The organism is Streptomyces sp. NPDC050674 (genome assembly GCF_040654575.1).
Taxonomy (GTDB): domain Bacteria; phylum Actinomycetota; class Actinomycetes; order Streptomycetales; family Streptomycetaceae; genus Streptomyces.
This window is the reverse complement of sequence record NZ_JBFAIG010000005.1, coordinates 282,546-335,334: the sequence shown is the minus strand read 5'-3', so window position 1 is coordinate 335,334 and position 52,789 is coordinate 282,546. Positions and strand designations below refer to the sequence as shown.

Sequence of the window (52,789 nt, the reverse complement as noted above, 5' to 3'; positions counted from 1 at the left end):
AACGGCGGCCTCGTCCTGGTCCGCACCGCGGCCAAGGGGGCCTGAGGTACCGATGAGCACTGTTGACATCCTTTCGCCTGCAGGCGAGAAGACCGGTAGCGTCGAGCTCCCCGCGGAGATCTTCGGCGTGGAGAAGATCAGCATTCCGCTGATCCACCAGGTCGTCGTCGCGCAGAACGCCGCTGCCCGCCAGGGCACGCACAAGACCAAGCGTCGCGGTGAAGTCCGTGGTGGCGGCAAGAAGCCGTACCGCCAGAAGGGCACCGGTCGCGCCCGTCAGGGTTCGACCCGCGCGCCGCAGTTCGCCGGTGGTGGCGTCGTGCACGGTCCCGTGCCGCGTGACTACTCGCAGCGGACGCCCAAGAAGATGAAGGCTGCCGCGCTGCGTCACGCCCTCACCGACCGGGCCCGCCACAACCGCATCCACGTCGTCTCCGGCGTCGTCGAGGGTGAGAACCCGTCGACGAAGGCCGCTCGGACGCTGTTCGGCAAGATCTCGGAGCGCAAGAACCTGCTCCTGGTCGTCGACCGCGCCGACGAGGCCGCGTGGCTGTCCGCCCGCAACCTGCCCCAGGTCCACATCCTGGAGCCGGGCCAGCTGAACACGTACGACGTTCTCGTCTCGGACGACGTGGTCTTCACCCAGGCCGCCTTCGAGTCCTTCGTGTCCGGCCCGAAGGCCAATGACACCGAAGGGAGCGAGGTCTGATGGCCATCCGTCACCCCGCAATCGCCTCCAAGGCGGCGAAGAAGGCCAAGGCCGCGCGCGTCGCCAAGGCGCGCCGCCACGCCGCCGAGGGCAAGAACACCGTCGAGACCCCGCTGAGCAAGTCCTTCACGGACCCCCGTGACGTGCTGCTCAAGCCGGTCGTCTCCGAGAAGAGCTACGCGCTCCTCGACGAGGGCAAGTACACGTTCATCGTCGCCCCGAACGCCAACAAGACCCAGATCAAGCAGGCCGTGCAGTCGGTCTTCTCGGTCAAGGTCACCGGGGTCAACACGATCAACCGCCAGGGCAAGCGCAAGCGGACCCGCACGGGCTTCGGCCAGCGTGCGTCCACCAAGCGCGCGATCGTGACCCTCGCTGAGGGCGACCGTATCGACATCTTCGGCGGTCCGACCGCCTGAGGGCGGTCCGGATCGTCCGATATCGGACGAGGACTGAGAAATGGGAATCCGCAAGTACAAGCCGACTACGCCGGGCCGTCGTGGCTCGAGCGTCGCCGACTTCGTCGAGGTCACGCGGTCCACGCCGGAGAAGTCGTTGGTCCGCCCCCTGCACAGCAAGGGTGGCCGTAACAACTCCGGTCGTGTGACCGTCCGCCACCAGGGTGGTGGCCACAAGCGCGCCTACCGCGTGATCGACTTCCGTCGTCACGACAAGGACGGCGTGCCGGCGAAGGTCGCGCACATCGAGTACGACCCCAACCGCACCGCGCGCATCGCGCTGCTGCACTACGCCGACGGCGAGAAGCGCTACATCCTCGCCCCGCGCAACCTGCAGCAGGGTGACCGCGTCGAGAACGGTCCCGGGGCCGACATCAAGCCGGGCAACAACCTTGCCCTGCGCAACATCCCGGTCGGTACCACGCTGCACGCCATCGAGCTGCGTCCGGGCGGCGGCGCGAAGTTCGCCCGCTCCGCCGGCGCCTCCGTGCAGCTGCTCGCGAAGGAGGGCTCCATGGCCCACCTGCGCATGCCGTCCGGTGAGATCCGCCTGGTCGACGTGCGCTGCCGCGCCACCGTCGGCGAGGTGGGCAACGCCGAACAGAGCAACATCAACTGGGGTAAGGCGGGCCGTAAGCGCTGGCTGGGCGTTCGCCCGACCGTGCGTGGTGTGGTCATGAACCCGGTGGACCACCCGCACGGTGGTGGCGAGGGCCGTACCTCGGGTGGTCGTCACCCGGTGTCCCCGTGGGGCAAGAAGGAAGGCCGTACTCGTTCGCCCAAGAAGGCGTCGAACAAGTACATCGTCCGCCGCCGCAAGACGAACAAGAAGCGCTAAGGACGGGTTGAGATGCCTCGTAGCTTGAAGAAGGGGCCCTTCGTCGACGACCACCTGATCAAGAAGGTGGACGCCCAGAACGAAGCCGGCACCAAGAACGTCATCAAGACCTGGTCCCGTCGCTCGATGATCGTGCCGGCCATGCTCGGCCACACGCTCGCGGTGCACAACGGCAAGACCCACATTCCGGTGTTCGTCACCGAGTCGATGGTCGGCCACAAGCTCGGCGAGTTCTCGCCGACCCGCACCTTCCGGGGACACGTCAAGGACGACCGGAAGTCGAAGCGCCGCTAAGCGCGGGGTGGAATGACCATGACAGACACTGGAAGGACAACCATGGAAGCCAGGGCCCAGGCGCGGTACATCCGCGTCACGCCCATGAAGGCCCGCCGCGTGGTGGACCTCATCCGTGGCCTCAACGCCACGGAGGCTCAGGCGGTCCTGCGTTTCGCCCCGCAGGCCGCGAGCGTGCCGGTCGGCAAGGTGCTTGACAGCGCCATCGCCAACGCCGCGCACAACTACGACCACACCGATGTCGACAGCCTCTACATCTCCGAGGCGTACGTCGACGAGGGCCCGACCCTGAAGCGGTTCCGTCCGCGGGCCCAGGGCCGTGCCTACCGGATCCGCAAGCGGACCAGCCACATCACCGTGGTCGTCAGCAGCAAGGAAGGAACCCGGTAATGGGCCAGAAGGTAAACCCGCACGGGTTCCGGCTCGGTGTCACGACCGACTTCAAGTCGCGTTGGTACGCCGACAAGCTGTACAAGGACTACGTCAAGGAAGATGTCGCCATCCGTCGGATGATGACGTCCGGCATGGAGCGCGCCGGCATCTCCAAGGTCGAGATCGAGCGCACCCGTGACCGCGTGCGTGTGGACATCCACACCGCTCGTCCGGGCATCGTCATCGGCCGCCGCGGCGCCGAGGCCGACCGCATCCGCGGTGACCTCGAGAAGCTCACCGGCAAGCAGGTCCAGCTGAACATCCTCGAGGTCAAGAACCCCGAGACCGACGCTCAGCTGGTTGCCCAGGCCGTCGCCGAGCAGCTCTCCTCCCGCGTCTCCTTCCGCCGTGCCATGCGCAAGAGCATGCAGTCGGCGATGAAGGCCGGCGCCAAGGGCATCAAGATCCAGTGCGGTGGCCGCCTCGGCGGCGCCGAGATGTCCCGCTCGGAGTTCTACCGCGAGGGCCGTGTGCCCCTGCACACGCTCCGCGCGAACGTGGACTACGGCTTCTTCGAGGCCAAGACGACCTTCGGCCGCATCGGCGTGAAGGTCTGGATCTACAAGGGCGACGTCAAGAACATCGCCGAGGTCCGCGCCGAGAACGCTGCGGCCCGTGCGGGTAACCGCCCGGCCCGTGGCGGCGCCGACCGCCCGGCCCGTGGTGGCCGTGGTGGCGAGCGTGGCGGGCGCGGTCGCAAGCCGCAGCAGGCTGCCGGCGCCGAGGCCCCCAAGGCCGAGGCTCCCGCCGCCGCTCCGGCTGAGAGCACCGGAACGGAGGCCTGACCGTCATGCTGATCCCCCGTAGGGTCAAGCACCGCAAGCAGCACCACCCCAAGCGCAACGGCATGTCCAAGGGTGGCACGCAGGTTGCGTTCGGCGAGTACGGCATCCAGGCGCTGACCCCGGCCTACGTGACGAACCGCCAGATCGAGGCGGCTCGTATCGCGATGACCCGCCACATCAAGCGTGGCGGCAAGGTCTGGATCAACATCTACCCGGACCGCCCCCTCACCAAGAAGCCCGCCGAGACCCGCATGGGTTCCGGTAAGGGTTCTCCTGAGTGGTGGATCGCCAACGTCAAGCCCGGACGTGTGATGTTCGAGCTGTCGTACCCCAACGAGAAGATCGCGCGCGAGGCCCTGACCCGTGCGGCTCACAAGCTGCCGATGAAGTGCAAGATCGTCAAGCGCGAGGCAGGTGAAGCGTGATGTCGGCCGGTACCAAGGCGTCGGAGCTGCGCGAGCTGGGCAACGAGGAGCTCCTCAACAAGCTCCGCGAAGCCAAGGAAGAGCTGTTCAACCTCCGCTTCCAGGCGGCGACGGGTCAGCTCGAGAACCACGGTCGGCTCAAGGCCGTCCGCAAGGACATCGCGCGGATCTACACCCTGATGCGTGAGCGCGAGCTGGGCATCGAGACGGTGGAGAGCGCATGAGCGAGAGCAACGTGACTGAAGAGACCAAGACGGACCGCGGTTTCCGCAAGACCCGCGAGGGCCTGGTCGTCAGCGACAAGATGGACAAGACCGTCGTCGTCGCCGTCGAGGACCGCGTCAAGCACGCGCTGTACGGCAAGGTCATCCGCCGTACGAGCAAGCTCAAGGCCCACGACGAGCAGAACGCCGCGGGTGTCGGCGACCGTGTCCTCCTCATGGAGACCCGGCCGCTGTCCGCGACCAAGCGCTGGCGCGTCGTCGAGATCCTCGAGAAGGCCAAGTAATCCCTCCTAGGGGGACCCCCTAGGCATCGTTCCGCCAGGCTCGGGGCGGGTGTGCACGTTTCGCAGCCCGCCCCGGGAACCGGCAGACAATCAGGAGATAGACGTGATCCAGCAGGAGTCGCGACTGCGTGTCGCCGACAACACTGGTGCGAAGGAGATCCTTTGCATCCGTGTGCTCGGCGGCTCCGGTCGCCGCTACGCGGGTATCGGTGACGTCATCGTCGCCACCGTCAAGGACGCGATCCCCGGTGGCAACGTGAAGAAGGGTGACGTCATCAAGGCGGTCATCGTTCGCACCGTCAAGGAGCGCCGCCGTCCGGACGGCTCGTACATCCGCTTCGACGAGAACGCCGCCGTCATTCTCAAGAACGACGGCGACCCTCGTGGCACCCGTATCTTCGGCCCGGTCGGCCGGGAGCTGCGCGAGAAGAAGTTCATGAAGATCATCTCCCTCGCGCCGGAGGTGCTGTGAGCATGAAGATCAAGAAGGGCGACCTGGTTCAGGTCATCACCGGTAAGGACAAGGGCAAGCAGGGCAAGGTCATCGCGGCCTTCCCCCGTGAGGACCGTGTCCTGGTCGAGGGTGTCAACCGGGTCAAGAAGCACACCAAGGCCGGTCCGACGGCTCGCGGTTCGCAGGCCGGCGGCATCGTCACCACCGAGGCGCCGATCCACGTCTCCAACGTCCAGCTGGTCGTGGAGAAGGACGGCAACAAGGTCGTGACCCGCGTCGGTTACCGCTTCGACGACGAAGGCAACAAGATCCGCGTTGCCAAGCGGACGGGTGAGGACATCTGATGGCTACCACCACCACTCCGCGTCTGAAGCAGAAGTACCGCGACGAGATCACGGGCAAGCTGCGTGACGAGTTCAAGTACGAGAACGTCATGCAGATCCCCGGTCTCGTCAAGATCGTGGTCAACATGGGTGTGGGCGACGCCGCCCGCGACTCCAAGCTGATCGAGGGCGCCATCCGCGACCTCACCACGATCACCGGTCAGAAGCCGGCCGTCACCAAGGCTCGCAAGTCCATCGCGCAGTTCAAGCTGCGTGAGGGCCAGCCGATCGGTGCCCACGTCACGCTCCGTGGCGACCGCATGTGGGAGTTCCTGGACCGCACCCTGTCGCTCGCGCTGCCGCGCATCCGCGACTTCCGCGGCCTGTCCCCCAAGCAGTTCGACGGCCGTGGCAACTACACCTTCGGTCTCACGGAGCAGGTCATGTTCCACGAGATCGACCAGGACAAGATCGACCGCACCCGGGGTATGGACATCACCGTGGTGACCACGGCGACCAACGACGCTGAGGGCCGCGCGCTCCTTCGTCACCTCGGCTTCCCCTTCAAGGAGGCGTGAGCGAGATGGCGAAGAAGGCTCTGATCGCTAAGGCTGCTCGCAAGCCCAAGTTCGGTGTGCGTGGCTACACCCGCTGCCAGCGCTGCGGCCGCCCGCACTCCGTGTACCGCAAGTTCGGCCTCTGCCGCGTGTGCCTTCGTGAGATGGCTCACCGTGGCGAGCTGCCGGGCGTGACCAAGAGCTCCTGGTAATCCCCTTTATTAGGGATTTGCAGGACTCTCGGTAAGCATCTGGGGCGGCAGGACGCCCAGCCCGCATGCCTTAGGCTTGTGGGGTTGGGCGTCTGCCGCCGCCCTTACGACTTACTACGCCGTAGGTCCACCGCGCCGCACCCGTCCCGTCTCGGATCGGGGAGAGGGATGGCGCACCAGGAAACCCCGGCGAGAGAGGCCACAGGCCAATTCATGACCATGACTGATCCGATCGCAGACATGCTGACGCGTCTGCGGAACGCGAACTCGGCGTACCACGACTCTGTGACGATGCCGGCGTCCAAGATCAAGTCGCACATCGCGGAGATCCTCCAGCAGGAGGGCTTCATCACGGGCTGGAAGGTCGAGGACGCCGAGGTCGGCAAGAACCTCGTCCTGGAGCTGAAGTTCGGCCCCAACCGTGAGCGCTCCATCGCGGGCATCAAGCGGATCTCCAAGCCCGGTCTCCGGGTGTACGCGAAGTCCACCAACCTGCCGAAGGTTCTGGGCGGCCTGGGCGTGGCCATCATCTCCACGTCGCACGGCCTCCTGACCGACAAGCAGGCGCAGAAGAAGGGCGTGGGTGGGGAAGTCCTCGCCTACGTCTGGTAATTCGGGAACGGAGGAGAGACAGCAATGTCGCGTATCGGCAAGCTCCCCATCCCGGTTCCCGCCGGCGTGGACGTCACCATCGACGGCCGTACGGTCGCGGTCAAGGGCCCCAAGGGCGAACTGACCCACACCGTCATCGCGCCGATCGACATCGCCAAGGCCGAGGACGGCACCCTTCAGGTGCTGCGGCCCAACGACGAGCGGCAGAGCAAGGCCCTGCACGGCCTGTCCCGCACGCTGGTGGCGAACATGATCACCGGTGTGACCCAGGGATACGTCAAGAAGCTCGAAATCAGCGGTGTCGGTTACCGTGTCGTGGCGAAGGGCTCCAACCTGGAGTTCTCCCTCGGCTACAGCCACCCGATCCTGGTCGAGGCCCCCGAGGGCATCACCTTCAAGGTGGAGTCCCCGACCCGTTTCTCGGTCGAGGGCATCGACAAGCAGAAGGTCGGCGAGGTTGCGGCCAACATCCGCAAGCTGCGCAAGCCCGACCCGTACAAGGCCAAGGGCGTCAAGTACGAGGGCGAAGTCATCCGCCGCAAGGTCGGAAAGGCGGGTAAGTAAGCCATGGCATACGGACAGAAGATCCTTAAGGGCGACGCCTACAAGCGCGCCGCGATCAAGCGCCGCCACATCCGGATCCGTAAGCACATCAACGGTACGGCGGAGCGTCCGCGTCTGGTCGTTACCCGCTCGAACCGCCACATCGTGGCCCAGGTGATCGACGACATCAAGGGTCACACCCTGGCGTCGGCGTCCACCCTGGACACCTCGATCCGCGGTGGCGAGGGCGACAAGTCCGCGCAGGCCAAGCAGGTCGGCGCCCTGGTCGCCGAGCGCGCCAAGGCCGCCGGTGTCGAGGCCGTCGTGTTCGACCGTGGTGGTAACCAGTACGCGGGGCGCATCGCCGCCCTGGCGGACGCCGCCCGCGAGGCCGGACTCAAGTTCTGAGTCGGTTCCGTAGCTAGCGGAAACAGAGAGAGGTAATTCCAATGGCTGGACCCCAGCGCCGCGGTGGCGGTGCCGGTGGCGGCGAGCGGCGGGACCGGAAGGGCCGTGACGGCGGCGCTGCTGCCGCCGAGAAGACCGCGTACGTTGAGCGCGTCGTCGCGATCAACCGCGTCGCCAAGGTTGTGAAGGGTGGTCGTCGCTTCAGCTTCACCGCGCTGGTCGTGGTGGGCGACGGTGACGGCACCGTGGGTGTCGGTTACGGCAAGGCCAAGGAGGTGCCGGCCGCCATCGCCAAGGGTGTTGAGGAGGCCAAGAAGCACTTCTTCAAGGTCCCCCGTATCCAGGGCACCATCCCGCACCCGATCACGGGCGAGAAGGCCGCGGGCGTCGTCCTGCTCAAGCCTGCTTCCCCCGGTACCGGCGTTATCGCCGGTGGTCCGGTGCGTGCCGTGCTCGAGTGCGCCGGCGTGCACGACATCCTGTCGAAGTCGCTCGGCTCGTCGAACGCGATCAACATCGTGCACGCGACCGTGGAGGCCCTGAAGGGCCTGCAGCGTCCCGAGGAGATCGCGGCCCGCCGCGGTCTGCCGCTCGAGGACGTCGCTCCCGCGGCTCTGCTGCGTGCGCGTGCCGGGGCTGGTGCTGCGTAATGGCTCAGCTCAAGATCACGCAGACGAAGTCGTACATCGGCAGCAAGCAGAACCACCGTGACACCCTGCGCTCCCTTGGTCTCAAGGGCATCAACACGCAGGTCGTCAAGGAGGACCGCCCCGAGTTCCGCGGCATGGTGCACACCGTCCGCCACCTCGTGACGGTCGAGGAGGTCGACTGATCATGGCGGAGAACAACCCGCTCAAGATCCACAACCTCCGTCCCGCCCCGGGCGCCAAGACCGCCAAGACCCGTGTGGGTCGTGGTGAGGCGTCGAAGGGTAAGACGGCCGGTCGTGGTACCAAGGGCACGAAGGCCCGTTACCAGGTTCCGGAGCGCTTCGAGGGTGGGCAGATGCCCCTCCACATGCGCCTCCCGAAGCTGAAGGGCTTCAAGAACCCGTTCAAGACCGAGTACCAGGTCGTGAACCTCGACAAGCTGGCCTCCCTCTACCCCGAGGGTGGCGAGGTCACCGTCGAGGGTCTGGTGGCCAAGGGTGCCGTTCGCAAGAACAGCCTCGTCAAGGTCCTCGGCCAGGGCGAGATCTCCGTGGCGCTGCAGGTGACGGTCGACGCCGTCTCCGGCTCCGCCAAGGAGAAGATCACCGCCGCCGGCGGTTCTGTCACCGAGCTCGTCTGAACACCACAGGCGTCTCGATGACCTGAGCGATCCCGACCGGGGATACCCCACATATGGGGTATCCCCGGTTGGTCGTTCCTAGGGCGGCAGTCTCGCCGGTAAGGTGGCTTGCACTGCCCTCTTTTCACAGGGTGCTTCACTTCGGGCACTCTGGGCGGCAGTTGACCGTTACCCATGTCGTTGTTCCATTGGACTCTCAAGACGTCACCCTTGACGCAGTTGCGCGGGGGTCGCAGGAGGCACCGTGCTCACCGCGTTCGCCCGGGCGTTCAGGACGCCCGACCTGCGCAAGAAGCTGCTCTTCACGCTCGGCATCATCGTGGTCTACCGGGTCGGTACACACATTCCGATCCCCGGCGTCGACTACCGGAACGTCCAGACCTGTATCGACAACGCCCAGGCCAACCAGGGCATCTTCGGCCTGGTCAACATGTTCAGCGGTGGCGCGCTGCTGCAGATCACGATCTTCGCGCTGGGCATCATGCCGTACATCACGGCGAGCATCATTCTGCAGCTGCTGACCGTGGTGATCCCGCGCCTGGAAGCCCTGAAGAAGGAGGGCCAGGCCGGCACCGCGAAGATCACGCAGTACACCCGCTACCTGACGATCGCCCTCGCGATCCTTCAGGGCACCGGCCTCGTCGCCACCGCCCGCAGTGGTGCTCTCTTCCAGAACTGCCCGGTGGCCAGCCAGATCGTCCCCGACCAGTCGATCTTCGTCACCATCACCATGGTCATCACGATGACCGCCGGTACGGCGGCCGTGATGTGGCTCGGTGAGCTGATCACCGACCGCGGTATCGGCAACGGCATGTCGATCCTGATGTTCATCTCGATCGCCGCCACCTTCCCGTCCGCGCTGTGGGCCATCAAGCAGGAGGGCTCCCTGGCCGGCGGCTGGATCGAGTTCGGCACCGTGATCGTGGTCGGCCTCGTCATGGTCGGCCTGGTGGTCTTCGTCGAGCAGGCCCAGCGCCGCATCCCGGTGCAGTACGCCAAGCGCATGATCGGCCGTCGTTCCTACGGCGGTACGTCCACCTACATCCCGCTCAAGGTGAACCAGGCGGGCGTGATCCCCGTCATCTTCGCCTCGTCGCTGCTCTACATCCCGGCGCTGATCGCTCAGTTCGCGGGAGGCACCTCGGGCTGGAAGACGTGGATCGAGCAACACTTCGTCAAGGGCGACCACCCGTATTACATCGCCACGTACTTCCTGCTGATCGTTTTCTTCGCGTTCTTCTACGTGGCGATCTCCTTCAACCCCGAGGAAGTCGCCGACAACATGAAGAAGTATGGTGGCTTCATCCCGGGCATCCGGGCTGGCCGACCGACCGCTGAGTACCTGAGCTACGTACTCAACCGGATCACCTGGCCGGGTTCGCTGTATCTGGGTCTGATCGCTCTCGTACCGACGATGGCGTTGGTTGGTTTCGAGGCAAACCAGAACTTCCCGTTCGGCGGGACGAGCATCCTGATCATCGTGGGTGTCGGCCTCGAAACGGTGAAGCAGATTGAGAGCCAGCTCCAGCAGCGCAATTACGAAGGGTTCCTCCGCTGATGCGTATCGTCCTCGTCGGGCCGCCGGGTGCCGGTAAGGGAACGCAGGCCGCGTTCCTCGCCAAGAACCTGTCGATCCCGCACATCTCCACGGGCGACCTGTTCCGCGCGAACATCAGCCAGGGCACAGAGCTCGGGCTGCGTGCGAAGTCCTACATGGACGCGGGACAGCTGGTGCCCGACGAGGTCACCATCGGCATGGCGCGCGACCGTATGCAGCAGCCGGACGCGTCCGGGGGCTTCCTCCTCGATGGCTTCCCGCGGAACGTCGCCCAGGCGGAGGCGCTCGACGAGATGCTGCGTGAAGGGGACATGAAGATCGACGCGGTGCTCGATCTGGAGGTCCCCGAGGAGGAGGTCATCAAGCGGATCGCCGGCCGGCGGATCTGCCGCAATGACTCGGCGCACGTGTTTCACGCCACGTACAACCCGCCCGCGGCGGAGGGCGTGTGCGATGCGTGCGGTGGTGAGCTCTACCAGCGTGATGACGACCATGAGGACACCGTGCGTCGGCGGCTGGAGGTCTACCACACGCAGACCGAGCCGATCATCGACTACTACAAGGCCCAGGGCCTGGTGACCACTGTCTCCGCGATGGGGAAGGTGGCAGACGTCACGAAGCGGGCCATGTCGGCGTTGTCCGGTTCGTAACAGCTTGCAAAAGGAAGGCAGCGGCCCCCGGCGGGGGTCGCTGCCTTCCTTCTTGGGGACCCCGAACGTGCTCTGCCGAGGAGGTATGGCCATCAAGCTCGAACAGGTGCCGCGGTCCGACGATTCCACCGGGCGGGAGCAGCCGTCGCTGCTCCGCCGTAGGGGACTCGGCCTGGCAGTCGCCGCGGTCGTAGTGGTCGGTGCGGTGATCGGGGCGTCCTTGGCCCTGACGGGCGGTGATCCGGAGAAGCGTTCCGAGGTCTCGGGCGGGGAGGTCTCGGGCGTGGTGGCCCGTCCGGACCAGTCCCCGCCGCGCGAGCTGATAGCCGCGGGGCAGGTCGCCGTCTCGGCGTACTACACGACGAAGCTCGTGCAGCAGCCGGGCGGAGATGCCGTGAAGGCGCGTGAGTGGAGTCTGTACAACTCCGCGACCAAGCGGTACGAGAAGACCGACTGGGCCTGGGTCGATGTCGCTCCCGGGATGAAGACGGCCGCGGTGCTGGAGCGCGATCTGCCCGCCGACCGCATAGGTCTGATGAGTCTGTCCACGGGCAAGGTCCAGCGCTGGATCGACGTCGACAAGGGCGTCGGCGGTGTGAAGTTCTCGCCGGACGGCGAGCGCCTGGTGGCCACGGCGTACAGCCACCACCCGGACGGCCTCTTCCGGGACGCGCCGATGCGTGTGCAGGACGGCTCGGAGAAGGGCGATGTCAAGGAGATGCCGGGGCCGAAGCAGAGCCGTACCGGCTTCTATGTCATCGACGTCGACTCCGGCCGGGCGAAGTTCAACGAGCGGCCGGCCAAGAAGGACAGTCTCGCGGTCATGGCCGGCACCGGGCGTCAGGACTTCAGCTGGAGCCGTGACGGCGAGCTGCTGTGGGAGCAGAGGCTCGACAAGCCGGGCAGGAACTACTACGACGTGGACGGCCGTCCGAAGTCGCTTCCGCAGCAGAAGACCGACCTGGTCTTTCCGCCGGCGGTCACGTCCCCGGACGGAAAACTCATGACCGGCGGCTTCGCGGGGGGTGACGACGGCCAGATCGTTTCCGCGGTTCTGGACGCGAAGACCGGCAAGCGGAGCGCAGTCGTACCCGGACAGCAGCTTCTCGCGTGGGCGGACAACACCCACCTCATCGCCTGGCGGTGTGACCCCAGCCAGTGCCGACCCGGCAAGACCGAGTTCCGCAACCAGCTCGTCCTGGTCGGCCTGGACGGCGACAAGGTGACGCCGCTCTCGGGCTTCCGTAAAGCTCAAGAGGACTACGTCGGCCGCTGGACCCCGGTCTTCACCAAGCGGTGACCGCCTCTGCGGTCCCAGGCGGATGCGCACCTGGGACCGCACCCACACGTAAAGCTCCGGCCGGTGCAGACGAATCGATCGATCGTCTGCACCGGCCGGAGCTTTTGAGCAGATGTGCGGCGACGTGCACGCGCCGTCACCCTGGTGAGGTCACCGTGGAGGCCTCACGACCTCCCGGTGCGGAACCGGCCTACTCGTCGAAGAACCAGTTCGAGCGGACGCAGGTGTTGTCGCCGTTCCAGCAGATGGCCAGACCGTGCGAGATGTTGCCGATCATGTCGTAGCCGTTGTCGGACCGGTCACAGCCGGCGTCTCCGCCGTCCTCTTCCTTGATGACCCAGACCAGGCCGGTGCCGGTGCTGTTGAGTCGCTCCAGGTACCCCGTGACGCCGGCGCCGTCAGCCCGCTTGTCGCAGACCGTGATGTCGTCACCGTCGTCGTTGAACGTCACCGTGCCCCGGTTCGTGTGCCACAGGGGCCCCTCGTCGCCGGCCATGGCGGGCGAGGCCGCGGTGAGGCCGATCAGAGTGGCGGCGGCACCGACCACGGCCATGTGGGACAGAGCTCTCTTGATCATTCGTACCCCCGTGTGCGGGGACCGTGTATACGGTCCGAAGTGTGTGGTCCTGAGTGCATGCACCTGACATCTCCAGGCGGCAACTGCGAGGCTAGAGTGGCCTGTTGGGTTCGTCAACGCCTTTTGTTGCTGAGGGTGCAGGTGTGACTCCGCCACGGTGACCCTTGCGGGCCCACCGGAGTCGGGCCGCGCCAGGCCTGTCCTGAGTGCGATCGCCCCGGCTGCGGCCCGGGTGGACGCGTATCGTGTAGGGGACAGACGTACACCCGCGGCAGGAGGCGGCAGCCCAGATGGTGCAGATCAAGAATCCCGAGCAGATTGCGAAGATGCGGGCTGCGGGGCTTGTCGTTGCCGCCATGCACAAGGCCTGCGCCGAGGCCGCGCAGCCCGGGGTGAGCACCAAGGAACTGGACGAGATCGCGGCGAAGGTGCTGGCCGATCACGGGGCGAAGCCGAATTTCCTGGGGTACGGGGGCTTCCCCGGCAATATCTGCACGTCCGTGAATGAAGTTGTGGTGCATGGCATTCCCGACCGGGAGACCGTGCTGCGGAACGGCGATGTCATTTCCATCGACGCCGGGGCGATCGTGGACGGGTGGCACGGTGATGCCGCGATCACGGTCTTCGTGGGCTCCGGTCACTCGCCGGAGCTGATCGAGCTCTCCCGGGTGACCGAGGAGTCGATGTGGGCCGGCATCGCGGCCATGAAGCAGGGCAACCGGCTGGTCGACGTCTCCCGGGCCATCGAGACGTACATCCGCCGCCAGCCGAAGCCGGGCGGCGGCAAGTACGGGATCATCGAGGACTACGGCGGCCACGGCATCGGCACCGAGATGCACATGGACCCGCACCTGCTGAACTACGTGGACCGGCGGCGCGGCAAGGGCCCGAAGCTGGTGCCCGGGTTCTGCCTCGCGATCGAGCCGATGGTGTCGCTGGGGACGCCCAGGACGGAGGTCCTCGAGGACGACTGGACCGTCATCACCACGGACGGCAGCTGGTCGTCGCACTGGGAGCACTCGGTCGCGCTGACCGAGGAGGGCCCGCTGGTGCTGACGTCCCCCGACGGGGGCAAGGCGAAGCTCGCCGAGCTGGGGATCACCGCCGCGCCGGATCCGCTGGGCTGATCGCCTCACGGGCAGGGCGGTCCGGTCGTCGGACGGCCGCGGGTCGCGTCGTGCTTGCTGGCGCAGTTCCCCGCGCTCCGGCGGGGCGCGCTTAAAGCTGTCTCCGGTGGGGCAGACTTCCCCGATTCGTGTTTCTGAGGGCCCTGTCGTAGACTGACTCGTCGGCTCTTGTGTACCCGCATGTCTGCATGCGCTCGCACAGAGACGATCAAGGTAGTCGATTCGAAGGGCGAAGCGTGGCCAAGAAGCAAGGTGCCATCGAGATCGAGGGCACTGTCGTCGAGTCTCTTCCGAACGCCATGTTCAAGGTCGAGCTCCAGAACGGCCACCAGGTCCTGGCACACATCAGCGGCAAGATGCGCATGCACTACATCCGCATCCTCCCTGACGACCGGGTCGTGGTGGAGCTGTCTCCGTACGACCTGACGCGTGGCCGGATCGTCTACCGCTACAAGTAGATCTTGCCTGTGCCCCGCCGCCGCGTGCGGTGGGACTGCCGGCACTGACCCGGAGAACCTCAACATGAAGGTCAAGCCGAGCGTCAAGAAGATCTGCGACAAGTGCAGGGTGATCCGCCGTCACGGCCGGGTCATGGTCATCTGCGACAACCCGCGCCACAAGCAGCGCCAGGGCTGACGCACGACCGATCCCTCTGCATCCATCGCAGAGTTTCGCGCGACGCAAGCTGAATTTGTTCATACGCAGGACCCAGACGGACCCCGTCCGTCTGACACCCCCGGTTCGGAGGCTGGGGACCCAGTTCGTACCTGGTACGGCGGCTGGGAGTCGGTTCTGCGGAAGACCTCCGACAAGTAACTGGAGCCATTGAATGGCACGCGTTTCCGGTGTTGACATCCCGCGCGAAAAGCGCGTGGAGATCGCCCTCACCTACGTGTTCGGCATCGGCCGGACTCTGTCCCAGCAGACGCTGGCCGCCACCGGCGTGGACCCGAACACCCGTGTTCGGGACCTCTCCGAGGAGCAGCTGGTCGCGATCCGCGAGTACGTCGACAACAACATCAAGACCGAGGGTGACCTCCGTCGCGAGATCCAGGCCGACATCCGCCGCAAGGTCGAGATCGGTACCTACCAGGGTCTGCGTCACCGTCGTGGTCTGCCCGTCCGCGGTCAGCGCACCAGCACCAACGCTCGTACCCGCAAGGGTCCGCGTCGCGCCATCGCCGGCAAGAAGAAGCCGGGCAAGAAGTAGTCCACAGCGGACGCCTGTCCACGGTCTTCGCTGTAGGACCGACCACCTCCCGTAGGAGTTATAGATGCCCCCCAAGGGTCGTCAGGGCGCTGCCAAGAAGGTGCGCCGCAAGGAAAAGAAGAACGTCGCTCACGGCCACGCGCACATCAAGAGCACGTTCAACAACACGATCGTCTCGATCACGGACCCGTCCGGCAACGTGATCTCCTGGGCCTCCGCCGGCCACGTCGGCTTCAAGGGCTCCCGGAAGTCCACGCCGTTCGCCGCGCAGATGGCCGCCGAGTCGGCTGCCCGCCGCGCCCAGGAGCACGGCATGCGCAAGGTCGACGTGTTCGTGAAGGGCCCGGGTTCCGGTCGTGAGACCGCGATCCGCTCCCTGCAGGCCACGGGCCTCGAGGTCGGCTCCATCCAGGACGTCACCCCGACCCCGCACAACGGCTGCCGTCCGCCGAAGCGCCGCCGCGTCTGACGCGACGCCTTCGGGTTCACGGTTTTCGGGCGGTACGGCTCCGTAAAAGGGCCGTATCGCCCGTACCCTTGCAGTACCCGTCCCATTTCGCCGGGGACGGTTCACGTCGGGTGTCAAATAGCGGGCGCCCACGACTGAAGGATCTGATCCACACATGCTGATCGCTCAGCGTCCCTCGTTGACCGAAGAGGTCGTCGACGAATTCCGCTCCCGGTTCGTGATCGAGCCGCTGGAGCCGGGCTTCGGTTACACCCTCGGCAACTCCCTGCGCCGGACCCTCCTCTCCTCGATCCCGGGTGCGGCGGTCACGTCCATCCGCATCGACGGCGTGCTGCACGAGTTCACCACCGTGCCGGGCGTCAAGGAGGACGTCACCGACCTGATCCTCAACATCAAGCAGCTGGTCGTCTCCTCGGAGCACGACGAGCCGGTCGTGATGTACCTGCGCAAGCAGGGCCCGGGTCTGGTCACCGCCGCCGACATCGCGCCGCCGGCCGGTGTCGAGGTCCACAACCCCGACCTCGTCCTCGCCACGCTCAACGGCAAGGGCAAGCTGGAGATGGAGCTCACGGTCGAGCGTGGCCGCGGTTACGTCTCCGCCGTGCAGAACAAGCAGGTGGGCCAGGAGATCGGCCGTATCCCGGTCGACTCCATCTACAGCCCCGTGCTGAAGGTCACGTACAAGGTCGAGGCGACCCGTGTCGAGCAGCGCACCGACTTCGACAAGCTGATCGTCGACGTCGAGACCAAGCAGGCGATGCGTCCCCGTGACGCCATGGCCTCCGCCGGTAAGACCCTGGTCGAGCTGTTCGGTCTCGCCCGCGAGCTGAACATCGACGCCGAGGGCATCGACATGGGCCCGTCCCCCACGGACGCCGCCCTCGCTGCCGATCTGGCGCTGCCGATCGAGGAGCTGGAGCTCACGGTCCGCTCCTACAACTGCCTCAAGCGCGAGGGCATCCACTCCGTGGGTGAGCTCGTGGCGCGGTCCGAGGCGGACCTGCTCGACATCCGCAACTTCGGTGCGAAGTCGATCGACGAGGTCAAGGCGAAGCTCGCGGGTATGGGCCTCGCGCTGAAGGACTCGCCTCCCGGATTCGACCCGACCGCCGCCGCGGACGCCTTCGGTGCGGACGACGACGCGGACGCCGGTTTCGTGGAGACCGAGCAGTACTGATTCGGCTGCCGGTCCGCCGTGGCCGGTCGCGCAGTTCCCCGCGCCCCTCACGGGGCGCGGATCCTCCGGGGCGTCGAAAGGCGCCCCGGATCTCCGACAGGCGACCGCCTGCTCGGATACTGACCCCGGTACCTGATACGGCCGGGGCAGACACCTAGGAGAACACCATGCCGAAGCCCACCAAGGGTGCCCGTATGGGCGGCAGCGCCGCGCACGAGAAGCTGCTCCTCGCGAACCTCGCGAAGTCGCTCTTCGAGCACGGTCGCATCACCACCACCGAGGCGAAGGCGCGCAAGCTGCGTCCGTACGCCGAGCGTCTGGTCACCAAGGCGAAGAAGGGCGACCTTCACAACCGCCGTCAGGTGCTCCAGGTCATCACGGACAAGAGCGTCGTCCACACGCTCTTCACCGAGATCGGCCCGCGCTACGAGAACCGTCCGGGTGGCTACACCCGCATCACCAAGATCGGCAACCGCCGTGGCGACAACGCGCCCATGGCCGTCATCGAGCTGGTCGAGGCGCTGACGGTGGCGCAGGAGGCGACGGGCGAGGCCGAGGCCGCGACCAAGCGTGCCGCGAAGGACAACGAGGCTGCCGAGGCCCAGGTCGACACGACCAAGGGTGAGGACGCCGCCGAGGAGTCCAAGGACGCGTAAGCGTCTGCCGGGGGCTGACGGTCGGCGGCTTGCGGTTCGCCGTGGTCGTTCGCGCAGTTCCCCGCGCCCCTGAAGGGCGTCGTGAGCGGGTCCGTTCCCTTTCGAGGGGGCGGGCCCGTCTTCGTGTGGGTGAGAGGATCCTGGGGTGAGTGAGGAAGTAGCACCCGGTCACGTCCGGGTACGGCTCGATCTGTCGTACGACGGGAGTGAGTTCTCCGGGTGGGCCAAGCAGGCCGGGGGGCGGCGGACCGTGCAGGGGGAGATCGAGGACGCCCTGCGGACCGTGACACGGTCGCGGGAGACGTACGAGCTGACCGTCGCGGGGCGTACGGACGCCGGGGTGCACGCCCGGGGACAGGTCGCTCATGTCGATCTGCCGCGTGAGGTGTGGTCGGAGCACCACCAGAAGCTGCTGAAGCGGCTCGCCGGCCGGCTGCCCCGGGACGTACGCGTCTGGGCCCTCAGGGAGGCGCCCCCCGGGTTCAACGCCCGCTTCTCAGCCGTCTGGAGGCGGTACGCGTACCGGGTGACCGACAACCCCGGAGGCGTCGACCCGCTGCTGCGCGGCCATGTGCTGTGGCACGACTGGCCCCTCGACGTGGAGGCCATGAACGAGGCCGCCCGCGGGCTGCTGGGCGAGCACGACTTCGCCGCCTACTGCAAGAAGCGCGAGGGCGCCACCACCATCCGCACGCTCCAGGAGCTGAGCCTGGTGCGGGGGGACGACGGGATCATCACCGCCACCGTGCGGGCCGACGCCTTCTGCCACAACATGGTGCGTTCGCTCATCGGGGCGCTGCTGTTCGTGGGCGACGGACACCGACCGGCCGAGTGGCCGGGGAAGGTGCTGGCGGCCGGTGTGCGGGACTCGGCCGTGCACGTCGTACGGCCGCACGGTCTGACGCTGGAGGAGGTCGGTTACCCGGCCGACGAACTGCTCGCCGCGCGCAGCAAGGAGGCGCGCAACAAGCGGTCGTTGCCGTCGGCCGGCTGCTGCTGACGTCCGCTCACCCCTCGGCCGCTGCCGAGGCCTGGGCTTCGCCGCGGCGGCGGATCTGGTTGAACGTGAACTGGGCCAGGTCGTCACCGGTCTTGTAGACCGGGGTGTCCTTGGGCGTGACGTCCTTGCCGTTGGTGAAGCCCGCGTTGGTGAAGTAGGCGTAACGGCCGTAGGAGTTGGACGTCGTGCGGCAGAAGCCGGATTCGCAGAAGGGCTTCACACCGCCGCCGGAGAGCGACCTGACGAAGCTCTGCTTGGTGCTCTGGTCCTTGGCCTTGGCGGCCTGCGCCTCGGTGTCGAAGACGGCCACGCCGACCGTGACCGCGACGCCGTCCTTGACGTAGGTGACGCGTATCAGACGGGTGCAGTCGTTCGCGGTGAGGATCTTGGGGAGCGTGCCTCCGGCCGCCGAGGCGCAGTTCCTGGTGTCGGCCGTGGGGCCCTTCTTGTAGACCGTCTCGCCCATGGTGAGCTGGGTGCCCGGGAAGAGGGTCGCCGGGCTGAGCGGGGCCGTGTCCTTCTTCGCGCTGGCGATGAAGTCCTCGGGGTCCAGCGGGGGAGGGGCGCTGGTCGGGGCGAACGACGGGGCCGAGGCGGACTGGCTCGGGATGTCGGCCGAGGGCAGCGAGGTCGGATTGCCCTGCTTGTCGCCACCGGCCGAGACGACGGCCACCGCGACCGCGGTGCCGATCGCGGCGGTGGCGAACGCGCCGCCGCCGATCAGCAGCAGCCGGCGCCGCCTGTTGCGGGCCTCGGAGGCCTCAGCGAGCGCCGCCCAGTCCGGGGACTGGCCGCCCCCGCTGCTCCAGGGCTGCTGCGACTGCGGTTTCCAGGGATCCCACTGGGACTGAGGTCCCCCCTGCTGCCCATAGCTCATGGGCCGCATCTTAGACGGGACAAGGGGTGTGCTGGTCCGCCCGGATCGGGGCTCCAGCCCCTAGCGTTCCTCCCATGCGCACGGTCAAAGGCGACATCTCCGGGTGGTTGGGGCGACTGCTGCCGGCCGTGGTGCCGCTGGCCTGTCTGCTCGCCTGGCAGGGCCTCGGGGCCGGGGTGTGGCCGTCGGTCGTGATGGGGGTACTGGGGGCGGGCCGTCGTCCGCGCGGGGGCCGGTCCGTGGTGCGGTGGTGCGCGGCCGTCGCCGTCGACGCACTGCTCCCGGTGGTCGTCCCCTGGGTGCGGCCGGTGCGGCGGCGGACGCTGCGCAGGGCCGTGACGCTCTGTGCCGTCCTGTACGTGTCCGTGACCGAGCGGTTGCGCTGACACCGCGTTTTGACCCTTGTGCCGTACCCCGGTATTCTGCTTGTTCGTTGTGTATTGGCTTGCTCATTCTCACGGGACGGGCCCTTACACCGGTCCACCGGGCCGATGACCAGCGACCCCACGTACGCGGTATGCGTCGCCGCAGTGCGGTCCAGGCTGTCGTGATCGTTTCGGTGACCAGTTATGGACCATTCACTCGAAGCGAAGGCTACGAACCGTGCGTACGTACAGCCCCAAGCCCGGCGATGTGACGCGCCAGTGGCACGTCATCGACGCTCAGGACGTTGTCCTGGGCCGTCTCGCCACCACTGCCGCGACGCTCCTCCGGGGCAAGCACAAGCCGATCTACGCGCCGCACGTCGACGCTGGTGACTTCGTCATCATCATCAACGCCGACAAGGTGCACCTCTCCGGCAACAAGCGGACCCAGAAGATGGCGTACCGCCACTCCGGATACCCGGGTGGTCTGCGCTCCGTCCGTTACGACGAGCTGCTCGACAAGAACCCCGAGAAGGCCGTCGAGAAGGCCATCAAGGGCATGCTCCCCAAGAACACGCTGGGCCGTCAGATGCTCTCGAAGCTGAAGGTCTACAAGGGTGACCAGCACCCGCACGGCGCGCAGCAGCCGCAGCCGTACGAGATCACCCAGGTCGCGCAGTAAGTCCGGCCACCACCCCTAGACCGAACAGAATCTGAGGAGAATCGTGGCCGAGACCACTGCCGAGCAGCCGCTCGAAGAGCTTGACATCGACAGCTACACCACCGAGTCCGAGGTGCCCGTCGAGGGCGAGTACACCTCGGAGTCCATGGCTTCCCGCTTCGGCGAGCCCCAGCCGGCCGCCGGCCTGGGCCGTCGCAAGAACGCCATCGCCCGCGTCCGGATCGTCCCGGGCACCGGCAAGTGGAAGATCAACGGTCGCACCCTCGAGGACTACTTCCCGAACAAGGTGCACCAGCAGGAAGTCAACGAGCCGTTCAAGGTTCTCGAGCTCGAGGGCCGTTACGACGTCATCGCGCGCATCGCCGGTGGCGGTGTCTCCGGCCAGGCCGGTGCGCTCCGTCTCGGTGTCGCCCGCGCGCTGAACGAGGCCGACGTCGACAACAACCGCGGCCCGCTGAAGAAGGCCGGCTTCCTCAAGCGCGACGACCGTGCGGTCGAGCGCAAGAAGGCCGGTCTCAAGAAGGCCCGCAAGGCTCCGCAGTACAGCAAGCGCTAATCGCGTCGCCTGTCCTTGCGACTGGCTTCGCAACGATCGCCCCGGCGGCACGGTTGTGCTGCCGGGGCGGTTTCGTTTACACAACCCCTACAGCCCCCGGACAGTCTCAGGGGGTGTACTCGGGGGTGTGAGCCGCACTCTCTTCAGCAATTCGGAGGACACCACTGTGGGACGACTCTTCGGCACGGACGGCGTGCGCGGTGTCGCCAACGCGGATCTGACGGCGGAGATGGCCCTGGGCCTGTCCGTGGCCGCGGCACACGTACTGGCCGAGGCGGGCACGTTCGAAGGACACCGGCCGAGGGCCGTGGTCGGGCGTGACCCCCGTGCCTCCGGGGAGTTCATGGAAGCCGCCGTCGTCGCGGGACTCGCCAGCGCGGGCGTGGACGTCCTGCGGGTCGGCGTGCTGCCGACGCCCGCCGTTGCGTACCTCACCGCAGAGCTCGGCGCCGACCTCGGTGTGATGCTCTCCGCGAGCCACAACGCCATGCCCGACAACGGCGTCAAGTTCTTCGCCCGCGGTGGGCACAAGCTCGCCGACGAGCTGGAGGACCGGATCGAGTCGGTCTACGAGGAGCACCGCACCGGCGCCCCGTGGGACCGCCCGACCGGCTCGGGTGTGGGCCGCGTACGCGACTACGACGAGGGCTTCGACCGGTACGTCGCGCATCTGCTGGGTGCCCTGCCGAACCGGCTCGACGGGCTGAAGATCGTCCTCGACGAGGCGCACGGCGCCGCCGCCCGGGTTTCGCCGGAGGCGTTCCAGCGGGCCGGTGCCGAGGTCGTCACCATCGGGGCCGAGCCGGACGGGCTCAACATCAACGACGGGTGCGGTTCGACGCACCTGGACAAGATCAAGGCCGCCGTCGTCGAGCACGGCGCCGACCTGGGCATCGCGCACGACGGGGACGCCGACCGGTGCCTCGCCGTCGACCACACCGGTGAAGAGGTGGACGGGGACCAGATCCTCGCCGTGCTCGCGCTGGCGATGCGGGAGCGGTCCGTGCTGCGGTCCGAGACGGTCGTGGCCACCGTGATGTCCAACCTCGGGTTCAAGCTGGCCATGGAGCGCGAGGGCATCCGGCTGGTGCAGACGGCCGTCGGGGACCGGTACGTGCTGGAGGAGATGAAGGAGCACGGGTTCGCCCTCGGCGGTGAGCAGTCCGGGCACGTGATCATCCTCGACCACGCGACGACCGGGGACGGCACGCTGACCGGTCTGCTGCTGGCGGCCCGGGTGGCCCAGAGCGGGCGTTCGCTGCGGGAGCTCGCCGGGGTCATGGACCGGCTGCCGCAGGTGCTGATCAATGTGCCTGACGTCGACCGGACGCGGGTGGGGACGTCCGCGGAGCTGTCGGCGGCGGTGTCGGACGCGGAGCGGGAGCTCGGGGAGACCGGGCGGGTGCTGCTGCGGCCCTCCGGGACCGAGCCGTTGGTGCGGGTGATGGTCGAGGCGGCTGATATCGAGCAGGCTCGGTCTGTCGCGGGGCGGTTGGCCGATGCGGTGAAGTCCGCGCTCGGTTGATGGAGCGGGCCGGGCCGGGGGTGGGGGCTGTGGTTTGTTGCGGGCTGCGGGTTGTGGGTGGCTTGTCGCGCAGTTCCCCGCGCCCCTGAGGGGGCGTGATCGTCTGAAGGGCGGCTGACGGGGTCTCAGGTGTTGGTCTTCTGGCGTTGTCTTGCCCAGAACCACTTCTGGGTCAGCAAGGTGGTCGTGCCGGCGATGACGATGCCCAGCAGGTTCAGCAGGAGTTGCTGGGTGGAGCCCCACGTCTGGCTCATGTCGCCGTAGCTCAGGGCCACGGCCGCGTTCGCCGCCGCCGGGACCGTCGTGACGGAGATGGCCACGCCGACCAGCGCGCCCGACTTGGCCGAGGTCAGGGAGAGGGTGCCGGCGATTCCGGCCAGGACCGCCACGACGAAGGAGAACCAGTCGGGCGCGTAGATGAAGCCCGTGTTGGGGCGGTCGGCCTCGAGTTGCGCCTCGGTGAACAGGCCGACCGCGTCCATGAAGAGGCTGAAGGCGACCGTCGTCGCCATCGCCGCCGCGAAGCCCACCAGCAGGGCGATCAGCGAGCGCAGGGCCAGGCGCGGCCCCCGTTGGACGATCGCGGTGCAGATGCCGGCCAGGGGGCCGAACTCGGGGCCCACTGCCATGGCACCCACGATCAGGATCGCGTTGTCCAGCACCACACCGCAGGCCGCGATCATCGTGGCCAGCGTGAGGAACGCCAGGTACGTGACGGAGAGGGTGGACTCCTCGTGGGTCGCCTCGCTCAGGTGCTCCCACAGGACGGCGTCCACGCCCTCGCCCGGGGCGTCCGCCTCGGCCTTGTCGGCCCGCTCCGACAAGGACAGGTCGATGGACTCGACGGCGATGGAGCCGGAGGTGTCGATGCCGAGGTCCCGCAGCCCGGACAGCAGGTCGTCGCCCGCCTCTCGGGCCACGTCGCACATCACCACGTCCCCGGCGGGGTCCCGGGCGGCGCCCGGCAGGACGACGAGGTGGGTGGTGCCGACCGTCCTCTCGATCAGCAGGACCACCTTGTCGGTCCGGTCGGACGGTGTGATCAGACGCAGATGGAGCATGGCGCTCATCTAACCCGTCTTCCCTCCCGCGTCACAGCTTGCGCAGACTGAGCCGCTGCACCTTGTGGTCCGCGCCCTTGCGCACGACGAGGGCGGCACGACCGCGGGTGGGGGCGATGTTCTCGACCAGGTTGGGCCGGTTGATGGTGCGCCACATCGTCCGGGCGTAGTCCAGGGCCTCCTCCTCCGAGACCTGGGTGTACTTGCGGAAGTACGAGGACGGGTCCTGGAAGGCGGTCGCGCGCAGCTTGCGGAAGCGGTTGAGGTACCAGGTCTCGATGTCCTCGACGCGGGCGTCGACGTAGACGCTGAAGTCGAAGTAGTCGGCGAGACCGACGCGGGTGCGGCCGTCCTTGCCGGGCAGGGCCGGCTGGAGGACGTTCAGGCCCTCGACGATCAGAATGTCGGGGCGGCGGACCGTGAGCCTCTTGTCCGGGACGATGTCGTAGATCAGGTGGGAGTAGACGGGCGCGGTGACCTCGTCCTTGCCGGCCTTGATGTCGGCGACGAAGCGGGTCAGGGCGCGGCGGTCGTAGGACTCCGGGAAGCCCTTGCGGGACATCAGGCCGCGGGCCTGGAGCTCCCGGGTGGGCAGCAGGAAGCCGTCCGTGGTGACCAGCTCGACGCGCGGGTGCTCGGGCCAGCGCGACAGCAGGGCCTGGAGGAGGCGGGCGACCGTCGACTTGCCGACGGCGACCGAGCCGGCCACGCCTATGACGAACGGGGTGCCCGACTGGGAGCCCTGTTCGCCGAGGAACGTGTTCAGCGCGCCTCTGAGGCCGTCGGTGGCTCCGACGTAGAGGTTGAGAAGCCGGGACAGCGGGAGGTAGATGTCCCGCACCTCGTCGAGGTCGATCACGTCGCCGAGACCGCGCAGCTTCTCGACCTCCTCGGCCGTCAGAGGCAGCGGCGTCTTGTCACGCAGCGCGCTCCATTCGGCTCGGGTGAGGTCGACGTAGGGAGTCGCCTCCGGGCGGGGCCGGTGGGCGCTCCGGGGCATCGAGGAGACCGGAGAGATCACAGTCCATTGTTACGGCAGTACGAACGGATGGTGAGGTGGGATCCGTCACGCGGGCTCCTCGCGGGCCCCGGTGGGGCGAGAACCGGCCGAACGCCTGTCGCCCTTTGGGGTTCGTACCCCGGTGGCGATTTCCGATTTCGGGCACGCTGCGCCCCGTTCGGCGCGGGAATCGCCCCTAAGCTGCCGCCCATGTGTGGAATCGTGGGATACGTGGGGCCGCAGTCCGCGCTCGAGGTCGTGATGGCCGGGCTGAAGCGGCTGGAGTACCGGGGGTACGACTCGGCGGGCGTCGCCGTCCTGGCCGACGGCGGCCTGGCGACGGCGAAGAAGGCCGGCAAGCTCCTCAACCTGGAGAAGGAACTGGACGGCAGGCCGCTGCCGACCGGCGCGACGGGCATCGGGCACACCCGCTGGGCCACGCACGGCGGTCCGACGGACTCCAACGCCCACCCGCACATCGACAACGCGGGACGGGTCGCGGTGGTGCACAACGGCATCATCGAGAACTTCGCCCTGCTGCGGGCCGAGCTGGCGGAGCGCGGGCACGACCTGGCCTCCGAGACGGACACCGAGGTCGTGGCGCACCTGCTCGCCGAGGAGTTCTCCGCCTGCGCGGACCTGGCCGAGGCCATGCGGCTGGTGTGCCGTCGGCTGGAGGGCGCGTTCACGCTGGTCGCGGTGCACGCCGACGAGCCGGACGTGGTGGTGGGGGCGCGGCGGAACTCGCCCCTGGTGGTCGGCGTCGGTGAGGGCGAGGCCTTCCTCGCCTCGGACGTCGCCGCGTTCATCGCCCACACGCGCTCGGCCGTCGAACTCGGCCAGGACCAGGTGGTGGAGCTGCGCCGGGACGGCGTGACCGTGACCGGTTTCGACGGCCGTCCGGCCGATGTGCGCTCGTACCACGTGGACTGGGACGCCTCGGCCGCCGAGAAGGGCGGCTACGACTACTTCATGCTCAAGGAGATCGCCGAGCAGCCCAAGGCGGTCGCCGACACGCTCCTGGGCCGGATCGACGGTTCCGGTTCGCTGACGCTGGACGAGGTGCGGATCCCGGCCGGGGCGCTTCGGGAGATCGACAAGGTCGTCATCGTCGCCTGCGGTACGGCCTTCCACGCCGGGATGATCGCCAAGTACGCCATCGAGCACTGGACACGGCTGCCCTGCGAGGTGGAGCTGGCGAGCGAGTTCCGCTACCGGGACCCGATCCTGGACGCGCAGACGCTCGTCATCGCCATCTCCCAGTCCGGCGAGACCATGGACACGCTGATGGCGCTGCGGCACGCCCGTGAGCAGGGCTCCAGGGTGCTGGCGATCTGCAACACCAACGGGTCGACGATCCCGCGCGAGTCGGACGCGGTGCTGTACACCCACGCCGGGCCCGAGGTGGCCGTCGCCTCGACGAAGGCGTTCCTGACGCAGCTCGTGGCGTGCTACCTGGTCGCCCTGTACCTGGGCCAGGTGCGGGGCACCAAGTGGGGCGACGAGATCCGGGCGGTGATCCGCGACCTGTCCTCGATCGCCGGTGCGGTGGAGCGGGTGCTGGGCACGATGGAGCCGGTGCGGGAACTGGCGCGCACGCTGGCCTCGAAGAAGACGGTGCTGTTCCTGGGCCGGCACGTGGGGTATCCGGTGGCGCTCGAAGGGGCGCTGAAGCTCAAGGAACTCGCCTACATGCACGCGGAGGGGTTCGCGGCCGGGGAGCTGAAGCACGGGCCCATCGCGCTGATCGAGGAGGACCTGCCGGTCGTCGTGGTGGTCCCGTCGCCGCGCGGGCGGTCGGTGCTGCACGACAAGATCGTGTCCAACATCCAGGAGATCCGGGCGCGGGGTGCGCGGACCATCGTGATCGCGGAGGAGGGCGACGAGGCGGTCGTGCCGTATGCGGACCATCTGGTCCGGATTCCCGCCACGCCGACCTTGTTGCAGCCGCTCGTCGCGACGGTGCCGCTTCAGGTGTTCGCGTGTGAGCTGGCGACGGCCCGGGGCAACGAGGTGGACCAGCCGCGGAACCTGGCGAAGTCGGTGACCGTGGAGTGAGCGGGAAGCCGGAGTGACCGAAAGGGGCGGAGGGCCGGACGCCCTTCGCCCCTCGGGTCAGCCGGTCAGGCCGTCAGCTGCTCAGACGGGCAGGCAGGTCGCGGGGACCCAGCCCTCCACGCTGGTGCTGTTGGGGCCGCCGAAGTACCACTTGTTGCTCGTCTTGCCGCAGGCCGTGTAGCTGCCGCCGGTGACGGGCCTGCTGCCGCCGAAGCAGATGCCGCCCTTCTGGCCCTTGCCCCAGGTGCCGAGCGCGGTCGAGCTCGTCTTGGGCTGGCTGCGGAGGTTGACGGTCGCCTTGGGCTTCACGTTGGTCAGCGCGCTGCTGCAGTCGGGCTGCGTCGCCGCGGCGGCGGTGCCGGCGGTGGCGACGGTGCCGGTGAGGGCCGTGGCGAGGAGAGCTATGGCACTGGCCGCGGTCCCCAGCGACGTGAACTTCATGGACGGTGTCCTCCCGTTTGGTGCGATGCCGTTTGCACATCGCGGTCAGCGCGAACTCTATAGCGGGCAGGGAGAGTTGAGGATCACGGGGTCGGCCGGGCGGTACCCGGGAGCCGTTCGCCCCGGATCGGGCCCGTCACCGTAGGGTGCTGCCCATGAGCATCATCGGGGTCGGCATCGACGTTGCCGAGATCGAGCGGTTCGCGGCTTCACTGGAGCGTACGCCCGCCTTGGCGGCGCGGCTGTTCGTCGAGCGGGAGCTGCTGCTGCCCAGCGGGGAACGGCGGGGCGTCGCCTCCCTCGCCGCGCGGTTCGCGGCCAAGGAGGCGCTGGCGAAGGCGCTCGGCGCTCCGTCCGGGCTGCTGTGGACGGACGCCGAGGTGTGTGTCGAGGACAGCGGGCAGCCCCGGCTGCGGGTGAGCGGGACGGTGGCCGCGCGGGCCGCCGAGCTCGGCGTGCGGAGCTGGCACGTGTCCCTGAGCCATGACGCGGGGGTGGCCTCCGCGGTGGTGATCGCGGAGGGATGAGGAGTCAGGCCAGGGCCCAGATCAGCGTCACCGTGCCGATGAGGCCGATCGCGCCCAGCGTCGTACCGGCCGCCGCCGGCCACAGCCGGCCCGTTCCCCTGCGGGCGTAGTGCAGGCCCATCGACCCGAACGTCACCGCGAGCGCTCCCGCCAGAACCGTCCACGGGATCAGGAACATCCAGGTACCCGCCGCCGAGAAGGCGCCGAGGACCAGGGCCGTGGGGCCGAGGGCGGTGGCGGGGCTGTCCGTCTCGCCGGGCGCTGTCGAACTGGTCATGTCTCGCGATCCCCCTTTTTTGAACGAGTTCAAAACACGGCTCGATCATACGCCGGGGGCGGCGCCCGTGGTGGAGAAACCCCGAAGCCCCCGCCGGGCGTGAAGGCGGGGGCTTCGGAGCGTGGGGTCCCGGTCAGCAGATGGACTGGCTGGTGTTCACCCGCGTGATGTTGCGGAACGTCGTGCTGTCGCCGCAGGGGCTCTCCCTGATGGCCGAGTCGGTGACCGTCAGGTTCTGGATGGTGATGTCCTTGTTGTTGGGGAACTCAGAGCGGGCGGCCAGGCGCAGCTCGCCGCCGCCCGTGATCGTGCCGCTTTGGGCCGCGAGGCTGACGTTGTAACAGTTCTCGATCAGGACCGAGTTGTTGCCGGTCCGGGAGAGCGTCACCTTGTCGATGACGGCCCCGCCGCTCTCCGAGACGCAGAACACGCCGCGTCCGCCGCCGCGTGCGACGACCTCCCCGACGCGGATGTTGGTCGGGTAGCCGCTGCCGATGCGGCCGTTGCGGTTGGCCATGCGGAAGGCGGCGTAGCCGGTGCCCGCGCCCGCGTTCTCGGCGTCCACCTTGCCGACGGTGGCGTTGACGGTCTGGTTGAGCAGCAGGCCGGACTCGCCCACGTTGCGCGCGGTGACGGTGCCGATGGTGATGCCGTCGACGCCGTAGGTCTCGACGGCGTGGCTGGACGCGCCGGAGACGTAGACGTTGTCGATGCGGACGTTGCGCGTCCACTGGCTGGTGTCGCCCCGGTTGTCGATGCGGACGCCCAGGCCGCGGGTGAGGCGCATGTCGATCTGGCCCAGCACCACGTTCTGGACGTTGCGCAGGAAGATGCCGTACAGCGGGGTGCCGGTGAGCTTGAGGTTCTGGATCTCGATGTCGCGCGTGCCGCGTGAGTAGACCGGCGCCTGGTCGCCCGAGCCGCTGCCGGTGACGTTGATCGTGCCGCAGACGTCGAGGGCGGTGTAGCTCGGCAGCGAGATGCGCGAACCCGCCGGGACCGAGCCCGAGCCCCGGACCACCACCCGCTCCTTCGCGGTGCGCCCGGCGGTCAGGCTGTTGACGGCCGCCTGGACGGCCGCGCGCATGTCGGTGCCGGTGTAGACCGTGCTGCCGCCGCGCCGGGCGGTCCAGGAGCTGCCGCTCTGTACGGCCTCGGCCTGGAAGGAGCCGTCTCCGCAGGCCAGTGCGCGCGTGGGGGCGGCCGTGGCGGGGGCGGTCAGGGTGCCGGCGGCGGTGAGGAGGGCGGTGGCGCCGGCTGCGGCCAGTAATGCGGCTCTGCGTCCCATGGGGGGCCTCGGTTTCGTCGAAACGTGGGGGGTGCGCAAGCGCTTTCTGCGCGGCCGGGAGTCTGGCAAAGAGGCGGCAAAGCGTCAATGGATGCGACACGGTGCGCAGATGAAGGGGATGCGGGAGGTGCGTGTGAGGGGGAGTGGCCCGGCGGTGGTACGGGAAACTCGACCGCATGCGTACTGCGTACAGCGTGGAGACGGTCCGGAACGCCGAACGGGAACTGATGGCGCGGCTGCCGGAGGGGGCGCTGATGCAACGCGCCGCCGCCGGGCTCGCCGCCGCCTGCGCCGACCTGCTGGGGCGGGTGTACGGGAGCAGGGTCGTGCTGCTGATCGGCAGCGGTGACAACGGGGGTGACGCCCTGTACGCCGGGGCCCGGCTGGCCCGTCGGGGGGCCGGGGTCACGGCGGTGCTGCTCGCGCCGGACCGGGCGCACGCGGCGGGACTCGCGGCGTTGCGGCGGGCCGGGGGGCGGGTCGCCGGGGCGGGGGAGGGGGAGGCGCTGGTCGAGGGCGCGGACCTCGTCCTCGACGGGATCGTCGGGATCGGCGGGAAGGGCGGGTTGCGGCCGGACGCCGTGCCGTTGGCGGCCGCGGCCGGGCGGTCGCGGGGGGCCGTGGTCGCGGTCGACCTGCCGAGTGGTGTCGACGCCGACACCGGGGAGGTGCGCGGGGTCGCCGTGCGGGCCGATCTGACCGTGACCTTCGGGACGCACAAGCCGGGGCTGCTGATCGACCCGGCGCGGGAGTACGCCGGGTCGGTGCGGCTGGTCGACATCGGGCTGGAGCTGCCGGCCGAGGCGGAGCTGGAGGCGTTGCAGCACGAGGACGTGGCCCGGCTGCTGCCGGTGCCGCGGGCGGAGAGCGACAAGTACCGGCGGGGCGTGGTCGGGATCGCCGCCGGGTCGGCGCGCTACCCGGGCGCCGCCGTGCTGGCCGTCGCGGGCGCGCTGCGGGGCGGGGCCGGGGCGGTCCGGTACGTCGGGCCGGCCGGGGACGCGGTCATCGCCCGGTTCCCCGAGACGCTCGTGTCGGACCAGGGACCGAAGCACGCCGGGCGGGTGCAGGCGTGGGTCGTCGGGCCGGGGGCCGGGGACGACGCGAAGACGGTGGCGGAGGTGCTGGCCGCGCAGGTGCCGGTGCTGATCGACGCGGACGGGCTGCGGCTGGCGGACGCGGAGGTCGTGCGGGAGCGGCGGGCGCCGACGCTGATGACGCCGCATGCGGGCGAGGCCGCGGCGCTGCTGGGCGTGGAACGGGGGGAGGTCGAGGCGGGGCGGCTGGCCGCGGTGCGGGAGCTGGCGCGGCGGTACGGGGCGACGGTGTTGCTGAAGGGGTCGACGACGTTGGTCGCCGACTCGGGGGGCGGTGCGGTGCGGGTGAATCCGACGGGCACCGGCTGGCTGGCCACGGCCGGGAGCGGGGACGTGCTGTCCGGGCTGGGCGGGTCGTTGCTGGCGGCGGGGCTGTCGGCGGTGGACGCGGGGAGTGCGGGGGCGTATCTGCACGGGCTGGCCGGGCGGTTGGCGGCGGACGGGGCGCCGGTGGGGGCGCATGACGTGGCCGGGGCGGTGCCGGAGGCTTGGCGGAATGTCCTGGGGTGAGGGCTGCGGCTGAGGGGTGGTGCTGGGGGCTCATGGAGAGTGCGGGTCGGTGGAGGCGCTGGTCGGGTGCGGTGGGCGGACGGCGAGCGCGGGGGCGTATCTGCACGGGCTGGCCGGGCGGTTGGCGGCGGACGGGGCGCCGGTGGGGGCGCATGACGTGGCCGGGGCGGTGCCGGAGGCTTGGCGGAATGTCCTGGGGTGAGGGGTGAGGGGCGAGGGGTGAGGGCTGCGGCTGAGGGGTGGTGCTGGGGGCTCATGGAGAGTGCGGGTCGGTGGGGGCGCTGGTCGGGCGCGATGGGCGACGGCGAGCGCGGGGGCGTATCTGCACGGGCTGGCCGGGCGGTTGGCGGCGGACGGGGCGCCGGTGGGGGCGCATGACGTGGCCGGGGCGGTGCCGGAGGCTTGGCGGAATGTCCTGGGGTGAGGGGCGAGGGGTGAGGGCTGCGGCTGAGGGGTGGTGCTGGGGGCTCATGGAGAGTGCGGGTCGGTGGGGGCGCTGGTCGGGTGCGGTGGGCGGACGGCGAGCGCGAGTCCCTGCTGCTGACCGGCACCCCGGTGCACGACCCGGCCTCCCGGACGCGCCGGCGCGGTCGCCGCGTGGGCTCGGGTCCCGTGCGATGCGGTGCTGATGCCTCCGGGTGACCCCCGCCGCGCGGCAACCGTGGGGCGGGCCGTGGACCGCGTTTGTCTGGGCGTATGAGCCGCAGACGTGTCACCGGGCGGGTCCTCGCCCTTCTGCTCGCCGTTGTCGCCGTACTGCCCGGTGAAGTCGCCGGGGCCGCCCCCGTGCCGCCGGCTCCCGGGCCGTCGGCCGAGCTGGTGCCCGGGTCCGCGCCGGGGATCGCGCAGCCCTGGGCGCTCGACACGCCCGACCAGGCGCTGGCACCCGTGGTGTACCAGCCGTCCGCCGAGGAGGAGGCCGTCGAGCCGCGCAGCGCGCCGGCGGGGACGTACGCGCTCGTCGAGTACGTGCCGTTGGGAGATGCGGTCGCGCAGGTGAGCTGCACCGCGAAGGCCGGGCCGTATCAGCGCCAGGTCGAGCGGTGGCTGGGACTGCGGGTGGACGGGCGGCAGTCGGCGGCGGACTGCCGGGTCATCCGGGCGTTCCAGGTGAAGCAGGGGATCACCCCGGCCATGGGGTTCGCCGGGCCGGTCACCTGGTCGCGGATGCGGTACCTGTCGGCCCTCCGGAATCCGAACGCCGCCGGGAACTGCCCGGTGCGGACCCACCCCGTGGCGTGTGTGGATCTGACCCGGCAGCTGATGTGGGTGCAGAAGGGCCGGCAGGTGACGTTCGGCGCGGTGCCCATCCGCAGCGGCCGGGCCGGGTACCGGACCCGGGCCGGGTGGCACACGGTCTACTGGCGGCACAAGAACCACTGGTCGACGCTGTACAACACGCCCATGCCGTACTCCCAGTTCTTCAGCGGCGGGCAGGCCTTCCACGGCGTCTACGGCTCGCTGTACACCGCCGTCGGTTCGATGGGCTGCGTCAATCTCACCGTCGGTGACGCGCAGAGGTTGTGGGGGGTGCTCAGGAAAGGCGACCGGGTGTTCGTGTGGGGGCGGCGGCCCGGGACGTAGCCGACCCGACGCCGGAGCCCTCTGAGACACTGGGCGCGATGAGCGAGAGAACAGCCCCGACCGCGCCCCTGCGGGCCCGGGCCGAGATCGACCTGGCCGCCCTGCGGGCCAATGTGCGGGCCCTGCGTGCCCATGCGCCGGGCGCGGCCGTGATGGCCGTGGTGAAGTCCGAGGCGTACGGGCACGGGGCTGTGCCGTGCGCCCGGGCGGCCCTCGCCGCGGGAGCGACCTGGCTGGGCACGGCCACGCCCGAGGAGGCCCTCGCCCTGCGGGCCGCCGGGCTGCCGGGCCGCATCATGTGCTGGCTGTGGACGCCGGGCGGGCCGTGGCGCGAGGCGATCGAGGCCGACGTGGACGTGTCCGTCAGCGGCCTGTGGGCCCTGGAGGAGGTCGTCGCGGCGGCCGGGGAAGCCGGCCGGCCCGCCCGGGTGCAGCTCAAGGCGGACACCGGGCTCGGGCGGGGCGGATGCCAGCCGGGGGACGACTGGGCCGCGCTGGTGCGCGAGGCGCTGAGGGCCGAGGCCGAGGGGCTGCTGCGCGTCACCGGGCTGTGGTCGCACTTCGCCTGCGCGGACGAGCCCGGGCATCCCTCCATCGCCGCCCAGCTCGGCGTGTTCCGCGAGATGGTCGCGTACGCCGAGGGACAGGGCGCACGGCCCGAGGTCCGGCACATCGCCAACTCGCCGGCCACCCTCACCCTCCCCGAGAGCCACTTCGACCTGGTGCGCACCGGCATCGCCACCTACGGCATCTCGCCCAGCCCCGAGCTCGGCACCCCGGCCGACTTCGGGCTGCGCCCCGTCATGACGCTGTCGGCCTCGCTGGCCCTGGTCAAGCACGTGCCGGGCGGGCACGGCGTCAGCTACGGCCACCGGTACGTGACCCCCGGCGCCACCACCCTCGGCCTGGTTCCGCTGGGCTACGCGGACGGCGTCCCGCGGCACGCCTCCTCGGCCGGACCGGTCCTGGTCGAGGGCAAGTGGCGCACCATCGCCGGGCGGGTCGCGATGGATCAGTTCGTGGTGGATCTGGGCGGCGACGAGCCCGCCGCGGGGGCCGAGGCGGTCCTCTTCGGGCCCGGGGGCCGCGGCGAGCCCACCGCCGAGGACTGGGCCCAGGCGGCCGGAACCATCGCCTACGAGATCGTGACCCGGATCGGAACGCGTGTTCCGCGCGTCTATGTGCATGAGGAACAGGACGGGTAACTCGCACAGAGACGCGGTCACACGGGAAACAGCGGTCACTGAGGCGACACAGGCATCACCCGACCCGGTGGGTCACCCGATCGGCAGCCCGGCGAAGAGGAGCGGTACGTGAGCGAGAGCAGTGCGGAGGTCGTCGTCGACGTGGCCTCCGCGGCCGTCGCGGCCTCCGCCGCGGGGGCGGCGGGCGGCTGGCGCCGGGCGACCGGTCTCGCCGGCGTGGCGATAGGCGTGGTGGCCGCGGGCGCGGCCGCCGGTGTGGCCCTGGAGCGGATGACGGTCGGCCGCGGCATGCGCCAGAAGGCCCGGCTCGCACTGGACTCGGCGGGACCGTACGGCTCGCTGCGCGGCATGCCCGGCAAGGCGTTCGCCGACGACGGCACGGAGCTGTACTACGAGGTCGACGACGTCGACCAGGAGGCCGCCCCGGCGGCCATCGGCCCCCGCCGCCGCCGGCTCTTCGGCCGCAAGTCCCCCGCACCCGTCACCGTCGTCTTCAGCCACGGGTACTGCCTGAGCCAGGACTCCTGGCACTTCCAGCGGGCGGCGCTGCGGGGCGTCGTACGGACCGTGCACTGGGACCAGCGCAGTCACGGCCGGTCCGGGCGGGGCGTGGCCCAGACGCGGGACGACGAGCCGGTCACCATCGAGCAGCTCGGCCGGGACCTGAAGGCCGTCATCGACGCGGCGGCGCCCGAGGGGCCGCTCGTGCTCGTCGGGCACTCGATGGGCGGCATGACGGTGATGGCGCTGGCCGACCAGTACCCGGAGCTCATCCGGGAGCGGGTCGTCGGGGTCGCCTTCGTGGGGACGTCGTCGGGGCGGCTCGGCGAGGTCAACTACGGCCTGCCCGTGGCCGGGGTCAACGCGGTGCGGCGGGTGCTGCCCGGGGTGCTGAAGGCGCTGGGGCAGCGGGCCGAGCTGGTGGAGAAGGGGCGCCGGGCCACGGCCGACCTGTTCGCCGGGGTCATCAAGCGGTACTCGTTCGCGTCCCGGGACGTCGACCCGGCCGTCGCCCGGTTCGCCGAGCGGATGATCGAGAGCACGCCCATCGACGTCGTCGCCGAGTACTACCCGGCGTTCAACGACCACGACAAGACCGAGGCGCTCGTCCACTTCGCCGACCTGCCGGTGCTCGTCCTGGCCGGGGTGCAGGACCTGGTCACACCGAGCGAGCACAGCGAGGCCATCGCCGACCTGCTCCCCGACGCCGAGCTGGTGCTGGTGCCGGACGCGGGGCACCTGGTGATGCTGGAACACCCGGAAGTGGTCACCGACCGCCTCGCCGACCTGCTCACCCGCACGGGTGCCGTGCCCGCAGGGGCTACCGTGAAGGGCTATGGAAGCACCAGCACCGCACAGCCCGGCTGAGCCCGGATCCGTCCAGATCGTCGTCACGTCCCCCGAGCAGATGCGGGAGCTGGGTCGCCGGCTCGCGAAACTGCTGCGTCCGGGTGACCTGGTGATGCTCAGCGGCGAGCTCGGCGCGGGCAAGACGACGCTGACCCGCGGCCTGGGCGAGGGGCTCGGCGTGCGCGGAGCCGTCACCTCGCCGACCTTCGTGATCGCCCGGGTGCACCCCTCCCTGGGCGACGGGCCGCCGCTCGTCCACGTCGACGCCTACCGGCTCTCCGGCGGTCTCGACGAGATGGAGGACCTCGACCTCGACGTATCGCTGCCCGACTCCGTGGTCGTCGTGGAGTGGGGCGAGGGCAAGGTCGAGGAGCTGACCGACGACCGGCTCCAGGTCCTGATCCACCGGGCCGTGGGCGACACGGACGACGAGGTCCGGCAGATGACCGTCACCGGTGTGGGGGAACGCTGGGCGTCGGCGGACCTGAGCGTGCTCGCCGCCTGAGCCCATCCCGCCCGCGGGCGGGGGTGCGGACGTGCGGCGGAGGTTCCGACAAGACGTCGGCAAGATGTTGCGTTCGGCGTCTTGTGCGTGGTCACATGGTACCCAGTCCGTAGTTAGGTGTACCTAACTTCGTTGGTCCCGGCCCTTCGGGAGGCGTCCATGTCGGCTACAGAGAGCAAGAGGCAGCCGCAGCGGTCCGCGGTCGCCGGGGTGTCCATGCGCGACCTGCTGGCGGCGGGCCGGGCGGCGGCGCTGATCTCCACGCCCCCGCGCGCTCCCGAGCCGGAGCTCTCCGGGCGCGCCCCCGCACACCGCGAGGCGGCCTAGGCGCCTGTCGTTCGGATCATGCCGGCGTCGCGGGGCGTGGCACGCCGGTCGACAGGCCTCAGCGGACCACCACGACCTTGCGGCCGATCGTCGCGAACGTCCACATCGCGTCGCCGTCCGCCCGTGACTCGCGGATACCGCCCGTCCGGACCTTCGGGTCGGGGGCGGGCGCGCTCGGGCCGCCCACGGCCGCGCTGAAGCCGATGACCACGCCGCCCACGGTGGCGAAGCGCACCACGTGCTCGACGGGAACGCCGTCGGAGCCGGTGACCGCGTTCGAGCGGGACGTCACCGCGTAGCTGCCCGGGGCCGGGTCCACGGCGCTCGGCTCGACCGCGAACGTACGGCTGACCGCCTCGTCCCCGGCGACCAGCCACACCCGGTCGCCGCGCAGCGAGTACACGACCCGGGCGCCCTCGCCGGATGCGGCGGGCAGCGCGGTGGGGTCCTTCCTGACCCGGGGCGCCTTCGTCGTACCGGCCGCCGGTGCCGCGCCCGCCTGCGCCGACCTGCCCAGGCCTGGCGGTGCGGCCTCGGCCGCCTCATGAGCGAGGCAGCCGACCGTCGCGAGGGCCGCGGCGGTGAGCCCGGCCACGATTCCCGAGCTGCTGGTTGCCACCGGCTTCACCTCACGTTGCACATCCCTGTCGTGACGGTAGGTGACGGTAGCAGCACGTGACGACCCGGCAGGCGCGGCCGTGCCGGGCCCCGGGGAGCCGTAGGCTGTTTGCGTGCTCTTGCTCGCTCTGGATACCGCCACGCCCGCTGTCACCGTCGCGCTGCACGACGGACGCGATGTCATCGCCTCGTCGAGTCAGGTGGACGCGCGAAGGCACGGGGAACTGCTGATGCCGGCGATCGACCGGGTGTTCGCCGAGGCCGGTCTGCGGCTCGACGCCGTCACGGACATCGTCGCCGGGATCGGTCCGGGACCGTACACCGGCCTGCGTGTCGGCCTGATGACCGCGGACACCTTCGGCCTCGCGCTCGGTGTCCCCGTGCACGGTGTGTGCACGCTGGACGGTCTCGCCTACGCCGCCGACATGGAGGGCCCGTTCGTCGTCGCGACCGACGCCCGCCGCAAGGAGGTGTACTGGGCCCGCTACGCCGACTCCCGCACCCGCCTCACCGACCCGGCCGTCGACCGGCCCGCCGACATCGCCGAGCAGGTGAAGGGCCTGCCCGCCGTCGGCGCGGGCGCGCTGCTGTACCCCGGCACGTTCCCGCGCGCGCACGAGCCGGAGCACGTGTCCGCCGCCGCCCTCGCCCGGCTGGCCGCGGAGAGGCTGGCGGCCGGGGAGGAACTCCCCTCGCCCCGCCCGCTCTACCTGCGCCGCCCCGACGCCCAGGTCCCCAAGAACTACAAGGTGGTCACCCCCAAGTGACCGGACCCGTGACGTGCGCGCTGCGCGAGATGCGCTGGTGGGACATCGACCCCGTACTCGAGCTCGAGCGGGACCTGTTCCCCGAGGACGCCTGGTCCCGGGGCATGTTCTGGTCCGAGCTGGCCCACGCGCGGGGGCCCGAGGCCAACCGGCGGTACGTCGTCGCCGAGGCCGGCACCCGGATCGTCGGCTACGCCGGCCTGGTCGCCAACGGTGAGCAGGCCGACGTGCAGACCATCGCCGTGGCCCGCGAGCGGTGGGGCACCGGCCTCGGCGGACGGCTGCTGGCCGAACTGCTGCGGGCCGCCACCACCTTCGAGTGCGCCGAGGTGATGCTGGAGTGCCGGGTCGACAACGTCCGCGCGCAGAAGCTCTACGAGCGCTTCGGCTTCGAGCCCATCGGTTTCCGGCGCGGCTACTACCAGCCGGGGAACGTGGACGCCCTGGTGATGCGCCTGACCGCCCCCGAGAACTCCGTACAAGGAACCGAGATCAATGGCTGACGAACCCCTCGTACTGGGAATCGAGACCTCCTGCGACGAGACCGGCGTCGGCATCGTGCGGGGCACCACCCTGCTGGCCGACGCCGTCGCCTCCAGCGTGGACGAGCACGCCCGCTTCGGCGGTGTCGTCCCGGAGGTCGCGAGCCGCGCCCATCTGGAGGCGATGGTCCCCACCATCGACCGCGCCCTGAAGGAGGCGGGCGTCAGCGCCCGCGACCTCGACGGCATCGCCGTCACCGCCGGTCCCGGCCTCGCCGGTGCCCTGCTGGTCGGCGTCTCGGCGGCGAAGGCCTACGCGTACGCGCTCGGCAAGCCGCTGTACGGCGTCAACCACCTCGCCTCGCACATCTGTGTGGACCAGCTGGAGCACGGCGCGCTGCCCGAGCCGACCATGGCCCTGCTGGTCTCGGGCGGTCACTCCTCGCTGCTGCTGTCCTCGGACATCACCTCCGACGTCCGCCCCATGGGCGCCACCATCGACGACGCGGCCGGCGAGGCCTTCGACAAGATCGCCCGCGTGCTGAACCTGGGCTTCCCCGGCGGCCCGGTCATCGACCGGTACGCCAAGGAGGGCGACCCGAGCGCGATCGCCTTCCCCCGCGGCCTGACCGGCCCGCGCGACCCCGCCTACGACTTCTCCTTCTCCGGGCTGAAGACCGCCGTGGCCCGCTGGATCGAGGCCAAGCGGGCGGCGGGGGAGGAGGTCCCGGTGCGGGACGTGGCGGCCTCCTTCCAGGAGGCGGTCGTGGACGTGCTGACCCGCAAGGCCGTCAGGGCCTGCAAGGACGAGGGCGTCGACCACCTGATGATCGGCGGAGGTGTGGCCGCCAACTCCCGGCTGCGTGCCCTCGCCCAGGAGCGCTGCGAGGCCGCCGGCATCCGGCTGCGGGTGCCGCGGCCCAAGCTGTGCACGGACAACGGCGCGATGGTCGCCGCCCTCGGCGCCGAGATGGTCGCCCGGGGCCGGGCGGCGTCGTCCTGGGACCTGTCGGCGGACTCGTCCCTGCCGGTCACCGAACCGCACGTGCCCGGACACGACCACGACCATGTGCACGAGGTCAGCAAGGAGAACCTCTACTCATGACGGTCGCGCTGATGTGGGAGGCCCGGGCGTCCGACGGCCGCGGCGGGGACCTGCTGGCCTGGGCGCGCGCCCAGGAGCTCCCCCGTGAGCCCCTGCGCCGGGAGACGCTCCGGGCGGCCGGCGACCGGGTGCTCGTCATCACCTGGTGGGACGCGCCCTACGACGCCGAGCTGCCGGAACTGCCGGAGCCGGACGGCGACCTCGTCGCGCGGGCGGTGCACCGCTGGCGGTTCGAGTCGGTGGACGCCGGCTGACCGACAGCCGCCAGGGTCGTCCGGGAGGTGGGGCACGGGCCTCACCCCACCCCCGACACCTCCGTCTCGCACCTCAGCCGCCGGTCGGTGCCGAGGACCCTGAGCGGGCCGGTGAGGGTGAGTCGTGCCGTGTGGCGTACGTCCGTGCTGGACGCCGCCAACCGTAGTTCCAGGGCGCCCGGTTCGACCACCCTGCGGCCGGTGCGGTCGGTGAACGCCGAAAGGTCCGTGTGGAAACGGAACGTGACCCGGGCCGCCTCGCCCGGGTCGAGCTCCACCCGCCGGTAGCCGACCAGCCGGACGTCGGGGCGGGTCACCGAGGCCACCGGGTCGTGCAGGTACAGCTGGACGACCTCGGCACCCGCGTGGTCGCCGGTGTTCCGGACGGTCACCGACACGTCGTGGAAGCCGTCCGTGCCGATCTCGGCCGGCCCGGTGGGGTCGGGCACCTCCCAGGCGAACGCCGTGTACGAGCGGCCGTGGCCGAAGGCGTACAGCGGGGTCGGGTCCAGGTTGCTGACCTCGCCCGCCAGGCCAAGGGGCGGCTGGAGGTAGGTCCAGGGCTGGCCGCCCGGCAGCCGCGGGACGCTGACGGGCAGGCGGCCCGAGGGGTTCACCCGGCCCGACAGAACGCCCGCGACCGCCGGACCGCCCTCCTCTCCGGGGAAGAACGCCTGGACGACCGCGCCGAGGCGGCCGTGCCAGCGGCCCAGGGCGTAGGGGCGCCCGGTCAGCAGCACCAGCACCACCGGGACGCCGGTGGCGACCAGCGCGTCCAGCAACTCGCCCTGGACGCCCGGCAGGCCGAGGTCGCTCGCGTCGCAGCCCTCGCCCGAGGTGCCCCGGCCGAACAGGCCCGCCCGGTCGCCGAGGACCGCCACGCACACATCCGCCTCGGCGGTGCGCGCGATCGCCTCCTCGAAGCCCGCGGCGTCCGGGTCCGTCACGTCACAGCCCTGCGCGAACGTCACCTTGGCGTCGGGGAGTTCGGTGCGCAGGGCGTCCAGCACGGTCGCAATCTCGATGCCGGCCGGCACTCCGGGGTGGTGGGTGAGGACGTGGGACGGGAAGGAGTAGCAGCCCAGCATCGCCAGGGCGTCGGCCGCCCGGGGGCCGACGACCGCGATCCGGGTGTCGGGGGCCAGCGGGAGCAGGCCGTCGGGGTTGTCGAGCAGGACCACCGACTCCTCGGCCATGCGGCGGGCCAGGAGGCGGTTGCCCGTCGAGTCGAGGTCGATCGCGGTGGCCGGCTCGGGGGTCCAGTCCTCGTCCAGCAGGCCCAGTTCGCACTTCTGGAGCAGCACGTGGCGGGCCGCCCGGTCCACGAGCTCCTCGGGGACCTCGCCCGAGCGGATCGCCTCCAGGAGCGGCTCGCCGTAGCACTTGACGGTGGGCAGTTCGACGTCGATACCGGCGGCGAGGGCCGCGTGGGCCGCCTCGGCGGGGGTGCCGGCGACGCGGTGCAGGGTGTGGAGGAAGCCGATGCCGAAGTAGTCGGCCACGACCGTGCCGGTGAAGCCCCACTCCTCGCGCAGGAGGCGGGTCAGCAGCCCGGGGTCCGCGGAGGCCGGGACGCCGTCCGTCTCGGTGTAGGCGGCCATCACCGAGCGGGCGCCGCCCTCGCGCAGGGCCATCTCGAAGGGCGGCAGGGTGACGTCGGCGAACTCGCGGACACCGGCCCGGACCGGGGCGAGGTTGCGGGCGCCGGCCGAGGAGGCGTACCCGGCGAAGTGCTTGAGCGTGGCGACGACGCCGGCCGACTCAAGGCCCCGCACGTACGCGGTGCCGACCGTGCCGACCAGATACGGGTCCTCGCCGATGGTCTCCTCCACGCGGCCCCAGCGCGGATCGCGCACGACGTCCAGCACGGGGGCGAGGCCCTGGTGGACACCGGCCGAGCGCAGGTCGGCGCCGATGCGGCGGGCCATCTCCTCGACCAGCGGCGGGTCCCAGGTCGCGCCCCAGGCGAGCGGGACCGGATAGGCCGTGGCCTGCCAGGCGGTGAAGCCGGCCAGGCACTCCTCGTGCGCGATCGCCGGGATGCCGAAGCGGCCGGCCTCGGTGATACGGCGCTGGGCGCGGGCCAGTGCCTGCGCGCCCAGCGCCGGGTCCACGGGCGCGGTGCCGAAGGAGCGGGTGAGCTGGCCCAGTCCGTGGGTGATCAGCTCGGCCCAGTCGTAGTCGACGGTCATGTCGTGCTGGTGCGGCGCGACTCCGTCGCCGTCCGTCGCGGCGCCCACCCACACGCCGTACAACTGGGCGGTCTTCTCCTCCAGGGTCATCCGCGCGAGCAGGTCGTCGACGCGGGCGGCGGCGGGCAGCGCGGGGTCACGCCAGGGCGCGGTGGTCATGAAGCTCCTGTCGGATGGACGGGACGGCCCTCTCACGAGCGCGTGGAAGCCCCTGACCATCGGTCCCCGCGCCCGCTGCTACGAATGTTTCGGTATGCACGTCGAATGTTCCGGGAACTTATGGCGCCCTGAGGACTTCGTCAAGGGGGCCCGCAGGGTTACGATCGCCGCCATGACATCCCCGGAGCCCGCTGAAAGCCGGACCCAGACCCGGACGCAAGGGCGGACCGCGCAGACCGCGACGCTCGCCGAGATCGCCCGTGAGGCGGGCGTGTCGGCCCCGACTGTTTCGAAGGTCCTCAACGGCCGGGCCGACGTGGCCCCGGCCACCCGCTCCCGCGTCGAGGACCTGCTGCGCGCCCACGGCTACCGGCGACGCCGCGCCGAGGCGACCCGCTCGCCCCTGCTCGACCTGGTCTTCCACGAGTTGGAGAGCGCCTGGGCGATGGAGGTCATCCGGGGCGTGGAGAACGTGGCCCGGGACGCCGGGCTCAGCGTCGTGCTGTCCGAGAGCGCCGGGCGGCTCACCCCCGGCCGGACCTGGGCCGACCAGGTCGCCGCGCGCCGGCCGCACGGCGTGATCCTGGTCCTGTCCGGCCTCGACGAGTCGCAGCGGGCGCTGCTGACCAGCCGCTCCATCCCGTTCGTGGTGATGGACCCGGCCGGTGACCCGGGCGCCGACGTGCCCTCGATCGGCGCGACCAACTGGCAGGGCGGTCTCGCCGCCACCCGGCATCTGGTCGAGCTGGGGCACCGCAGGATCGGCGCGATCAGCGGGCCCTCGCGGATGATGTGCAGCCGGGCCCGGATCGACGGCTACCGGGCCGCGCTGGAGACGGCCGGGCTCCCGGTCGATCCCGCGCTGATCGCGACCGGCGACTTCCACCACGAGGCCGGCTACCGGCAGGGCCTGGAACTGCTGCGCCGCCCGGACCGGCCGACCGCGGTCTTCGCCGGCAACGACCTCCAGGCGCTCGGGCTGTACGAGGCCGCGCGCGAGCTCGGGCTGCGGATCCCGGAGGACCTGAGCGTGGTCGGCTTCGACGACCTGCCGGTGGCGCCCTGGGTGGGGCCGCCGCTGACGACCGTACGGCAGCCGCTGACGGAGATGGCCGAGGCGGCGGCCAAGCTGGTCCTCGACCTCGGGCGGGACGAGGGGACCTTGGCGGCGACCCGGGTGGAGCTGGCGACGAGCCTGGTGGTGCGCAGCAGCACGGCGGAACCGGCGCAGGCGTAACGGCCGCGTCGACGGGCACGGCGGCCCCTCCGCCCCGCGCCGAAGCCAATCGGCTGCGTCACCGAAACTTTCGGCGGCAGTGCGACGAGACCCTGGAGATCGGGGTCACCGGCTCGGTGCCGGACGGCGGTTCGGTGGTGTGCGGGCTCAACGGCGCGTGAAGCGGGAGGACTTCGGTGCCCGTGGTGACCCCGAGGTGGGCCGGGGTCCGAAAATCTGAGAATTTCCCAAGAAAGGACGCCCTGCACTCCCTGCCCGTAATAATTCGGACTTATGTTCCTGCCTGTGACGGAAGACCACGGGGACGAGGGCGCAGAAGTGGGCCGGCGGTCGAGAGCGCTGAAGATCGCCGGCCTCATCCTTGCGGGGACGCTGGTGCTGGGAGCCGGGGCCGCCGGCTGGGCCTACTGGCACCTCACCGACAACATCACCGGCGTCGACATCGACAACGCGCTGGGCGACGACCGGCCGCCGAAGCCGGTGACCACGCCGTCGCCCGCGGGCCCCGTCCTGCCGAGCGAGCCGCTCACCCTCCTGGTGCTCGGCTCGGACTCGCGCAGCGGTGAGGAGAACCGCAGGCTCGGCGGCGGCGACAGCTCCGGCGCCCGCTCCGACACGGCGATGGTCGTCCATGTGGACGCGGGGCGGACGACCGCGACGGTGGTGAGCATCCCGCGCGACACCCTGGTCACGCGCCCGTCCTGCCCCCGGCCGTCCGGCGGCTCGACGGCGGTCGCCCACCGCTCCATGTTCAACAGCGCGTACGAGGTGGGCGGTCCGGTCTGCGCGGTGAAGACCGTCGAGTCGCTCACCGGCATCCGCATGGACCACTACCTGGAGATCGACTTCTCCGGTTTCGCCAAGCTCGTCGACGCGCTCGGCGGGGTGACCGTCACCACGGACGAGGACATCGCCGACGAGGACAGCCATCTGCGGCTGAAGGCGGGTACCCACCACCTGAACGGCACCCAGGCCCTCGCCCTGGCCCGCACACGGCACGGCATAGGCGACGGCAGCGATCTCGGCCGCATAGGCCTCCAGCAGAAGCTGGTGAAGGCGCTGCTGGAGCAGATCGCCTCCCAGGACCTGCTGACCGACCCGGCCAAGCTGTACCGCGTCGCGGACGCGGCGACCACCGGCCTCACCACCGACACGGGCCTGGACTCCCTCGCCGAACTGACCCGGCTCGGACGCAGCCTGAAGGGCCTGTCGGCGAGCGGGGTGCGGACGGTGATGATGCCGGTGGTGCGGGCGCCGTCGGATCCCAACCGGGTGGTGGCCGAGGAACCCGAGGCGGGCAAGCTGTGGGAGTCGCTGCGCTGACCTGCGCCGACGCGTCCCGGAAGAGCCCGCGGAAAGTTTTTCGGAGGAATTCGGCGAGGGATGTCGATCCGGTGGTCTCCCGATCGACGCAGGGGTGAGAGCGGGGAAGGACCCCGCCGCGCAGACCCCCGAGGAGTCACCATGCCGCGCTTTCTCACCCTGATCCGCATCGACGAGGAGAACGCCCCCGCCGAGGGCCCCAGCCCGGAGCTCATGGAGCGGATGGGCAAGCTGCTGGACGAGATCACCAAGGCCGGCGTCATGCTCGACACGGCCGGGCTCACGCCCACGTCGGACGGCAGCCGGGTGACCTGGGAGGGCGGTCAGCTGTCCGTCACCGACGGGCCGTTCACCGAGTCCAAGGAGGTCATCGGCGGCTACTCGATCAGCCAGTGCAAGGACAAGGCCGAGGCGATCGAGTGGACCAAGCGGTTCCTCTCCCTGCACGAGGACCACTGGACGATCACCGCCGAGGTCCGGCAGATCGCCGAGGACTGACCGCCCCCGCTTGGCCGGGCGTCCCGACGGGTGTCTGATGGTGGACTGTGACCCCGCAGCCCACCTCGGCCCGGCAACCGGCGCCGGACCCGCCGTCCCCGGCCGGCCACCGGACCGCCCAGGCCATCGAGACCGTTTTCCGCATGGAGTCGCCCCGGATCATCGCCGGTGTCGCCCGGGTTGTCAGGGACATCGGTCTCGCCGAGGAGATCGCGCAGGACGCGCTGGTCGTGGCGCTGGAGCGGTGGCCGCGGGACGGGGTGCCCGAGAATCCGGGCGCCTGGCTCATGGCCACCGCCCGGCACCGGGCCGTGGACCTGGTCCGGCGCCGGGAGAACTACGCCCGCAAGCTGGCGGAGATCGGCCGCGACCTTTCGGCCACGGCCGCTCCGGAGGAGCCCGCCGACCCCGATGACATCGACGACGACCTGCTCCGCCTGGTCTTCACCGCCTGCCACCCCGTGCTGTCCACCGAGGCCCGCACCGCCCTCACCCTGCGCCTGCTCGGCGGTCTGACCACGGCCGAGATCGCCCGGGCCTTCCTGGTCCCGGAGCCCACGGTCGCGCAGCGCATCGTCCGTGCCAAACGCACCCTGGCGACGAAGAACGTCGCCTTCGAAGTGCCTCGGGGCCCCGACCGGGAGGCCCGGCTCGGCTCGGTCCTCGACGTCATCTACCTGATCTTCAACGAGGGCTACGCCGCCACGGCCGGCGACGACCTGCTCCGCCCGTCGCTGTGCGAGGACGCCCTGCGCCTGGCCCGGGTCCTGACGGCCCTCGTGCCGAAGGAACCCGAGGCGCACGGCCTCACCGCGCTCCTGGAGTTGCAGGCTTCCCGTACGGCGGCCCGCACCGGCCCGTCCGGCGAGCCGGTCCTGTTGAAGGATCAGAACCGCTCCCGCTGGAACCGCATGCTCATCGCCCGCGGCGTCGCCGCGCTGGGCCGGGCCGAGGCCACCTCCTCGGGCGCCCCGGGGCCGTACACCCTCCAGGCGGCCATCGCCGCCTGCCACGCGCACGCGTACACCTACGAGGAGACCGACTGGTCCCGCATCGCCACCCTCTACACCCTCCTGGCCGCCCGCTCCCCGTCCCCGGTCGTGGAGCTGAACCGCGCGGTGGCCGTGTCGATGGCCGAGGGTCCGGGCCCGGCCCTCGCCCTCGTCGACGCCCTGGCCGGCGACCCCGCCCTGCGCGACTACCACCTGCTGCCCAGCGTCCGCGGCGACCTCCTCGCCCGCCTCGGACGTGCCCGGGAGGCCCGGGCCGAGTTCGCACGGGCGGCCTCCCTGACCCGCAACGAGCGGGAGCGGGCGCTGCTGCTGGGCCGGGCCGCGCACCGGCCGTGAGGGTCAGGCGGGATGCCCGATGAGCATCGCCGGCGCCCCCGCGACCCGGGTCAGGAATACCGTGGCGGCGTGCGGGCCCTGCGGCTTGACCTTCTTGCGGAGCTCCTCCGGCTCCACCGCCGAGCCCCGCTTCTTCACGGTCAGCGTGCCGACCCCCCGCTCCCGCAGCAGCGCCTTCAGCTTCTTGAGGTTGAAGGGCAGATGGTCGGTGATCTCGTAGGCCGTGGCGTACGGCGTCGGGTGCAGGGCGTCGGCGGTGACGTACGCGATGGTCGCGTCGAGCAGCCCGCCGCCGACCCGGTCGGCCACCTCGGCGACCAGATGGGCCCGGATCACCGCGCCGTCGGGCTCGTAGAGGTAGCGGCCCGGCGGGCGGACGTCCGGGTCGGGCAGGCCGCGTGAGAGCAGGGTCCGCGGGCCCGGCAGGAGGGTGGCCCGGACCGCCCCGGGCGCGGTGCCGAACCACAGCACCGCCTCCTTGACGTCCCCGCCGTCGGAGATCCACTCGGCCTCCGCGTCCTCGGGGACCGCCTCGTGCGGGATGCCGGGGGCGATCTTCAACGCGGCGTGCGGGGCCGTGCGGGCGGCGGAGACCGCCCAGGACAGCGGCGGTGAATAGGCCTCGGGGTCGAAGATCCGGCCCCGGCCGCCGCGCCGGGCGGGGTCGACGAACACGGCGTCGAAACCGGCCGTGTCCACGTCCGTGACGTCCGCCTCGCGCACCTCGACGAGGTCCGCCAGCCCCAGCGCGTCGGCATTGGCCCGGGCAGCCGCGGCGGTCTGCGGGTCGCGGTCCACGGCCAGGACCCGGATCCCGGCGCGGGCCAGCGCGATCGCGTCGCCGCCGATGCCGCAGCACAGGTCGGCGACCGAGGTGATGCCCAGCTCGGCCATGCGCCGGGCCCGGTACACCGCCACACTCGCCCGGGTCGACTGCTCGACCCCGTTCGGCGTGAAGAACATCCGGCCCGCGTCCTCGGCCCCGAACTTCACCGCCGCCCGCTGCCGCAGCCGCGCCTGCCCCAGCGCCGCCGACACCAGCTCGGCGGGGTGCTCGCGGCGCAGCCGGGTCGCGACGGCCAGCTCCCGCGCCGGGTCGGTGTCCCGCACCTCGTCGAGGAGGGCGCGGCCTTCGGGGGTGAGGAGGGGGGCGAGGTCGTTCACCGGATCATTGTCGGCCACGCCGGCGGGCGGCAGGAGTGTGGGCCAGTCGGTGGACGGTGGGGCCCCGGCCGCGGTGTCGGGCCGGACCGGCCCGAGGGGGCTGCGAGGATCCGGCATCATGCGAGCAGTCGTACAAAATGACAAAAGCCGGGCAGTGGGGCGGGTGCCCGCCGGTGCCCGGATCGTCCTCGCCGTGCTCGTCCTCGCCGCCATCGCCTCCGGCTGCGCGATGGGCGACGACAGCGATCGGGTCACCCCGGCCGGTGGCCAGCAGCCCCTCGACGCGCCCCCGGCCCGCGCACTGGACTCCTACGCCACCAAGCTGCGCGCCGCGCACGCCGCCCGCGTCGCCGCCGCGCGCCGCTTCGGCCTGCGCAAGGTGCCCCTTTCCGCCCCGCCGCCCCCCGCGCACAAGCCGAGGATCAGGACCCGCAAGGGCTTCGAGGTGGAGGACCACCGGGAGCTGGGCCTCCCACCCGTCTTCACCCGGATCCCCACCCGGGACAAGGTCGTCTTCCTCACCATCGACGACGGCGCCGAGAAGGACCCCGCGTTCCTGCGGATGATGAGCGAGCTGGACGTCCCGTACACCGCCTTCCTCAGCGGCTACCTGGTCAAGGACGACACCCGCTACTTCCGGAAGATGCAGTCCCGGGGCGTGGTCCTGAACAACCACACGCTCTACCACCCCAACCTGCGGGGCATGTCGTACCAGGCGCAGAAGCGCGAGATCTGCGGCATGCAGCGCTACCTGGAGCGGCGGTTCGGCACCCGCCCGGTCCTCTTCCGCCCGCCCTACGGCAGCTACGACCGGGCGACCCTGCGCGCCGCCAAGACCTGCGGCATCGTGTACGCCCCGCTGTGGAACGAGGAGGTCTTCGCCGACCACTGGGAGTACCGCGAGGCGGACCGCAAGCTGCGCCCGGGCGACATCGTCCTCACGCACTTCCGGGGCCGCGACCAGTGGAAGGGAACGATGGCCGACATGGTCCGCCGCTTCCTGAACAACGTCACGGCCCAGGGGTACGCGGTCGGGCGGCTGGAGGACTACCTGTGAGGCGCCAGGCCGCCGCCGTGCTGTGCGCGGCCCTGCTGGCCGGCTGCGCCGGGGCGGCCGGGGAGCGGCACGGCACCGCCGACGGCCGGGCCCAGGACCCGGCCCGCGCGGCGGGCGGCACACACCCGCTGCCGCCCGTCGTGGACCACGTCGCCACCCGCGACCCGGTCGTCTTCCTCACCTACGACGACGGCGCCGAACGCGACCCCCGCTTCGTGGGCCTGGTGCGCACACGGCGGCTCCCGGTCAGCATGTTCCTCACCGACAGCGTCGTGGGCCCCGGCTACGGCCACTTCGCCCGGCTGCGCGCGGTCGGCGCCTCCCTCCAGAACCACACCCTCGACCACTCCGCCCTGCGCGGCCTGCCCTACGCCGGACAGCGCGCCGAGATCTGCGGCCAGCAGCACAAACTGCGCGCCCGCTTCGGCATCACACCCCGCCTCTTCCGCCCGCCCTACGGGACCTACGACCGGGTGACCCTGCGCGCAGCCGCCGACTGCGGCATCACAACCGTCGTCCTGTGGCGGGCGACCCTGAACGCCGAGGGCGAACTGACGTACGCCCGGGGCCGCTCCGGGCTGCGGGCCGGTGACATCGTCTCGGTGCCGTCGGGCGAGACGGCCTCCCCGACCCTGGCGCGGCGGACCGTGCGGCTGCTGCGCGAGATCGAGCGGAAGGGCCTGCGGGTGGGGCGGCTGGAGGACTACCTGGAGGGAACGCCCGGCCGACGCGCGGCCGGCAATTAGCAGTCCGCTTGACCGAGTGCTAATCGCAGTCATAGTCTCGGCTCTGGCACTCCCCCTAGGAGAGTGCCAACACAGCGACGGGCAGGTCCGGCACCCGCGACGACGGATCGACCTGGTCGCCACCTCAGACAGTTAACCCCGTGAGATCTCCGAAGGGGGAGGTCGGATCGTGACGACCACCAGCTCCAAGGTTGCCATCAAGCCGCTCGAGGACCGCATTGTGGTCCAGCCGCTCGACGCCGAGCAGACCACCGCCTCTGGCCTGGTCATCCCGGACACCGCCAAGGAGAAGCCCCAGGAGGGCGTCGTCCTGGCCGTGGGCCCGGGCCGCTTCGAGGACGGCAACCGTCTTCCGCTCGACGTCTCCGTCGGCGACGTCGTGCTCTACAGCAAGTACGGCGGCACCGAGGTGAAGTACAACGGCGAGGAGTACCTCGTCCTCTCGGCCCGCGACGTGCTCGCGATCGTCGAGAAGTAATTCACCCCAGCACCTTGCTTTGAACTGCGCCCCTGGCCCCCGCGATCGCTATTGAGCCGGGCGCCCGGGGCGCAGTGCCGTAACCCCTGATTCCGGAAGAGGGCTCACGCTCCCATGGCGAAGATCCTGAAGTTCGACGAGGACGCCCGTCGCGCCCTCGAGCGCGGCGTCAACAAGCTTGCCGACACGGTCAAGGTGACGATCGGCCCCAAGGGCCGCAACGTCGTCATCGACAAGAAGTTCGGCGCTCCCACCATCACCAACGACGGTGTGACCATCGCCCGTGAGGTCGAGGTCGAGGACCCGTACGAGAACCTCGGTGCCCAGCTGGTCAAGGAGGTGGCGACCAAGACCAACGACATCGCGGGTGACGGTACGACCACCGCGACCGTGCTCGCCCAGGCGCTCGTGCGCGAGGGCCTGAAGAACGTCGCCGCGGGTGCCTCCCCGGCCGCCCTGAAGAAGGGCATCGACGCGGCCGTCGCCGCGGTCTCCGAGGAACTCCTCGCGACCGCCCGGCCGATCGACGAGAAGTCCGACATCGCCGCCGTCGCCGGTCTGTCCGCCCAGGACAGCCAGGTCGGCGAGCTCATCGCCGAGGCGATGGACAAGGTCGGCAAGGACGGTGTCATCACCGTCGAGGAGTCCAACACCTTCGGTCTGGAGCTGGACTTCACCGAGGGCATGGCCTTCGACAAGGGCTACCTGTCCCCGTACTTCGTGACGGACCAGGAGCGCATGGAAGCCGTCCTGGACGACCCCTACATCCTCATCACGCAGGGCAAGATCTCCGCCATCGCGGACCTGCTGCCGCTGCTGGAGAAGGTCATCCAGGCCAACGCCTCCAAGCCGCTGCTGATCATCGCCGAGGACGTCGAGGGCGAGGCCCTGTCGACCCTGGTCGTGAACAAGATCCGCGGCACGTTCAACGCCGTCGCCGTGAAGGCCCCCGGCTTCGGTGACCGCCGCAAGGCGATGCTCCAGGACATGGCGGTCCTCACCGGCGCCACGGTCGTCTCCGAGGAGGTCGGCCTCAAGCTCGACCAGGTCGGCCTGGACGTCCTCGGCTCCGCCCGCCGCGTCACCGTCACCAAGGACGACACCACCCTCGTCGACGGTGCCGGCAACAAGGAAGACGTGCAGGGCCGCGTCGCCCAGATCAAGGCCGAGATCGAGACCACGGACTCCGACTGGGACCGCGAGAAGCTCCAGGAGCGCCTCGCGAAGCTGGCCGGCGGCGTGTGCGTCATCCGCGTGGGTGCCGCCACCGAGGTCGAGCTCAAGGAGCGCAAGCACCGTCTGGAGGACGCCATCTCCGCGACCCGCGCCGCGGTCGAGGAGGGCATCGTCTCCGGTGGTGGCTCCGCGCTGGTCCACGCCGTCAAGGTCCTCGAGGGCAACCTCGGCAAGACCGGCGACGAGGCCACGGGTGTCGCGGTCGTCCGCAAGGCCGCCGTCGAGCCGCTGCGCTGGATCGCCGAGAACGCCGGTCTCGAGGGTTACGTCATCACCTCGAAGGTCGCCGAGCTCGACAAGGGCCAGGGCTTCAACGCCGCCACCGGCGAGTACGGCGACCTGGTCAAGGCCGGCGTCATCGACCCGGTGAAGGTCACCCGCTCCGCCCTGGAGAACGCCGCCTCCATCGCCTCCCTCCTCCTCACGACCGAGACCCTGGTCGTCGAGAAGAAGGAAGAAGAGGAGCCGGCCGCCGCGGGCCACGGCCACGGCCACTCCCACTGAGGCATGACGGCTGAGGGCTGACGACGTCAGCTCGTCCGAGCCCGAGCGAAGGCCCGGCACCCCGCCAGACGGGGCTGCCGGGCCTTCGCCGTGTGCCGTCCACCACCGGTCCGGGAACCGGGCGGGGGCCGTCGACGGTCTACCCCCACAGCAGCCGGATCATGAGGGGGCAGGGATGAACCAGGTGCTCTACGGGGAGCGGTCCCGCAACCCGCTGGCGCGGACGGTGCGGCTCACCGAGGACGCACTGCGCAGGGGCGGCAGGACGACCCCGCCGGACGAGCTGAACCTCGCCGCCATGGCCGACGCGTTCCTGCGGGGTCACTGGCTCGGCGGCGGGGGCACCGAACGCCCCCTGGGGATGCTGCCCCAGGGCCCCGGCGTCGTCCCGGTCACCCGCGTGACCGGCACCACCACCCCTCTGAAGGTCCGTCAGGCTGCCGGCTTCGCCCGCGCGCTGGGCGAACTGGCGGTGCGCCGGTGCGGCGGGCCGGACCACGTGGCCGACCTCGCCGCCCAGGCACAGGCGGAGGGCGTACCGCTGTGGATCGCGCGCCGCCACGCGCCCGGTCCCGCCGGACAGGTGACCGTCGCCGTGGACCGGCGCTCGGTACGCGTGGACGTCTGGGGCCCGCGCGCCCCCAAGGTGCGCCTGTGGGCACCGTACGGCTACCGCCCCGACAGCGCCGACCGGGCCAACGGCTTGGTCATGGCCGTCGGTGACGTCACCGCACGGCTCGAACTGCGCAAGAAGGTGCGCAAGTCCAAGAGCAAGGTCGAGATCGCCCTGCCGGACCGGCTCTGGACCCTGCGTCGCGAGAACGCCGTGAGTTCGTGGCTGCTGCGCGACGACCAGCGGGTCGCGCTGCTGACCCGCCCCTCACGGCGGTCCGGCCCCACGCCGGGCTCGGTGCTGCTGCCGCTGGCCGACGTGCACCACGAGAGCCCCGACCCCCTGGACGCCGTGATGGCCCACGCGGTCGCGGTGTCCTTCGGCCTCGGTGACACCACGGGCCTGGCCAGGTTCCGCGCCGTGAGCTCCCGCCGGAACACGGGCGACGACCTCTGGGAGCGCCCCTGGTTCAGCAACCTCGGCACGGACCGCGACGACAACGAACCCGGCGGCGGCGACGGCTGGGGCAGCGACGGCGGGGACGGGGGCGACGGCGGCGGGGGCGGCGGCGACGGCGGCGGTGGTGGCGACGGAGGGGGCGGCGGCGGAGGCGACTAGCCGGCCGGCGGCCGTACCCCTCCCCGTCCCGAGCCCTTCACCCGGCGGCTCCACGGCCGCAACGCCGCCCGCCCGGTCCCCGGCGGGCGCGCACCGCCGCCCGCCGGGCCGGCTGACCGAACGGAGCGCCGCAGGGTCACAGCTCCGTGGGCTCCAGCGCCCCGAGCTGCTGCATCAGCCCCAGCCGGTCGTACTGCCACCAGCCCTCGGCGATCTTCCCGTCGGGTGTGCAGCGGTGGATGGTCGTGCCGGTCATGGTGACGTCCTGCCCGGTCGGCGGGATGCCGAGGAAGTCACCGGTGTGGCGGCCCCGGAAGGTCCACCGGGTGCACACCCGGTCGCCCTGGGCCATCTGGTCCTCGATGGTGAAGGAGAAGTCGAACCCGCCCCGCCACACCTCCACCTCGCGCCGCATCGCGTCCAGCCCGATGGTGTCCTGCACATTGGCGGGATCGTGGTCGTGGTAGTCCTCGATGAAGACGTCGTTCATCGGCGGCGCGTCTCCCCGGCCGGCCACCAGCTCGAAGAACCTGCGCGCGGTGGCCGCGTACAGCTGCTCGTCCCGCACCACGTCCAGGTCCG

At 70.6% G+C, this 52,789-nt stretch carries 67 protein-coding genes (2 of these 67 only partly in view); 56 read left to right on the top strand and 11 right to left on the bottom strand.

Features of this window, described 5'->3' with window-relative positions; genetic code table 11:
- The 23 genes from rplC to AB0I06_RS11800 form a co-directional block, all read left to right on the top strand.
- Window positions 1-45, top strand: partial view of a 50S ribosomal protein L3 gene (rplC, locus tag AB0I06_RS11910; RefSeq protein ID WP_102909540.1) — the 3' end only. It extends 600 nt beyond the left edge of the window; 45 of the gene's 645 nt are visible here — the last part of the coding sequence; its start codon lies off the left edge, out of view; its stop codon occupies window positions 43-45.
- A gap of 7 nt (window positions 46-52) precedes the next feature.
- Window positions 53-709 carry a 50S ribosomal protein L4 gene (gene rplD, locus AB0I06_RS11905; RefSeq protein ID WP_363118609.1) on the top strand — a complete coding sequence of 219 codons (657 nt, stop codon included), beginning with the start codon at window positions 53-55 and terminating at the stop codon, window positions 707-709.
- Window positions 709-1,128, top strand: coding sequence for a 50S ribosomal protein L23 (gene rplW / locus AB0I06_RS11900; RefSeq protein ID WP_283973837.1), 420 nt, complete (start codon window positions 709-711; stop codon window positions 1,126-1,128). Before rplD ends, rplW begins: the two co-directional genes overlap by 1 nt.
- A 40-nt stretch (window positions 1,129-1,168) precedes the next feature.
- Window positions 1,169-2,005, top strand: a complete 837-nt coding sequence (gene rplB / locus AB0I06_RS11895) for a 50S ribosomal protein L2 (RefSeq protein ID WP_145867745.1) — start codon at window positions 1,169-1,171, stop codon at window positions 2,003-2,005.
- Window positions 2,006-2,017: 12 nt separating this feature from the next.
- The gene (gene rpsS / locus AB0I06_RS11890; RefSeq protein ID WP_003992359.1) at window positions 2,018-2,299 is read left to right on the top strand and encodes a 30S ribosomal protein S19; all 282 of its coding nucleotides are present in this window, start codon (window positions 2,018-2,020) and stop codon (window positions 2,297-2,299) included.
- Between the two features lie 42 nt (window positions 2,300-2,341).
- The gene (gene rplV / locus AB0I06_RS11885) at window positions 2,342-2,689 is read left to right on the top strand and encodes a 50S ribosomal protein L22 (protein ID WP_010036727.1); all 348 of its coding nucleotides are present in this window, start codon (window positions 2,342-2,344) and stop codon (window positions 2,687-2,689) included.
- Window positions 2,689-3,516, top strand: coding sequence for a 30S ribosomal protein S3 (rpsC, locus tag AB0I06_RS11880; protein ID WP_030839666.1), 828 nt, complete (start codon window positions 2,689-2,691; stop codon window positions 3,514-3,516). The genes rplV and rpsC overlap by 1 nt, the downstream gene beginning before the upstream one ends.
- A 5-nt stretch (window positions 3,517-3,521) precedes the next feature.
- Window positions 3,522-3,941, top strand: a complete 420-nt coding sequence (rplP, locus tag AB0I06_RS11875; RefSeq protein WP_003992362.1) for a 50S ribosomal protein L16 — start codon at window positions 3,522-3,524, stop codon at window positions 3,939-3,941.
- On the top strand, window positions 3,941-4,165 hold the full coding sequence (gene rpmC, locus AB0I06_RS11870) for a 50S ribosomal protein L29 (protein WP_010036720.1): 225 nt from the start codon (window positions 3,941-3,943) through the stop codon (window positions 4,163-4,165). Before rplP ends, rpmC begins: the two co-directional genes overlap by 1 nt.
- Window positions 4,162-4,449: a 30S ribosomal protein S17 gene (gene rpsQ, locus AB0I06_RS11865; RefSeq protein WP_030839660.1), complete on the top strand. Its 288-nt coding sequence runs from the start codon at window positions 4,162-4,164 to the stop codon at window positions 4,447-4,449. The genes rpmC and rpsQ overlap by 4 nt, the downstream gene beginning before the upstream one ends.
- Window positions 4,450-4,552: 103 nt before the next feature.
- Window positions 4,553-4,921, top strand: a complete 369-nt coding sequence (gene rplN, locus AB0I06_RS11860) for a 50S ribosomal protein L14 (protein WP_003992364.1) — start codon at window positions 4,553-4,555, stop codon at window positions 4,919-4,921.
- Between the two features lie 2 nt (window positions 4,922-4,923).
- Window positions 4,924-5,247, top strand: coding sequence for a 50S ribosomal protein L24 (gene rplX, locus AB0I06_RS11855; protein ID WP_003992365.1), 324 nt, complete (start codon window positions 4,924-4,926; stop codon window positions 5,245-5,247).
- A complete protein-coding gene (rplE, locus tag AB0I06_RS11850) occupies window positions 5,247-5,804 on the top strand; it encodes a 50S ribosomal protein L5 (protein ID WP_283973836.1) in 558 nt (185 codons plus the stop codon). Before rplX ends, rplE begins: the two co-directional genes overlap by 1 nt.
- A gap of 5 nt (window positions 5,805-5,809) precedes the next feature.
- The gene (locus tag AB0I06_RS11845) at window positions 5,810-5,995 is read left to right on the top strand and encodes a type Z 30S ribosomal protein S14 (RefSeq protein ID WP_003948630.1); all 186 of its coding nucleotides are present in this window, start codon (window positions 5,810-5,812) and stop codon (window positions 5,993-5,995) included.
- 213 nt (window positions 5,996-6,208) lie between these two features.
- Window positions 6,209-6,607 (top strand): 30S ribosomal protein S8, encoded by a 399-nt coding sequence (gene rpsH / locus AB0I06_RS11840; RefSeq protein WP_030839654.1) that lies wholly within the window; start codon window positions 6,209-6,211, stop codon window positions 6,605-6,607.
- A gap of 24 nt (window positions 6,608-6,631) precedes the next feature.
- On the top strand, window positions 6,632-7,171 hold the full coding sequence (gene rplF, locus AB0I06_RS11835; RefSeq protein WP_003992368.1) for a 50S ribosomal protein L6: 540 nt from the start codon (window positions 6,632-6,634) through the stop codon (window positions 7,169-7,171).
- Between the two features lie 3 nt (window positions 7,172-7,174).
- Window positions 7,175-7,558, top strand: a complete 384-nt coding sequence (rplR, locus tag AB0I06_RS11830; protein ID WP_007494754.1) for a 50S ribosomal protein L18 — start codon at window positions 7,175-7,177, stop codon at window positions 7,556-7,558.
- Between the two features lie 41 nt (window positions 7,559-7,599).
- A complete protein-coding gene (gene rpsE, locus AB0I06_RS11825; RefSeq protein WP_013001409.1) occupies window positions 7,600-8,208 on the top strand; it encodes a 30S ribosomal protein S5 in 609 nt (202 codons plus the stop codon).
- Window positions 8,208-8,390 (top strand): 50S ribosomal protein L30, encoded by a 183-nt coding sequence (gene rpmD, locus AB0I06_RS11820; RefSeq protein WP_005481207.1) that lies wholly within the window; start codon window positions 8,208-8,210, stop codon window positions 8,388-8,390. Before rpsE ends, rpmD begins: the two co-directional genes overlap by 1 nt.
- A gap of 2 nt (window positions 8,391-8,392) precedes the next feature.
- A complete protein-coding gene (rplO, locus tag AB0I06_RS11815) occupies window positions 8,393-8,848 on the top strand; it encodes a 50S ribosomal protein L15 (protein ID WP_363118608.1) in 456 nt (151 codons plus the stop codon).
- A 244-nt stretch (window positions 8,849-9,092) separates the two neighbouring features.
- Window positions 9,093-10,406, top strand: a complete 1,314-nt coding sequence (secY, locus tag AB0I06_RS11810; protein ID WP_363118607.1) for a preprotein translocase subunit SecY — start codon at window positions 9,093-9,095, stop codon at window positions 10,404-10,406.
- Entirely contained in the window at window positions 10,406-11,056 is a 651-nt protein-coding gene (locus AB0I06_RS11805) for an adenylate kinase (RefSeq protein WP_363118606.1), read from the top strand. The genes secY and AB0I06_RS11805 overlap by 1 nt, the downstream gene beginning before the upstream one ends.
- 85 nt (window positions 11,057-11,141) lie before the next feature.
- The gene (locus tag AB0I06_RS11800) at window positions 11,142-12,356 is read left to right on the top strand and encodes a hypothetical protein (protein ID WP_363118605.1); all 1,215 of its coding nucleotides are present in this window, start codon (window positions 11,142-11,144) and stop codon (window positions 12,354-12,356) included.
- A gap of 190 nt (window positions 12,357-12,546) precedes the next feature.
- Here the strand turns inward: AB0I06_RS11800 and AB0I06_RS11795 are convergent, their stop codons facing one another.
- Window positions 12,547-12,933, bottom strand: a complete 387-nt coding sequence (locus AB0I06_RS11795) for a hypothetical protein (RefSeq protein ID WP_363118604.1) — start codon at window positions 12,931-12,933, stop codon at window positions 12,547-12,549.
- A 290-nt stretch (window positions 12,934-13,223) separates the two neighbouring features.
- Here AB0I06_RS11795 and map point away from each other — a divergent pair, with 290 nt between their 5' ends.
- The 8 genes from map (at window position 13,224) to truA (ending at window position 18,572) form a co-directional block, all read left to right on the top strand.
- On the top strand, window positions 13,224-14,060 hold the full coding sequence (map, locus tag AB0I06_RS11790; RefSeq protein ID WP_363118603.1) for a type I methionyl aminopeptidase: 837 nt from the start codon (window positions 13,224-13,226) through the stop codon (window positions 14,058-14,060).
- 236 nt (window positions 14,061-14,296) lie between these two features.
- Window positions 14,297-14,518 (top strand): translation initiation factor IF-1, encoded by a 222-nt coding sequence (infA, locus tag AB0I06_RS11785; RefSeq protein ID WP_003948620.1) that lies wholly within the window; start codon window positions 14,297-14,299, stop codon window positions 14,516-14,518.
- A gap of 64 nt (window positions 14,519-14,582) precedes the next feature.
- Window positions 14,583-14,696: a 50S ribosomal protein L36 gene (gene rpmJ / locus AB0I06_RS11780; RefSeq protein ID WP_003974245.1), complete on the top strand. Its 114-nt coding sequence runs from the start codon at window positions 14,583-14,585 to the stop codon at window positions 14,694-14,696.
- A 193-nt stretch (window positions 14,697-14,889) separates the two neighbouring features.
- Window positions 14,890-15,270 (top strand): 30S ribosomal protein S13, encoded by a 381-nt coding sequence (gene rpsM / locus AB0I06_RS11775; protein ID WP_004984507.1) that lies wholly within the window; start codon window positions 14,890-14,892, stop codon window positions 15,268-15,270.
- A gap of 64 nt (window positions 15,271-15,334) precedes the next feature.
- Window positions 15,335-15,739: a 30S ribosomal protein S11 gene (gene rpsK, locus AB0I06_RS11770; protein ID WP_003956432.1), complete on the top strand. Its 405-nt coding sequence runs from the start codon at window positions 15,335-15,337 to the stop codon at window positions 15,737-15,739.
- A 154-nt stretch (window positions 15,740-15,893) separates the two neighbouring features.
- Window positions 15,894-16,916 carry a DNA-directed RNA polymerase subunit alpha gene (locus tag AB0I06_RS11765; protein WP_003966937.1) on the top strand — a complete coding sequence of 341 codons (1,023 nt, stop codon included), beginning with the start codon at window positions 15,894-15,896 and terminating at the stop codon, window positions 16,914-16,916.
- A gap of 167 nt (window positions 16,917-17,083) precedes the next feature.
- Window positions 17,084-17,572 (top strand): 50S ribosomal protein L17, encoded by a 489-nt coding sequence (rplQ, locus tag AB0I06_RS11760; protein WP_363118602.1) that lies wholly within the window; start codon window positions 17,084-17,086, stop codon window positions 17,570-17,572.
- Between the two features lie 145 nt (window positions 17,573-17,717).
- Complete coding sequence (gene truA, locus AB0I06_RS11755) at window positions 17,718-18,572, top strand: tRNA pseudouridine(38-40) synthase TruA (protein ID WP_363118601.1); 855 nt, start codon at window positions 17,718-17,720, stop codon at window positions 18,570-18,572.
- Between the two features lie 7 nt (window positions 18,573-18,579).
- Here the strand turns inward: truA and AB0I06_RS11750 are convergent, their stop codons facing one another.
- Window positions 18,580-19,449 (bottom strand): hypothetical protein, encoded by an 870-nt coding sequence (locus AB0I06_RS11750; RefSeq protein ID WP_363118600.1) that lies wholly within the window; start codon window positions 19,447-19,449, stop codon window positions 18,580-18,582.
- Window positions 19,450-19,523: 74 nt separating this feature from the next.
- Here AB0I06_RS11750 and AB0I06_RS11745 point away from each other — a divergent pair, with 74 nt between their 5' ends.
- From AB0I06_RS11745 to glmM, 4 genes are all read left to right on the top strand, one after another.
- On the top strand, window positions 19,524-19,835 hold the full coding sequence (locus AB0I06_RS11745) for a hypothetical protein (RefSeq protein WP_363118599.1): 312 nt from the start codon (window positions 19,524-19,526) through the stop codon (window positions 19,833-19,835).
- 217 nt (window positions 19,836-20,052) lie between these two features.
- Window positions 20,053-20,496, top strand: a complete 444-nt coding sequence (gene rplM / locus AB0I06_RS11740; protein ID WP_175434235.1) for a 50S ribosomal protein L13 — start codon at window positions 20,053-20,055, stop codon at window positions 20,494-20,496.
- Window positions 20,497-20,539: 43 nt separating this feature from the next.
- Window positions 20,540-21,052, top strand: a complete 513-nt coding sequence (gene rpsI, locus AB0I06_RS11735; RefSeq protein ID WP_004927169.1) for a 30S ribosomal protein S9 — start codon at window positions 20,540-20,542, stop codon at window positions 21,050-21,052.
- Window positions 21,053-21,218: 166 nt separating this feature from the next.
- On the top strand, window positions 21,219-22,577 hold the full coding sequence (gene glmM, locus AB0I06_RS11730) for a phosphoglucosamine mutase (protein WP_363118598.1): 1,359 nt from the start codon (window positions 21,219-21,221) through the stop codon (window positions 22,575-22,577).
- 125 nt (window positions 22,578-22,702) lie between these two features.
- Here glmM and AB0I06_RS11725 read toward each other — a convergent pair whose 3' ends face one another.
- A complete protein-coding gene (locus AB0I06_RS11725; RefSeq protein ID WP_363118648.1) occupies window positions 22,703-23,638 on the bottom strand; it encodes a DUF389 domain-containing protein in 936 nt (311 codons plus the stop codon).
- A 31-nt stretch (window positions 23,639-23,669) separates the two neighbouring features.
- Window positions 23,670-24,638, bottom strand: coding sequence for a type I pantothenate kinase (gene coaA, locus AB0I06_RS11720; RefSeq protein WP_363118647.1), 969 nt, complete (start codon window positions 24,636-24,638; stop codon window positions 23,670-23,672).
- 210 nt (window positions 24,639-24,848) lie between these two features.
- Between coaA and glmS the strand changes: the two genes are divergently transcribed.
- Window positions 24,849-26,696 (top strand): glutamine--fructose-6-phosphate transaminase (isomerizing), encoded by a 1,848-nt coding sequence (glmS, locus tag AB0I06_RS11715; RefSeq protein ID WP_363118597.1) that lies wholly within the window; start codon window positions 24,849-24,851, stop codon window positions 26,694-26,696.
- Window positions 26,697-26,777: 81 nt separating this feature from the next.
- Here the strand turns inward: glmS and AB0I06_RS11710 are convergent, their stop codons facing one another.
- A complete protein-coding gene (locus AB0I06_RS11710) occupies window positions 26,778-27,137 on the bottom strand; it encodes a hypothetical protein (protein ID WP_363118596.1) in 360 nt (119 codons plus the stop codon).
- 155 nt (window positions 27,138-27,292) lie between these two features.
- On the opposite strand from AB0I06_RS11710, the gene AB0I06_RS11705 reads away from it, so the two are divergent.
- On the top strand, window positions 27,293-27,664 hold the full coding sequence (locus AB0I06_RS11705) for a holo-ACP synthase (RefSeq protein ID WP_031108732.1): 372 nt from the start codon (window positions 27,293-27,295) through the stop codon (window positions 27,662-27,664).
- A gap of 4 nt (window positions 27,665-27,668) precedes the next feature.
- Here the strand turns inward: AB0I06_RS11705 and AB0I06_RS11700 are convergent, their stop codons facing one another.
- Both AB0I06_RS11700 and AB0I06_RS11695 read right to left on the bottom strand, forming a co-directional pair.
- Window positions 27,669-27,941, bottom strand: coding sequence for a hypothetical protein (locus AB0I06_RS11700; protein WP_363118595.1), 273 nt, complete (start codon window positions 27,939-27,941; stop codon window positions 27,669-27,671).
- Between the two features lie 133 nt (window positions 27,942-28,074).
- Window positions 28,075-29,229: a hypothetical protein gene (locus AB0I06_RS11695; protein WP_363118594.1), complete on the bottom strand. Its 1,155-nt coding sequence runs from the start codon at window positions 29,227-29,229 to the stop codon at window positions 28,075-28,077.
- Between the two features lie 176 nt (window positions 29,230-29,405).
- On the opposite strand from AB0I06_RS11695, the gene AB0I06_RS11690 reads away from it, so the two are divergent.
- The 6 genes from AB0I06_RS11690 to AB0I06_RS11665 all read left to right on the top strand — a co-directional run bounded on the left by AB0I06_RS11690 (window position 29,406) and on the right by AB0I06_RS11665 (window position 35,807).
- A complete protein-coding gene (locus AB0I06_RS11690; protein ID WP_363118593.1) occupies window positions 29,406-30,836 on the top strand; it encodes an NAD(P)H-hydrate dehydratase in 1,431 nt (476 codons plus the stop codon).
- 696 nt (window positions 30,837-31,532) lie between these two features.
- Window positions 31,533-32,420 (top strand): L,D-transpeptidase family protein, encoded by an 888-nt coding sequence (locus tag AB0I06_RS11685; RefSeq protein ID WP_363118592.1) that lies wholly within the window; start codon window positions 31,533-31,535, stop codon window positions 32,418-32,420.
- Between the two features lie 38 nt (window positions 32,421-32,458).
- Entirely contained in the window at window positions 32,459-33,625 is a 1,167-nt protein-coding gene (gene alr / locus AB0I06_RS11680) for an alanine racemase (RefSeq protein ID WP_363118591.1), read from the top strand.
- Between the two features lie 108 nt (window positions 33,626-33,733).
- Window positions 33,734-34,993, top strand: a complete 1,260-nt coding sequence (locus AB0I06_RS11675; RefSeq protein ID WP_363118590.1) for an alpha/beta hydrolase — start codon at window positions 33,734-33,736, stop codon at window positions 34,991-34,993.
- Window positions 34,962-35,480: a tRNA (adenosine(37)-N6)-threonylcarbamoyltransferase complex ATPase subunit type 1 TsaE gene (tsaE, locus tag AB0I06_RS11670; RefSeq protein ID WP_363118589.1), complete on the top strand. Its 519-nt coding sequence runs from the start codon at window positions 34,962-34,964 to the stop codon at window positions 35,478-35,480. Before AB0I06_RS11675 ends, tsaE begins: the two co-directional genes overlap by 32 nt.
- 159 nt (window positions 35,481-35,639) lie before the next feature.
- The gene (locus tag AB0I06_RS11665; protein ID WP_363118588.1) at window positions 35,640-35,807 is read left to right on the top strand and encodes a hypothetical protein; all 168 of its coding nucleotides are present in this window, start codon (window positions 35,640-35,642) and stop codon (window positions 35,805-35,807) included.
- Between the two features lie 58 nt (window positions 35,808-35,865).
- On the opposite strand, the gene AB0I06_RS11660 is transcribed toward AB0I06_RS11665, so the two are convergent.
- A complete protein-coding gene (locus tag AB0I06_RS11660) occupies window positions 35,866-36,426 on the bottom strand; it encodes a hypothetical protein (RefSeq protein ID WP_363118587.1) in 561 nt (186 codons plus the stop codon).
- Between the two features lie 112 nt (window positions 36,427-36,538).
- Between AB0I06_RS11660 and tsaB the strand changes: the two genes are divergently transcribed.
- The 4 genes from tsaB to AB0I06_RS11640 are packed head-to-tail and all read left to right on the top strand — an operon-like array spanning window position 36,539 to window position 39,033.
- The gene (gene tsaB, locus AB0I06_RS11655) at window positions 36,539-37,192 is read left to right on the top strand and encodes a tRNA (adenosine(37)-N6)-threonylcarbamoyltransferase complex dimerization subunit type 1 TsaB (RefSeq protein ID WP_363118586.1); all 654 of its coding nucleotides are present in this window, start codon (window positions 36,539-36,541) and stop codon (window positions 37,190-37,192) included.
- Window positions 37,189-37,695 (top strand): ribosomal protein S18-alanine N-acetyltransferase, encoded by a 507-nt coding sequence (rimI, locus tag AB0I06_RS11650; RefSeq protein WP_363118585.1) that lies wholly within the window; start codon window positions 37,189-37,191, stop codon window positions 37,693-37,695. Before tsaB ends, rimI begins: the two co-directional genes overlap by 4 nt.
- Window positions 37,688-38,779, top strand: coding sequence for a tRNA (adenosine(37)-N6)-threonylcarbamoyltransferase complex transferase subunit TsaD (tsaD, locus tag AB0I06_RS11645; RefSeq protein WP_363118584.1), 1,092 nt, complete (start codon window positions 37,688-37,690; stop codon window positions 38,777-38,779). Before rimI ends, tsaD begins: the two co-directional genes overlap by 8 nt.
- Window positions 38,776-39,033 (top strand): hypothetical protein, encoded by a 258-nt coding sequence (locus AB0I06_RS11640; RefSeq protein WP_363118583.1) that lies wholly within the window; start codon window positions 38,776-38,778, stop codon window positions 39,031-39,033. The genes tsaD and AB0I06_RS11640 overlap by 4 nt, the downstream gene beginning before the upstream one ends.
- 41 nt (window positions 39,034-39,074) lie before the next feature.
- Here the strand turns inward: AB0I06_RS11640 and AB0I06_RS11635 are convergent, their stop codons facing one another.
- Window positions 39,075-41,384: a glycoside hydrolase family 3 N-terminal domain-containing protein gene (locus tag AB0I06_RS11635; protein WP_363118582.1), complete on the bottom strand. Its 2,310-nt coding sequence runs from the start codon at window positions 41,382-41,384 to the stop codon at window positions 39,075-39,077.
- A 172-nt stretch (window positions 41,385-41,556) separates the two neighbouring features.
- Here AB0I06_RS11635 and AB0I06_RS11630 point away from each other — a divergent pair, with 172 nt between their 5' ends.
- The 4 genes from AB0I06_RS11630 to AB0I06_RS11615 all read left to right on the top strand — a co-directional run bounded on the left by AB0I06_RS11630 (window position 41,557) and on the right by AB0I06_RS11615 (window position 45,791).
- Window positions 41,557-42,621: a LacI family DNA-binding transcriptional regulator gene (locus AB0I06_RS11630; RefSeq protein ID WP_363118581.1), complete on the top strand. Its 1,065-nt coding sequence runs from the start codon at window positions 41,557-41,559 to the stop codon at window positions 42,619-42,621.
- A gap of 273 nt (window positions 42,622-42,894) precedes the next feature.
- Window positions 42,895-43,944, top strand: coding sequence for an LCP family protein (locus tag AB0I06_RS11625; RefSeq protein ID WP_363118580.1), 1,050 nt, complete (start codon window positions 42,895-42,897; stop codon window positions 43,942-43,944).
- Window positions 43,945-44,085: 141 nt separating this feature from the next.
- Window positions 44,086-44,442, top strand: coding sequence for a YciI family protein (locus AB0I06_RS11620; RefSeq protein ID WP_363118579.1), 357 nt, complete (start codon window positions 44,086-44,088; stop codon window positions 44,440-44,442).
- Between the two features lie 125 nt (window positions 44,443-44,567).
- On the top strand, window positions 44,568-45,791 hold the full coding sequence (locus AB0I06_RS11615) for a sigma-70 family RNA polymerase sigma factor (protein ID WP_363118646.1): 1,224 nt from the start codon (window positions 44,568-44,570) through the stop codon (window positions 45,789-45,791).
- A gap of 3 nt (window positions 45,792-45,794) precedes the next feature.
- Here AB0I06_RS11615 and AB0I06_RS11610 read toward each other — a convergent pair whose 3' ends face one another.
- Window positions 45,795-46,955 carry a methyltransferase domain-containing protein gene (locus AB0I06_RS11610; RefSeq protein ID WP_363118578.1) on the bottom strand — a complete coding sequence of 387 codons (1,161 nt, stop codon included), beginning with the start codon at window positions 46,953-46,955 and terminating at the stop codon, window positions 45,795-45,797.
- 118 nt (window positions 46,956-47,073) lie between these two features.
- Between AB0I06_RS11610 and AB0I06_RS11605 the strand changes: the two genes are divergently transcribed.
- The 5 genes from AB0I06_RS11605 to AB0I06_RS11585 all read left to right on the top strand — a co-directional run bounded on the left by AB0I06_RS11605 (window position 47,074) and on the right by AB0I06_RS11585 (window position 52,207).
- Window positions 47,074-48,012 (top strand): polysaccharide deacetylase family protein, encoded by a 939-nt coding sequence (locus tag AB0I06_RS11605; RefSeq protein WP_363118577.1) that lies wholly within the window; start codon window positions 47,074-47,076, stop codon window positions 48,010-48,012.
- Window positions 48,009-48,758 carry a polysaccharide deacetylase family protein gene (locus AB0I06_RS11600; RefSeq protein WP_363118576.1) on the top strand — a complete coding sequence of 250 codons (750 nt, stop codon included), beginning with the start codon at window positions 48,009-48,011 and terminating at the stop codon, window positions 48,756-48,758. Before AB0I06_RS11605 ends, AB0I06_RS11600 begins: the two co-directional genes overlap by 4 nt.
- Before the next feature lie 169 nt (window positions 48,759-48,927).
- The gene (groES, locus tag AB0I06_RS11595) at window positions 48,928-49,236 is read left to right on the top strand and encodes a co-chaperone GroES (RefSeq protein WP_003974211.1); all 309 of its coding nucleotides are present in this window, start codon (window positions 48,928-48,930) and stop codon (window positions 49,234-49,236) included.
- A 114-nt stretch (window positions 49,237-49,350) separates the two neighbouring features.
- A complete protein-coding gene (gene groL / locus AB0I06_RS11590) occupies window positions 49,351-50,976 on the top strand; it encodes a chaperonin GroEL (RefSeq protein WP_363118575.1) in 1,626 nt (541 codons plus the stop codon).
- Between the two features lie 175 nt (window positions 50,977-51,151).
- Window positions 51,152-52,207, top strand: a complete 1,056-nt coding sequence (locus AB0I06_RS11585) for a hypothetical protein (protein WP_363118574.1) — start codon at window positions 51,152-51,154, stop codon at window positions 52,205-52,207.
- A gap of 136 nt (window positions 52,208-52,343) precedes the next feature.
- Here the strand turns inward: AB0I06_RS11585 and AB0I06_RS11580 are convergent, their stop codons facing one another.
- A protein-coding gene (locus AB0I06_RS11580) for an ester cyclase (RefSeq protein ID WP_363118573.1) crosses the window boundary here: on the bottom strand, window positions 52,344-52,789 show its 3' portion. The gene runs 262 nt beyond the window's last position; only the last 446 of its 708 coding nucleotides appear in the window; its start codon lies beyond the right edge, outside the window; the stop codon is at window positions 52,344-52,346.

Coding starts and splice junctions, on each gene's coding strand:
- AB0I06_RS11765 (WP_003966937.1), top strand. CDS start 15,894: ATGCTGATCGCTCAGCGTCCCTCGTTGACCGAAGAGGTCGTCGACGAA.
- AB0I06_RS11635 (WP_363118582.1), bottom strand. CDS start 41,384: ATGACCACCGCGCCCTGGCGTGACCCCGCGCTGCCCGCCGCCGCCCGC.
- rpmC (WP_010036720.1), top strand. CDS start 3,941: ATGTCGGCCGGTACCAAGGCGTCGGAGCTGCGCGAGCTGGGCAACGAG.
- rpsE (WP_013001409.1), top strand. CDS start 7,600: ATGGCTGGACCCCAGCGCCGCGGTGGCGGTGCCGGTGGCGGCGAGCGG.
- AB0I06_RS11795 (WP_363118604.1), bottom strand. CDS start 12,933: ATGATCAAGAGAGCTCTGTCCCACATGGCCGTGGTCGGTGCCGCCGCC.
- AB0I06_RS11710 (WP_363118596.1), bottom strand. CDS start 27,137: ATGAAGTTCACGTCGCTGGGGACCGCGGCCAGTGCCATAGCTCTCCTC.
- tsaE (WP_363118589.1), top strand. CDS start 34,962: ATGGAAGCACCAGCACCGCACAGCCCGGCTGAGCCCGGATCCGTCCAG.
- AB0I06_RS11705 (WP_031108732.1), top strand. CDS start 27,293: ATGAGCATCATCGGGGTCGGCATCGACGTTGCCGAGATCGAGCGGTTC.
- AB0I06_RS11695 (WP_363118594.1), bottom strand. CDS start 29,229: ATGGGACGCAGAGCCGCATTACTGGCCGCAGCCGGCGCCACCGCCCTC.
- rplQ (WP_363118602.1), top strand. CDS start 17,084: ATGCCGAAGCCCACCAAGGGTGCCCGTATGGGCGGCAGCGCCGCGCAC.
- rpsS (WP_003992359.1), top strand. CDS start 2,018: ATGCCTCGTAGCTTGAAGAAGGGGCCCTTCGTCGACGACCACCTGATC.
- rplB (WP_145867745.1), top strand. CDS start 1,169: ATGGGAATCCGCAAGTACAAGCCGACTACGCCGGGCCGTCGTGGCTCG.
- coaA (WP_363118647.1), bottom strand. CDS start 24,638: ATGCCCCGGAGCGCCCACCGGCCCCGCCCGGAGGCGACTCCCTACGTC.
- AB0I06_RS11630 (WP_363118581.1), top strand. CDS start 41,557: ATGACATCCCCGGAGCCCGCTGAAAGCCGGACCCAGACCCGGACGCAA.
- rplD (WP_363118609.1), top strand. CDS start 53: ATGAGCACTGTTGACATCCTTTCGCCTGCAGGCGAGAAGACCGGTAGC.
- rpmJ (WP_003974245.1), top strand. CDS start 14,583: ATGAAGGTCAAGCCGAGCGTCAAGAAGATCTGCGACAAGTGCAGGGTG.
- AB0I06_RS11585 (WP_363118574.1), top strand. CDS start 51,152: ATGAACCAGGTGCTCTACGGGGAGCGGTCCCGCAACCCGCTGGCGCGG.
- rpsH (WP_030839654.1), top strand. CDS start 6,209: ATGACCATGACTGATCCGATCGCAGACATGCTGACGCGTCTGCGGAAC.
- AB0I06_RS11625 (WP_363118580.1), top strand. CDS start 42,895: ATGTTCCTGCCTGTGACGGAAGACCACGGGGACGAGGGCGCAGAAGTG.
- map (WP_363118603.1), top strand. CDS start 13,224: ATGGTGCAGATCAAGAATCCCGAGCAGATTGCGAAGATGCGGGCTGCG.
- rpsQ (WP_030839660.1), top strand. CDS start 4,162: ATGAGCGAGAGCAACGTGACTGAAGAGACCAAGACGGACCGCGGTTTC.
- tsaD (WP_363118584.1), top strand. CDS start 37,688: ATGGCTGACGAACCCCTCGTACTGGGAATCGAGACCTCCTGCGACGAG.
- AB0I06_RS11805 (WP_363118606.1), top strand. CDS start 10,406: ATGCGTATCGTCCTCGTCGGGCCGCCGGGTGCCGGTAAGGGAACGCAG.
- rpsM (WP_004984507.1), top strand. CDS start 14,890: ATGGCACGCGTTTCCGGTGTTGACATCCCGCGCGAAAAGCGCGTGGAG.
- AB0I06_RS11725 (WP_363118648.1), bottom strand. CDS start 23,638: ATGCTCCATCTGCGTCTGATCACACCGTCCGACCGGACCGACAAGGTG.
- AB0I06_RS11640 (WP_363118583.1), top strand. CDS start 38,776: ATGACGGTCGCGCTGATGTGGGAGGCCCGGGCGTCCGACGGCCGCGGC.
- rpsC (WP_030839666.1), top strand. CDS start 2,689: ATGGGCCAGAAGGTAAACCCGCACGGGTTCCGGCTCGGTGTCACGACC.
- AB0I06_RS11745 (WP_363118599.1), top strand. CDS start 19,524: ATGCGCACGGTCAAAGGCGACATCTCCGGGTGGTTGGGGCGACTGCTG.
- AB0I06_RS11665 (WP_363118588.1), top strand. CDS start 35,640: ATGTCGGCTACAGAGAGCAAGAGGCAGCCGCAGCGGTCCGCGGTCGCC.
- rplX (WP_003992365.1), top strand. CDS start 4,924: ATGAAGATCAAGAAGGGCGACCTGGTTCAGGTCATCACCGGTAAGGAC.
- rplF (WP_003992368.1), top strand. CDS start 6,632: ATGTCGCGTATCGGCAAGCTCCCCATCCCGGTTCCCGCCGGCGTGGAC.
- rplE (WP_283973836.1), top strand. CDS start 5,247: ATGGCTACCACCACCACTCCGCGTCTGAAGCAGAAGTACCGCGACGAG.
- rplR (WP_007494754.1), top strand. CDS start 7,175: ATGGCATACGGACAGAAGATCCTTAAGGGCGACGCCTACAAGCGCGCC.
- AB0I06_RS11685 (WP_363118592.1), top strand. CDS start 31,533: ATGAGCCGCAGACGTGTCACCGGGCGGGTCCTCGCCCTTCTGCTCGCC.
- AB0I06_RS11750 (WP_363118600.1), bottom strand. CDS start 19,449: ATGAGCTATGGGCAGCAGGGGGGACCTCAGTCCCAGTGGGATCCCTGG.
- rplW (WP_283973837.1), top strand. CDS start 709: ATGGCCATCCGTCACCCCGCAATCGCCTCCAAGGCGGCGAAGAAGGCC.
- AB0I06_RS11800 (WP_363118605.1), top strand. CDS start 11,142: ATGGCCATCAAGCTCGAACAGGTGCCGCGGTCCGACGATTCCACCGGG.
- AB0I06_RS11620 (WP_363118579.1), top strand. CDS start 44,086: ATGCCGCGCTTTCTCACCCTGATCCGCATCGACGAGGAGAACGCCCCC.
- glmS (WP_363118597.1), top strand. CDS start 24,849: ATGTGTGGAATCGTGGGATACGTGGGGCCGCAGTCCGCGCTCGAGGTC.
- rpsK (WP_003956432.1), top strand. CDS start 15,335: ATGCCCCCCAAGGGTCGTCAGGGCGCTGCCAAGAAGGTGCGCCGCAAG.
- AB0I06_RS11845 (WP_003948630.1), top strand. CDS start 5,810: ATGGCGAAGAAGGCTCTGATCGCTAAGGCTGCTCGCAAGCCCAAGTTC.
- rplP (WP_003992362.1), top strand. CDS start 3,522: ATGCTGATCCCCCGTAGGGTCAAGCACCGCAAGCAGCACCACCCCAAG.
- alr (WP_363118591.1), top strand. CDS start 32,459: ATGAGCGAGAGAACAGCCCCGACCGCGCCCCTGCGGGCCCGGGCCGAG.
- rplV (WP_010036727.1), top strand. CDS start 2,342: ATGGAAGCCAGGGCCCAGGCGCGGTACATCCGCGTCACGCCCATGAAG.
- AB0I06_RS11690 (WP_363118593.1), top strand. CDS start 29,406: ATGCGTACTGCGTACAGCGTGGAGACGGTCCGGAACGCCGAACGGGAA.
- rplO (WP_363118608.1), top strand. CDS start 8,393: ATGGCGGAGAACAACCCGCTCAAGATCCACAACCTCCGTCCCGCCCCG.
- groL (WP_363118575.1), top strand. CDS start 49,351: ATGGCGAAGATCCTGAAGTTCGACGAGGACGCCCGTCGCGCCCTCGAG.
- AB0I06_RS11605 (WP_363118577.1), top strand. CDS start 47,074: ATGCGAGCAGTCGTACAAAATGACAAAAGCCGGGCAGTGGGGCGGGTG.
- rpmD (WP_005481207.1), top strand. CDS start 8,208: ATGGCTCAGCTCAAGATCACGCAGACGAAGTCGTACATCGGCAGCAAG.
- AB0I06_RS11700 (WP_363118595.1), bottom strand. CDS start 27,941: ATGACCAGTTCGACAGCGCCCGGCGAGACGGACAGCCCCGCCACCGCC.